This is a genomic window from Thalassospira xiamenensis M-5 = DSM 17429, from assembly GCF_000300235.2.
In the GTDB taxonomy this organism is placed as follows: domain Bacteria; phylum Pseudomonadota; class Alphaproteobacteria; order Rhodospirillales; family Thalassospiraceae; genus Thalassospira; species Thalassospira xiamenensis.
On the sequence record NZ_CP004388.1, the window covers coordinates 912,905 to 970,340 of the forward strand.

52 protein-coding genes and 1 pseudogene (1 of these 53 only partly in view) are annotated in these 57,436 nt (G+C 55.3%); 17 read left to right on the forward strand and 36 right to left on the reverse strand.

Annotated elements, in window-relative coordinates; translation table 11 throughout:
• The first annotated feature begins 119 nt into the window (after positions 1 to 119).
• Complete coding sequence (locus TH3_RS22255; protein ID WP_139328249.1) at positions 120 to 968, forward strand: hypothetical protein; 849 nt, start codon at positions 120 to 122, stop codon at positions 966 to 968.
• A gap of 186 nt (positions 969 to 1,154) precedes the next feature.
• Here the strand turns inward: TH3_RS22255 and TH3_RS04195 are convergent, their stop codons facing one another.
• Positions 1,155 to 2,369 (reverse strand): NADP-dependent isocitrate dehydrogenase, encoded by a 1,215-nt coding sequence (locus tag TH3_RS04195; protein WP_007090536.1) that lies wholly within the window; start codon positions 2,367 to 2,369, stop codon positions 1,155 to 1,157.
• Between the two features lie 407 nt (positions 2,370 to 2,776).
• Between TH3_RS04195 and TH3_RS23020 the strand changes: the two genes are divergently transcribed.
• Positions 2,777 to 2,947 carry a hypothetical protein gene (locus tag TH3_RS23020; RefSeq protein WP_167710548.1) on the forward strand — a complete coding sequence of 57 codons (171 nt, stop codon included), beginning with the start codon at positions 2,777 to 2,779 and terminating at the stop codon, positions 2,945 to 2,947.
• A 25-nt stretch (positions 2,948 to 2,972) separates the two neighbouring features.
• On the opposite strand, the gene TH3_RS04205 is transcribed toward TH3_RS23020, so the two are convergent.
• Positions 2,973 to 3,632: a TetR/AcrR family transcriptional regulator gene (locus tag TH3_RS04205; protein ID WP_007090534.1), complete on the reverse strand. Its 660-nt coding sequence runs from the start codon at positions 3,630 to 3,632 to the stop codon at positions 2,973 to 2,975.
• A gap of 94 nt (positions 3,633 to 3,726) precedes the next feature.
• On the opposite strand from TH3_RS04205, the gene TH3_RS04210 reads away from it, so the two are divergent.
• Entirely contained in the window at positions 3,727 to 4,830 is a 1,104-nt protein-coding gene (locus tag TH3_RS04210) for an HlyD family secretion protein (protein ID WP_040060528.1), read from the forward strand.
• A gap of 1 nt (position 4,831) precedes the next feature.
• Positions 4,832 to 6,424, forward strand: a complete 1,593-nt coding sequence (locus tag TH3_RS04215) for a DHA2 family efflux MFS transporter permease subunit (protein ID WP_007090532.1) — start codon at positions 4,832 to 4,834, stop codon at positions 6,422 to 6,424.
• A 114-nt stretch (positions 6,425 to 6,538) separates the two neighbouring features.
• Here the strand turns inward: TH3_RS04215 and TH3_RS04220 are convergent, their stop codons facing one another.
• From TH3_RS04220 to TH3_RS04255, 8 genes are all read right to left on the reverse strand, one after another.
• The gene (locus tag TH3_RS04220; RefSeq protein WP_007090531.1) at positions 6,539 to 8,188 is read right to left on the reverse strand and encodes an alkaline phosphatase D family protein; all 1,650 of its coding nucleotides are present in this window, start codon (positions 8,186 to 8,188) and stop codon (positions 6,539 to 6,541) included.
• Between the two features lie 280 nt (positions 8,189 to 8,468).
• The gene (locus TH3_RS04225) at positions 8,469 to 9,524 is read right to left on the reverse strand and encodes a DMT family transporter (protein ID WP_007090530.1); all 1,056 of its coding nucleotides are present in this window, start codon (positions 9,522 to 9,524) and stop codon (positions 8,469 to 8,471) included.
• A gap of 124 nt (positions 9,525 to 9,648) precedes the next feature.
• Complete coding sequence (locus TH3_RS04230) at positions 9,649 to 10,512, reverse strand: carbohydrate ABC transporter permease (RefSeq protein WP_007090529.1); 864 nt, start codon at positions 10,510 to 10,512, stop codon at positions 9,649 to 9,651.
• Positions 10,509 to 11,417, reverse strand: a complete 909-nt coding sequence (locus TH3_RS04235) for a carbohydrate ABC transporter permease (protein ID WP_007090528.1) — start codon at positions 11,415 to 11,417, stop codon at positions 10,509 to 10,511. The genes TH3_RS04230 and TH3_RS04235 overlap by 4 nt, the downstream gene beginning before the upstream one ends.
• Before the next feature lie 89 nt (positions 11,418 to 11,506).
• Positions 11,507 to 12,772, reverse strand: a complete 1,266-nt coding sequence (locus TH3_RS04240; protein ID WP_007090527.1) for an ABC transporter substrate-binding protein — start codon at positions 12,770 to 12,772, stop codon at positions 11,507 to 11,509.
• Between the two features lie 14 nt (positions 12,773 to 12,786).
• Complete coding sequence (locus tag TH3_RS04245) at positions 12,787 to 13,926, reverse strand: ABC transporter ATP-binding protein (protein WP_007090526.1); 1,140 nt, start codon at positions 13,924 to 13,926, stop codon at positions 12,787 to 12,789.
• Positions 13,923 to 14,708 (reverse strand): DeoR/GlpR family DNA-binding transcription regulator, encoded by a 786-nt coding sequence (locus TH3_RS04250; RefSeq protein ID WP_007090525.1) that lies wholly within the window; start codon positions 14,706 to 14,708, stop codon positions 13,923 to 13,925. Before TH3_RS04250 ends, TH3_RS04245 begins: the two co-directional genes overlap by 4 nt.
• Positions 14,709 to 14,896: 188 nt before the next feature.
• A complete protein-coding gene (locus TH3_RS04255; RefSeq protein ID WP_007090524.1) occupies positions 14,897 to 15,886 on the reverse strand; it encodes an NAD(P)/FAD-dependent oxidoreductase in 990 nt (329 codons plus the stop codon).
• A gap of 153 nt (positions 15,887 to 16,039) precedes the next feature.
• On the opposite strand from TH3_RS04255, the gene TH3_RS04260 reads away from it, so the two are divergent.
• Entirely contained in the window at positions 16,040 to 16,534 is a 495-nt protein-coding gene (locus TH3_RS04260) for an Rrf2 family transcriptional regulator (protein WP_007090523.1), read from the forward strand.
• Between the two features lie 153 nt (positions 16,535 to 16,687).
• The gene (locus TH3_RS04265) at positions 16,688 to 17,614 is read left to right on the forward strand and encodes a LysR family transcriptional regulator (RefSeq protein WP_007090522.1); all 927 of its coding nucleotides are present in this window, start codon (positions 16,688 to 16,690) and stop codon (positions 17,612 to 17,614) included.
• 105 nt (positions 17,615 to 17,719) lie between these two features.
• Here the strand turns inward: TH3_RS04265 and TH3_RS04270 are convergent, their stop codons facing one another.
• Positions 17,720 to 18,799 (reverse strand): cytochrome-c peroxidase, encoded by a 1,080-nt coding sequence (locus TH3_RS04270; RefSeq protein WP_007090521.1) that lies wholly within the window; start codon positions 18,797 to 18,799, stop codon positions 17,720 to 17,722.
• Between the two features lie 179 nt (positions 18,800 to 18,978).
• Complete coding sequence (locus tag TH3_RS04275; protein ID WP_040059555.1) at positions 18,979 to 19,563, reverse strand: LOG family protein; 585 nt, start codon at positions 19,561 to 19,563, stop codon at positions 18,979 to 18,981.
• A gap of 362 nt (positions 19,564 to 19,925) precedes the next feature.
• Here TH3_RS04275 and TH3_RS04280 point away from each other — a divergent pair, with 362 nt between their 5' ends.
• The 4 genes and pseudogenes from TH3_RS04280 to pssA all read left to right on the forward strand — a co-directional run bounded on the left by TH3_RS04280 (position 19,926) and on the right by pssA (position 23,997).
• Positions 19,926 to 20,912 (forward strand): hypothetical protein, encoded by a 987-nt coding sequence (locus TH3_RS04280; RefSeq protein ID WP_007090519.1) that lies wholly within the window; start codon positions 19,926 to 19,928, stop codon positions 20,910 to 20,912.
• Positions 20,913 to 21,135: 223 nt separating this feature from the next.
• The gene (locus TH3_RS04285; protein ID WP_007090518.1) at positions 21,136 to 22,269 is read left to right on the forward strand and encodes an Ig-like domain-containing protein; all 1,134 of its coding nucleotides are present in this window, start codon (positions 21,136 to 21,138) and stop codon (positions 22,267 to 22,269) included.
• Between the two features lie 163 nt (positions 22,270 to 22,432).
• A pseudogene (locus TH3_RS04290) lies at positions 22,433 to 23,137 on the forward strand (phosphatidylserine decarboxylase); the annotation flags it as partial.
• Positions 23,137 to 23,997, forward strand: coding sequence for a CDP-diacylglycerol--serine O-phosphatidyltransferase (gene pssA, locus TH3_RS04295; RefSeq protein WP_007090516.1), 861 nt, complete (start codon positions 23,137 to 23,139; stop codon positions 23,995 to 23,997). The pseudogene TH3_RS04290 and the gene pssA, both read left to right, overlap by 1 nt.
• A gap of 62 nt (positions 23,998 to 24,059) precedes the next feature.
• On the opposite strand, the gene TH3_RS04300 is transcribed toward pssA, so the two are convergent.
• From TH3_RS04300 to TH3_RS04320, 5 genes are all read right to left on the reverse strand, one after another.
• Positions 24,060 to 24,989 carry a hypothetical protein gene (locus tag TH3_RS04300; protein WP_007090515.1) on the reverse strand — a complete coding sequence of 310 codons (930 nt, stop codon included), beginning with the start codon at positions 24,987 to 24,989 and terminating at the stop codon, positions 24,060 to 24,062.
• Between the two features lie 259 nt (positions 24,990 to 25,248).
• Positions 25,249 to 26,187 carry a transporter substrate-binding domain-containing protein gene (locus TH3_RS04305; RefSeq protein ID WP_007090514.1) on the reverse strand — a complete coding sequence of 313 codons (939 nt, stop codon included), beginning with the start codon at positions 26,185 to 26,187 and terminating at the stop codon, positions 25,249 to 25,251.
• 297 nt (positions 26,188 to 26,484) lie between these two features.
• A complete protein-coding gene (locus TH3_RS04310; protein ID WP_007090513.1) occupies positions 26,485 to 29,685 on the reverse strand; it encodes an efflux RND transporter permease subunit in 3,201 nt (1,066 codons plus the stop codon).
• A gap of 29 nt (positions 29,686 to 29,714) precedes the next feature.
• A complete protein-coding gene (locus TH3_RS04315; RefSeq protein ID WP_007090512.1) occupies positions 29,715 to 30,908 on the reverse strand; it encodes an efflux RND transporter periplasmic adaptor subunit in 1,194 nt (397 codons plus the stop codon).
• A gap of 119 nt (positions 30,909 to 31,027) precedes the next feature.
• Positions 31,028 to 31,630: a PadR family transcriptional regulator gene (locus tag TH3_RS04320; RefSeq protein WP_007090511.1), complete on the reverse strand. Its 603-nt coding sequence runs from the start codon at positions 31,628 to 31,630 to the stop codon at positions 31,028 to 31,030.
• A 366-nt stretch (positions 31,631 to 31,996) separates the two neighbouring features.
• Between TH3_RS04320 and TH3_RS04325 the strand changes: the two genes are divergently transcribed.
• Complete coding sequence (locus TH3_RS04325; RefSeq protein WP_007090510.1) at positions 31,997 to 33,292, forward strand: helix-turn-helix domain-containing protein; 1,296 nt, start codon at positions 31,997 to 31,999, stop codon at positions 33,290 to 33,292.
• A gap of 18 nt (positions 33,293 to 33,310) precedes the next feature.
• Here the strand turns inward: TH3_RS04325 and TH3_RS22785 are convergent, their stop codons facing one another.
• The 8 genes from TH3_RS22785 to TH3_RS04365 all read right to left on the reverse strand — a co-directional run bounded on the left by TH3_RS22785 (position 33,311) and on the right by TH3_RS04365 (position 37,844).
• Positions 33,311 to 33,490, reverse strand: a complete 180-nt coding sequence (locus tag TH3_RS22785; protein WP_149029987.1) for a hypothetical protein — start codon at positions 33,488 to 33,490, stop codon at positions 33,311 to 33,313.
• Positions 33,491 to 33,725: 235 nt separating this feature from the next.
• The gene (locus TH3_RS04335; RefSeq protein WP_007090508.1) at positions 33,726 to 33,950 is read right to left on the reverse strand and encodes a hypothetical protein; all 225 of its coding nucleotides are present in this window, start codon (positions 33,948 to 33,950) and stop codon (positions 33,726 to 33,728) included.
• 4 nt (positions 33,951 to 33,954) lie between these two features.
• A complete protein-coding gene (locus TH3_RS04340) occupies positions 33,955 to 34,374 on the reverse strand; it encodes a hypothetical protein (RefSeq protein WP_007090507.1) in 420 nt (139 codons plus the stop codon).
• A gap of 78 nt (positions 34,375 to 34,452) precedes the next feature.
• Entirely contained in the window at positions 34,453 to 34,641 is a 189-nt protein-coding gene (locus TH3_RS04345; RefSeq protein WP_007090506.1) for a hypothetical protein, read from the reverse strand.
• A 234-nt stretch (positions 34,642 to 34,875) separates the two neighbouring features.
• Positions 34,876 to 35,643, reverse strand: coding sequence for a 7-carboxy-7-deazaguanine synthase QueE (gene queE / locus TH3_RS04350; protein ID WP_007090505.1), 768 nt, complete (start codon positions 35,641 to 35,643; stop codon positions 34,876 to 34,878).
• Complete coding sequence (queD, locus tag TH3_RS04355) at positions 35,640 to 35,999, reverse strand: 6-carboxytetrahydropterin synthase QueD (RefSeq protein ID WP_233421838.1); 360 nt, start codon at positions 35,997 to 35,999, stop codon at positions 35,640 to 35,642. The genes queE and queD overlap by 4 nt, the downstream gene beginning before the upstream one ends.
• A gap of 123 nt (positions 36,000 to 36,122) precedes the next feature.
• On the reverse strand, positions 36,123 to 36,848 hold the full coding sequence (gene queC, locus TH3_RS04360) for a 7-cyano-7-deazaguanine synthase QueC (RefSeq protein WP_007090503.1): 726 nt from the start codon (positions 36,846 to 36,848) through the stop codon (positions 36,123 to 36,125).
• Positions 36,849 to 36,974: 126 nt separating this feature from the next.
• Positions 36,975 to 37,844 (reverse strand): class I SAM-dependent methyltransferase, encoded by an 870-nt coding sequence (locus TH3_RS04365; RefSeq protein WP_007090502.1) that lies wholly within the window; start codon positions 37,842 to 37,844, stop codon positions 36,975 to 36,977.
• Between the two features lie 95 nt (positions 37,845 to 37,939).
• On the opposite strand from TH3_RS04365, the gene TH3_RS04370 reads away from it, so the two are divergent.
• Together TH3_RS04370 and TH3_RS04375 are read left to right on the forward strand one after the other, a co-directional pair.
• Positions 37,940 to 38,734, forward strand: a complete 795-nt coding sequence (locus TH3_RS04370) for a hypothetical protein (RefSeq protein ID WP_139328250.1) — start codon at positions 37,940 to 37,942, stop codon at positions 38,732 to 38,734.
• A complete protein-coding gene (locus tag TH3_RS04375; RefSeq protein WP_007090500.1) occupies positions 38,734 to 40,206 on the forward strand; it encodes a hypothetical protein in 1,473 nt (490 codons plus the stop codon). Before TH3_RS04370 ends, TH3_RS04375 begins: the two co-directional genes overlap by 1 nt.
• A 41-nt stretch (positions 40,207 to 40,247) precedes the next feature.
• Here TH3_RS04375 and TH3_RS04380 read toward each other — a convergent pair whose 3' ends face one another.
• Positions 40,248 to 40,862, reverse strand: coding sequence for a superoxide dismutase family protein (locus tag TH3_RS04380; protein ID WP_007090499.1), 615 nt, complete (start codon positions 40,860 to 40,862; stop codon positions 40,248 to 40,250).
• 310 nt (positions 40,863 to 41,172) lie between these two features.
• Here TH3_RS04380 and TH3_RS04385 point away from each other — a divergent pair, with 310 nt between their 5' ends.
• A complete protein-coding gene (locus tag TH3_RS04385; RefSeq protein ID WP_007090498.1) occupies positions 41,173 to 42,567 on the forward strand; it encodes a hypothetical protein in 1,395 nt (464 codons plus the stop codon).
• A 68-nt stretch (positions 42,568 to 42,635) separates the two neighbouring features.
• Here TH3_RS04385 and TH3_RS04390 read toward each other — a convergent pair whose 3' ends face one another.
• Entirely contained in the window at positions 42,636 to 43,310 is a 675-nt protein-coding gene (locus tag TH3_RS04390; protein ID WP_007090497.1) for a DUF5610 domain-containing protein, read from the reverse strand.
• Between the two features lie 386 nt (positions 43,311 to 43,696).
• On the opposite strand from TH3_RS04390, the gene TH3_RS04395 reads away from it, so the two are divergent.
• Positions 43,697 to 46,699, forward strand: a complete 3,003-nt coding sequence (locus TH3_RS04395; RefSeq protein ID WP_007090496.1) for a leucine--tRNA ligase — start codon at positions 43,697 to 43,699, stop codon at positions 46,697 to 46,699.
• 83 nt (positions 46,700 to 46,782) lie between these two features.
• Here TH3_RS04395 and TH3_RS04400 read toward each other — a convergent pair whose 3' ends face one another.
• Positions 46,783 to 47,508: a substrate-binding periplasmic protein gene (locus TH3_RS04400; protein ID WP_007090495.1), complete on the reverse strand. Its 726-nt coding sequence runs from the start codon at positions 47,506 to 47,508 to the stop codon at positions 46,783 to 46,785.
• A gap of 238 nt (positions 47,509 to 47,746) precedes the next feature.
• Here TH3_RS04400 and TH3_RS04405 point away from each other — a divergent pair, with 238 nt between their 5' ends.
• Positions 47,747 to 49,036, forward strand: coding sequence for a nucleotide sugar dehydrogenase (locus tag TH3_RS04405; RefSeq protein ID WP_007090494.1), 1,290 nt, complete (start codon positions 47,747 to 47,749; stop codon positions 49,034 to 49,036).
• 12 nt (positions 49,037 to 49,048) lie between these two features.
• Here TH3_RS04405 and TH3_RS04410 read toward each other — a convergent pair whose 3' ends face one another.
• From TH3_RS04410 to TH3_RS04445, 8 genes are read right to left on the reverse strand one after another with little or no spacing between them, the layout of a single operon-like run.
• A complete protein-coding gene (locus TH3_RS04410) occupies positions 49,049 to 49,414 on the reverse strand; it encodes an MmcQ/YjbR family DNA-binding protein (RefSeq protein ID WP_007090493.1) in 366 nt (121 codons plus the stop codon).
• Between the two features lie 58 nt (positions 49,415 to 49,472).
• Complete coding sequence (locus TH3_RS04415) at positions 49,473 to 50,564, reverse strand: glycosyltransferase family 4 protein (protein ID WP_007090492.1); 1,092 nt, start codon at positions 50,562 to 50,564, stop codon at positions 49,473 to 49,475.
• On the reverse strand, positions 50,561 to 51,298 hold the full coding sequence (locus TH3_RS04420; RefSeq protein ID WP_007090491.1) for a glycosyltransferase family A protein: 738 nt from the start codon (positions 51,296 to 51,298) through the stop codon (positions 50,561 to 50,563). The genes TH3_RS04415 and TH3_RS04420 overlap by 4 nt, the downstream gene beginning before the upstream one ends.
• Positions 51,295 to 52,773, reverse strand: a complete 1,479-nt coding sequence (locus tag TH3_RS04425; RefSeq protein WP_007090490.1) for a hypothetical protein — start codon at positions 52,771 to 52,773, stop codon at positions 51,295 to 51,297. The genes TH3_RS04420 and TH3_RS04425 overlap by 4 nt, the downstream gene beginning before the upstream one ends.
• Complete coding sequence (locus tag TH3_RS04430; RefSeq protein ID WP_007090489.1) at positions 52,758 to 53,501, reverse strand: hypothetical protein; 744 nt, start codon at positions 53,499 to 53,501, stop codon at positions 52,758 to 52,760. Before TH3_RS04430 ends, TH3_RS04425 begins: the two co-directional genes overlap by 16 nt.
• Positions 53,498 to 54,637 carry an MATE family efflux transporter gene (locus TH3_RS04435; protein WP_007090488.1) on the reverse strand — a complete coding sequence of 380 codons (1,140 nt, stop codon included), beginning with the start codon at positions 54,635 to 54,637 and terminating at the stop codon, positions 53,498 to 53,500. Before TH3_RS04435 ends, TH3_RS04430 begins: the two co-directional genes overlap by 4 nt.
• Positions 54,630 to 55,826: a glycosyltransferase family 4 protein gene (locus TH3_RS04440; RefSeq protein WP_007090487.1), complete on the reverse strand. Its 1,197-nt coding sequence runs from the start codon at positions 55,824 to 55,826 to the stop codon at positions 54,630 to 54,632. Before TH3_RS04440 ends, TH3_RS04435 begins: the two co-directional genes overlap by 8 nt.
• Positions 55,819 to 56,946: a glycosyltransferase family 4 protein gene (locus TH3_RS04445; RefSeq protein ID WP_007090486.1), complete on the reverse strand. Its 1,128-nt coding sequence runs from the start codon at positions 56,944 to 56,946 to the stop codon at positions 55,819 to 55,821. The genes TH3_RS04440 and TH3_RS04445 overlap by 8 nt, the downstream gene beginning before the upstream one ends.
• Positions 56,947 to 57,086: 140 nt before the next feature.
• Between TH3_RS04445 and TH3_RS22260 the strand changes: the two genes are divergently transcribed.
• Positions 57,087 to 57,436: the beginning of a WecB/TagA/CpsF family glycosyltransferase gene (locus TH3_RS22260; RefSeq protein ID WP_007090485.1), read on the forward strand. It continues 1,078 nt past the right edge of the window; only the first 350 of its 1,428 coding nucleotides appear in the window; the start codon lies at positions 57,087 to 57,089; the stop codon falls past the right edge of the window.

A 57,436-nucleotide genomic window follows, 5' to 3' on the forward strand; every position in this document is an offset into this window, starting at 1 on the left:
TCAAAAAATCTGAAAAAAGTTCAATCAGTGGGATGAAAATGGAAAGCCTGCGCGTTGTCCTTGCAAATCACCGGATGAAATCATCCACAAGATTGGACCTCATAGGTGGGGACGAAAAAATGAAAAGCGGTAAAAAAACAATCATGCGTAACCGCATCTGCACGGCCGCCCTTCTAGGTGTTGGCACCTTTGCCTTGATCGGCGCGCCGGTATCGATTGATTTCGGCAAGCTGGACTTCTCGGCCAAAACCGCAATTGCCCAGGGAAATGGTAATGGCGGCGGCAACGGGAATGGTGGTGGAAACGGTGGCGGTAACGGAAACGGCGGGGGTAATGGGAACGCTGGCGGCAACGGCGGCGGGAATGGTGGTGGAAACGGCAATGGCAATGGTGCTGGCGGCGATGGCGGGCCTGGCGGTCCCGATGGCCCGGGCAACAGCAGCAATGCCGGTGGTAACGGAAACGGCAATGGTAAAAATGCTGATGCTTCCGATGGCCCGGGCAATAGTGCCGCCGCAAAATCTAAAGCACAGGACCTCGGCCTGCAGTCGAAAGGTAAAGCCTTCGGACGCAGCGGGCTGGGCCCGGCGGGAGTAGAGGGTGAGGATGTAGAACGCGGCATGCCGCCGGGTATCGGGCGTGCTCCCGGGCTGGCTGGCGCACTTCCGCCGGGAATTCAACGGGTCTTTGGGGCTCCGACCGGGCCGGATATCGACCCGGACATTGAACAGGACATTATTGTTCATGGCTGGAAAGAACTGACCCGCCCGGATGACGATGTCGATACTCCGGACAACGGTGAACCTGATCCGGGTGACACCGGGGATGCTGGCGATACCGGTGATACCGGAGATTCGGGAGACGATACAGGTGATACCGGCGACACCGGTGACAGTGGCGGCGACACGGACGATACCACTGATACCGGTGATACAGGTGGCGACGATACAACAACCGACGCAACCTGACCTCAAAAGCAGCTGATCCTGCTTTCTGCTGTACGTTCTTTGGTTGGGACACGCAGCAAACTTATCCCCGCTGGTCCCCTCCGGCGGGGCTTTTTTTGTCATCCCAACCGTGCTGATCTCAGGCAAAACAAAACCCCGCCAGCTCGCACCGGCGGGGTTTCATCATTCAGGGAAGGTGCCGGGCAATCAACCCATGGCAACTTTCAGGCCTTCGTCAAGTTTGTCGAGGAACTGCGTGGTGGTCAGCCATTTCTGGTTCGGACCGATCAGCAGCGCCAGATCCTTGGTCATGAAGCCAGCTTCGACAGTGTCGACACAGACTTTTTCAAGGGTTTCGGCAAATTTCACGACGTCCGGGGTGGCATCGAACTCGCCACGGTACTTAAGGCCCTGCGTCCAGGCAAAGATCGACGCAATCGGGTTGGTCGAGGTTTCTTTGCCCTGCTGGTGCTGGCGATAGTGGCGGGTGACGGTGCCGTGGGCTGCTTCTGCTTCTACGGTCTGCCCATCCGGCGTCATCAGAACCGAGGTCATCAGACCAAGCGAGCCAAAGCCCTGTGCCACGGTGTCAGACTGAACGTCGCCGTCATAGTTCTTACAAGCCCAGACGAAACCACCATTCCATTTCATCGCACATGCAACCATGTCGTCGATCAGGCGGTGTTCATAGGTGATGCCAGCAGCTTTGAACTTGTCGGCAAATTCGTTCTGGAAGACTTCCTCGAACAGATCCTTGAAGCGGCCGTCATAGGCTTTCATGATCGTGTTCTTGGTCGACAGGTAAACCGGCCAGCCAAGAGCAAGGCCATAGTTCATGCAGGCGCGTGCGAAACCGATGATGCTGTCATCAAGGTTGTACATCGACATGGCAACGCCCGAAGACGGGAAGTCGAAGACTTCGTGTTCGATGGGCTCGCCGCCGTCTGCCGGCTGGAACTTGATGGTCAGTTTGCCTGCACCCGGAACCTTGAAGTCGGTCGCACGGTACTGATCACCAAAAGCATGACGACCGATGACAATCGGCTGGGTCCAGCCCGGAACCAGACGCGGAACGTTCGAGCAGATGATCGGCTGGCGGAAAACGGTACCGCCGATGATGTTGCGGATGGTGCCGTTCGGCGACTTCCACATTTTCTTCAGGCCGAATTCCTCGACGCGCTGCTCGTCCGGCGTGATGGTCGCGCATTTGACGCCAACACGATGTTCCTTGATGGCATTTGCCGCATCAATGGTGATCTGGTCGTTGGTTTCGTCACGTTTCTGAACCGACAGATCGTAATATTTAAGATCGATGTCGAGATACGGCAGGATAAGTTTGGTTTTAATGAAGTCCCAGATGATCCGGGTCATTTCGTCGCCGTCGAGCTCGACGACGGGATTCTTCACTTGAATCTTGCTCATGGAATACTCCCTTTCTGGCCGCGGCCAGGGTACAGCGCGGCTGCCATTTGACATTTCATCCGGCGCGCGAGGGAGCGCCCTGGCCGCGTCGGGAGAGCGCAACATACAGGATGAAATCAGAAAATCAAAGAGGGCGGCGCAACATCCTTGTTAAGACTTTCGCGCAAGGCCGAAATTGCTGGGTTTTTGTGCCTTGGCCGATGTTGATGCTGCCCTAGAAAACGCTGGTTTGCCCGATATTTACACCATTCCCTGAATTAGTGCGCATCCCACGGGCAGGGGACATGGCATGTGACGGCATATGATCCTGATCAAAGAAAAAGGTTATGGAATGGGTCAAACTCGCATTTGTCGGGTTCAGGGGGAAGACTCCGGCACCGTCAAACCGGAACCAAATGGGGGCTTCCATGAACCTGCCTTATGAAACCAACATCATCATCGCGCTCTGCATTGTCGGCTTCTGCCTTTTGGGCGTCGGATACAGCTTCCGCGACCGGGGATGGGGCCTTGCGCTTGTCTGGATCGGGGTGATCACGATGATGGGGCCGATTGCCTATCGCCTGCTGGTCATGTTCTGAGCCGGAAGTCGTTCGGTGCGCAGGCTTATGCCTGCGCCGGGGTTTTCTGGTCAACCGTGGCCGGGTCTATTCCGTATCCGCGCAAGAACATATCGACCGCCGCAATTACATGGGCGTGCAAATCCTTTGCGTGTGGTTCCCAGCCGACATAGGTCATCTGTCGGAAATCGTAATCGGCCTTAAGCAGGCTTGTGAAAAACACGGCGGCCTGTTTCGGATCGCTTTTGGGGAAGTTGCCTTCTTCCATCTGGCGTTCGAAGTAGGATGTGATGATCCGGCGGCCGCTCATCAAGCCGCTTTCATAAAACACCTTGCCCAGATGCAGGAACCGCGGAACTTCGGACAGGAACAGCCGCATATAGCGAATGGTTTCCGGCGTGGTCAGAAGCGTCATCAGCGTTTCGCCAAAATGGATCAGGGCCGCCCGCAGCGGCATCTGTGACAATTCCAGATCGGCCATGACAGCAACCACACGTCCCGTGCAATTGCGAATCACCGCTTCAAATACGCCGTCCTTGTTGCCGAACAATTCGTAAATTGTTCGCCGGGAGCCGCCAGCTTCGGCGGTGATCATTTCAAGTGTCGTGCCCGAAAGGCCATGTTCGCAAAAAAGTTCACGGGCCGCATCAATCAGGGCTTCGCGACGTTTCAGGGTTCTCGGGTCGATATTTCGCGTTTCGGACAAGCAACTGTTCCAATTCTGCACTTGACGTTTGGTACTGTTTGGTACCATAAGGGTTCAAATGGTACTGATCAATACCAAAAGGATCAAACGGACGATGAGTGTGAAAAAAGTCATACTGCCCCTGATCGCTGCGGCGATTATCGGTGGCGGTGGGTATTACGGGTTCTACTGGGTGACTGAAGGTCAGTACCACGAAACGACCGACAATGCCTATTTACAGGCTGACGAAGTCGCGATTTCGCCAAAGGTTTCGGGATATGTCGGCGACCTTCGGGTTGCCGAAAACCAGCCTGTGCGCAAGGGCGAACTGATGTTGTCCATCAAGGACGAAGATTATCGTGCCGAACTGAAACAGGCCGAGGCCGCCCTTGATGCGCGCCGTGCCGCGGTTCAGACCATGGACGAGCAGATCACCCTTCAGATGGCCGCCATCGATCAGGCGGCGGCCAATGTCCGCATTGCGAAGGTCGAACTTGATCGCACGTCCGAGGATTATACGCGTTACGAGGATCTGGTGAAAAAGGGGGCGGCCAGCCGCCAGAAATTCGATTACGCCAAGGCCGACCGTCAAACAGCACAGGCACAGGTGGCTGCTGCCAATGCGACCCTTGCGGTCGAGCAGGGGCGGATCGGCGTTCTGCGTGCGCAGAAGGTCGAAGCCGAACGCGCCGTATCACAGGCAGAGGCCGCGCGCGATATCGCGCAGCAGGCCCTTGATGACACGCGCATCTACGCACCCTTTGACGGTGTGATTGGTAATCGGTCGGTTCAGACCGGCGCACTGGTTCAGCCCGGCGAACAGTTGCTCGTGCTTGTGCCGCTTCCGGGGGTTTATGTTGTGGCCAATTTCAAGGAAACCCAGATCGGCCATATGGCACCGGGCCAGAAGGTCCGGATAGAAGTCGATGCCTTTCCCAATGCTGATATCACCGGCCGGATCGAAAGCTTTGCCCCTGCCACCGGCGCGCAGTTCAGTTTGCTGCCGCCCGAAAATGCCACCGGCAACTTCACCAAAATCACCCAGCGTGTCCCGGTGCGTATTGCCCTTGATAACAGTGACCTTGCCAAGGCCCTACGCCCGGGCCTGTCGGTTGTTGTGAATGTCGATGTGCGTGATGGTGACGGTGCTGAGCATGCGGCGGGTTCCGGCCTTGCCAGTGTTGTAACGCCGACCCCGGAACTCTCGGAGCGCAACTGAAATGAGCAGTGCCGCCACCAGCCCCGGTTCCATAGCCTTTCCCGATGATCCGGTGCAGCATGTCGATACCACCAAGTTTATTGGCTGGGTTGCGATGGTGGTTGGCATGTTTCTGGCGATCCTTGACATCCAGATCGTCGCAAGCTCGCTTGAAAACATTCAGGCCGGTCTGTCAGCAAGCCCCGATGAAATCGGCTGGGTCCAGACCAGTTACCTGATTGCCGAAGTCGTCATGATCCCGCTTTCGGGTTTCCTGTCACGCCTGATCTCAACCCGCTGGCTTTTTGTTGCCTCTGCAATCGGTTTTACGATTTTCAGCATCGCCTCGGCCTGTGCCTGGTCAATCGAAAGCATGATCTGGTTCCGTGCCGCGCAGGGTTTCCTTGGCGGGGCGATGATCCCGACCGTGTTTGCCACGACCTATATCATTTTCCCGGCGGATAAACGTAATACCGCCTCGGTGATGATTGGTCTGATTGCCACTATGGCGCCGACTGTGGGGCCGACTTTGGGCGGTTATCTGACGCAGTCATTTTCGTGGCACTGGCTGTTTCTGATCAATGTTGTGCCGGGCATGCTGATCGCGCTTGTCGTCGCGGTAACGCTTGATGTTGATCGTGGCGATCGGTCGCTGCTCCGTGGCTTTGATCTGCGCGGATTGCTTGCGATGGCAGCCTTTCTCGGCAGTCTGGAATATGTGCTGGACGAGGGCCCAAAAGATGACTGGTTTGATGAACGCGCCATTGTTTATGGTGCCGTGATCTGCGTGATTTCGGGACTCTACTTCTTCCGGCGGATGTTCACCTATGATCATCCGATTGTCGATCTGCGCTCGTTCAGGGATCGCAACTTTGCCATGGGCTGTATCTTCAGTTTCACCCTTGGCATCGGGCTTTATGGCAGTGTCTATATCCTGCCGCTGTTGCTAAGCCGTGTGCGCGGCTATGACAGTCTGGAAATCGGCACCATCATGGCGGTCACCGGCATTTGCCAGTTCATTTCTGCCCCGATTGCCGGGAAACTGACGGCCAGATTGCCTGCGCGTGTCGTGCTGGGCTTTGGTCTGGCGTTGTTTGCGGTGGGGGTTGCCCTGAACGGTTTTCAGAACAGTCAGGTATCGTTTCACGAACTGATCCTGCCGCAGGCTGTGCGTGGTTTTGCCCTGATGTTCTGCATGCTGCCGATCACCAATCTGGCACTTGGCACCTTGCCACCGGAAAAGATCAAAAACGCCAGCGGCCTTTATAACCTGATGCGCAACCTTGGCGGGGCAATTGGCTTGGCTGCGATCAACACCATGCTTGATAAACGCACCGACCTGCATTTCGCCCATCTGGCCGAACATATCAATACATCAAGCACGGCGTTTCAGAACTATCTGGAGACCATGACAGCACGATATAGCGCGCTGGGCCTTCCTGATCCGCAGGCTAGTGCGATGAAATCCATCGTCAATATCGTCACGCGCGAAGCCAGTATGATTTCGTTCAACGACGTGCAGCTTGCCATGGCCGGCATCTTCATTCTGGCTTTGCTGCTTCTGCCGCTCGCACGTCCGGCAGGATCGGGCAAACCATCCGTCGACGCACACTGAAAACAGGATATTCCCCAACCAGACAGAAAAGGCCGCACATCGTTCCCCCGACCCCGCAAGCGAAAGCTTGAGTGCGGCCTGACCGGTCCCCGTTCCCCCGGGGACCGGTTTTTTTTAGCCAACCAGCTTGATCACCTTCTGTGTGACACTTTCCGATCCGGGTTCGGCCCAGTAAAGGGTGGCGCTTATTTTGAGGTCACCATCCCGGCAATCGGCATTGATCAGCGCGAAATTGTTTTCCCCGGCAAAACGGAACATCTGTTCAAACCGACCGCCATCGAACCCGTCTATATCGGCCGATTTTTGCATGGCGGCGGTGGCAATGCCCGGTGCCGGTTTGCGTGAAATCGCACTTGACGTTACATTGAACAACCGTGCCCGAGGATAGGTTTTGCCATGCGTGATCTGAAACGCGCTGGCGCAATGGACATCCCCGCTCAGGATCACAATCGGGATGCTGCTTTCAGCGGATCGCGCCAGCAGCAATTCAAGCATCGCATTTCGTTCCTTGTGGTTGGTTTCATGGCCCCATTCATCCATGAAATCATCCTTTTGACCGCCAAAATCGAGCGTGTTTACGGCACTTTCCGTCCAGTGCACGACGGGCACGGGCGAACAGATAAAGATCGCCTTTTTCTTTTTGGTTGCGGCCGAATTGATCCAGCTTTTGAAGCGTTCGAGCTGTTCCGCCCCCAATAATCGCTGTCCGTCGGGTAATTCACAATCGTGATGGCCGCGCACGTCAAGCATGTAAAAGCCATAGGCTCCCTGATCGAATTTATAATCCCAGTGGCTGGCATCGGGATCGCCATTGACGATCATGCTGTCAGGGTTATGCGCATGCTGATATTCAAGATAGGCCCGCGCTGCGGCCTTGAACATCAGCATCACAAGCGCGTAGTTGGCGTCCTCGTCATCATCCTGAAAGAAATTGGCAAGTTTGGCCTTGCGCTCATCCGCGGTCAGGGAGCCCCAGCCGTCCATGATCTCGTGATCGTCCCATATCATGTATTGCGGGAAACGCCGGTAAACAGACAGCAGATGTTCGAACTGCCAGTAAATCCGGTAATAGGTGCGATAAAGCTTGGTGAAATAATCAATGATCGCGGGTTCGTCGAGGTTGCCATCAGGTGCGCGATAGGCGGCCAGCAAGGCGTTTTTGTTATTCTTCAGCCACACCCAGACGTCCTGCATGCGCGATGCGTGATTGGTATCACAATAAACCTGATCGCCGCCGCCAATGACAAAATCCGCACGGCGTTCGTTCAGGACATCATAAAACTTGTCCCATGCGCCTTCGCTGTTAGGTTTGACACTAAACGGGTCGTGGCAGGAATAAAACCCGAACTGCAATGACTGCGGGTTTTTGGGCAATGTCCGGAACCAGTAATCATGTTCGCCGCCCATCTCGATGCAGCGCTCAAGATCAAGCTTATCCGATGCAAGGTAATAGTAATAGCGGGTATCTGGTTTAAGGTTGTCTACCTCGAACGTCATGGTTAGGTCGGTTTCGCGGGTGAATTCGCGTTCTTCCATGAAAACGATATCACTGTTCGCAGCCTTCATAGCAGCAAGGCTTTTGCCTGACAGATCATAGGCATCCTCGGGCAGTTTTCGCACACTGACAATCAGTGTCCAGCGCCCGGTCATATAGGCCCTTACCCAGATTTTCGCCGTGTTGTCGGTGGTATGGCCGACGATGGCGGCTGTATCGATTTTGGATTTGAGTGTTTCGTAATTGTCCGGCTGTTGCAGACTTGCCATTGGAAATCCCCGCTCTGTTTGCGCCCCTTTTTTCGGGTGCTTGCTTGGCCCGTTATTGCCCGGTCTTGGTGCAGACAGTTTAGGCCAATTTACGGTGGTATCAATTTCAAGTTTCAGATGCTTGTTTGGGGCAATCTTATCGGGAAGTATCCGTTGCCATTAAACAGGAAACGCCCGGGCGGGGAACCCGGGCGTTTCGGTCCATCCGGAAGGGAGACCACCGGATGGAAACAGGGTCGGACGGCCAATTTTTTGGGAGGCTGGCCGTTTGGGGATGCGGTCAGAAGAAAGGGGCTCCTGACCGCCGGGCGACCCTGCATTGGTGGCGCAACGGGGGCTTATTGTTCTTTTCGTTCTCAGGCCGGGGCAGTGGGGGCTGCCCCGGCCGGGTGGTTGCACCAAGCGCCTTCAGGCGTCTGGAATGGCGACGTTTCGAATAGGTGATCTGAACAATGCCCAGCATCACCAGAAGGGCCGAAATCCAGAAAACGCTGTCATGGGTCGGGGCTGGCGTCAGGTCAAATCGCGCGGCCAGCATTTCAAGGCCCAGAAGGATGAAAGGCAGGATACTGGTCGCAAGGATGTATTTCTCCATCCCGGCTGTCTTGATCGACCGCAATGTCAGGACCATGGCAGGACCGCGCAATAGTGTGCCAAGGATCAGACCGGCCAATATGGTCTCGATCCCGAAGAACCCGTCAAGCGAGGTATAGGGGATCGGAACCGGGCTGATAAAACCGATCAGCGGCGGGAAGATCAAAAATACCGATGCGGTAATCAGCAACAAAACCCCGGTAAATCGCAGATGCGACCACGCATCTTTGATCTGGTTGTCCGGGTGTTTTTCCGCCAGAACCGACGATGAAATCGCCGTAACCTCGGATGCCAGCATCAGCCACACTGCCGGATTGGCAAACCCGTCGGGCAGATGCCACGCAAGGAAGCCTGCCCCGGCAAGAAGGATTGCATGGCCGAACCATTCCGCCTTGCCCGGTGCGCGGCCAAGGATGAAGGCCGCGGCAAGGGCCGCCATCGGCATGCCGGTTTGTGATAAAATTCCGCTTTCAGGCGCGCTGATATAGACCAGTGCCGCGGTCCAGCTGACCCCGGTCAGAACGCGCAAAACCCCATATGCCCAGTTGATCGGCAAGGTGAATTGCCGCCACGGAATGAGCCTTCCTGGTGCCATCAGCACAAGTGCCAGCCCGCCAAAAACCAGCTGCCAGCAGGTCATGGCATAAACATCGACATCAAACGCTGTCAATGCAATCCGGTTGCACACCAGAAGCATCGCCCAGACGACTGTTGTGCTGACAAGCAGGATCAGAACCGGCATATGAAAAAACTTCAAAAGTTATGAACGTTGCCAGTCTGTTGGATTCAGGAATGAATAGCCATGCCCGATATTTAAGTGGCGTTATTCAAATTTGTATCGCCGGGTCAACGGGACAGCTTTCGGTTCATCTGATCCCGGCACGCAGAAATGCCTGAATGAACTGGCGCTGGAAAATCAGGAAGGCGATCAGAAGCGGCAAAATGGTCAGGATGGTGGCAGCACTGATCACCGAAATATCAACACCGGTTTCCGGCGCACCAAACAATGAAAGCCCCACGGTCAAGGGCCGGGTTTCCGGTGAATTTGTCACGATAAGCGGCCACAGGAAATTGTTCCAGTGGGTCGCCACCGACACCAGCGCATACGCCAGATAAACCGGCTTGGCCGCAGGGACATAAACCTTCCACAAAACGCCCATCCAGCTGCATCCCTCTATACGTGCGGCTTCTTCAAGTTCAAGCGGTACGGATTTGAAGGCCTGACGCAGCAGGAAAATGCCAAATGCGCTGGCCATATAGGGCAGGCCGATGCCAAGGGCGGTATCAAACAGGCCCAGTTTGGCAACTATGGCATAGTTTTCGACAATCAGAACTTCTGGCAGGATGAACAACTGCAACAGCACCAGAATGAAAAGGGCATCACGGCCGCGGAACGCAAACCGGGCAAAGGCAAAACCGGCCAATGTGCACAAAACAAGCTGACCCATCAGGATCAGGGACACAAGCGTAAGCGTATTGACGAAATAGCCGATCCAAGGCACGGCATTCCAGACATCAATGAAATTCTGCAAGGTCAGTGGTGCACTGAAATCAAGTGCCAGTGCACTGCCCGACGGTTGCAGTGCCGCCCAAAGGGCAAATAACAGCGGCGCAATCCAGACAAGAGCAAGAACCCATGCGCCCAGCGTATCGAGAATCCTGGCAAGATCGGGGAACCGAATATGTGGTTGGGCGATGTGTGATGGGCGGGTGTCGAGATGTACGTTCATCGGTAATGGGTCCGTTTTTCAACCAGTCGGAATTGCACGATTGCGACGATACCAAGTACTAGCAAAACCATCATGGTCATTGCCGCGGCATGCGGGCGGTCGAAATAGGCGAATGCCATTTCCCAGATCCAGTAAAGGATCAGTTTTGACGCATTGTTCGGCCCGCCTTTGGTGAGGATGAACAGATGATCGATCAGTTTGATCGAATTGATCAGCGCATTGACAAAGACGAATATCGTGGTTGGCATCAAAAGCGGCAAAAGCACCCGTCGTGTATAGGTCCAGCGACCGGCCCCTTCAATGCGGGCCGCTTCGCGGAGGTCCGGCGGAATGGTCTGAAGGGCTGCCAGATAGAAGATCATGAAGAACCCGGCTTCTTTCCAGATCGTCACGATGATGACCGCGGCCAGTGCCGTTTCGGGCTGCCCTAGCCAGTTGGTCGGTTCCGCGCCGAAAAATCCGGTAATGCGATCAATGATGCCAAGATCGGGGGTATAGAAAAACAACCATAAATTCGCCGCGGCAATCATCGGCAGGATTGTCGGCGTGAAATAGGCGCTGCGCACAAAGCTTCGTGCGGGAATATGCGCGTTGGCCCAAAGCGCCATGATCAGGGCAAAGATGATCGAAACCGGAATTGTAACCCCGGCATAAATCAGATTGTTGCCTGCCACGGTCCAGAATGTCGGATCGGCAAACAGATCAAGATAGTTTTCAAATCCCGCAAAGCTGCTGGGGCGGCGTGTTGTGCCACGGGTAAAAAGACTGCCAAAGAAGGTCGCGATGGCCGGGTAAAATGCAAACAGGCTAAGCAACGCCAACGACGGTGCCATCAGCATCCAACCGTAAAGAGCAAGTTTGCGTCTTTGTATTGCTGCCAGATCGTTTCGAGGCTGATCACCCATCGAGGCCACGTCCTGAATTCAAAAGGATTTCCAATGAAGAAAGCAAAAGGGCCGGGACGGGGGGGAAACCGTCCCGGCAGCAGATCGGCTTAGTTGAACGCCTTGAGAAGACGGTTGGCGTCTTCCTGGGCGTCGATCAGGGCCTGTTTCGGCGATTTTTCGCCGGTCAGGGCCGCCTGAATGGCGTTGTTAAGAGATTCACGAACACGGGCTGTTTCATAGGTCGAGAATTCTGGGATCGCGACGTTAAGCTGATCACGGGCAACCACAGCCTGCGGGAATTCGCTGGCATAGGATTTCAGCGCGTCGGTTTCGTAGGATGCCGGGGTAACGCCGACATAACCGGTTGCAATCGACCATTCTGCGGCACGTTCCGGCGCGGTCATGTATTTGATCAGGTCAAGCGATGCGGCCTGCTGTTCCGGGCTGGAACCCTTGAACATATAGAAGTTGCCGCCCCCAGTTGGTGAACCGGGCTTTTTGTGCGCCGGAAGCATGGCAACACCGAAGTCAAACTTGGCTTCTTTTTTGACAGCAGACAGATTGCCTGTCGAATGCCACATCATACCGGTCTGACCCTGCGCGAAAGCCTGACGAAGTGTGCCCCACTCAATCGTGCCCTCAGGCATGATCTTTTCTTTTGTGGCGAGACCGCGCCAGTATTCAAGAGCCTCGATGACGGCAGGATCATCGAAATAGGTTTCCGTTCCGTCGGCATTCATCAGTTCCTTGCCATTCTGAATGGCAAAGCACTGGAACATCCAATAAGGATATCCGGTGGACGGAACCATCAGACCCCATTTGCCGTCTTTGGAAAGCGCCTTGCCCGCGGCAACCATTTCTTCCCAGGTCTGAGGTGGGGTTTCCGGATCAAGACCGGCTTCGCGGAACATGTCCTTGTTGTAGTACATGACGATGGTTGAGCGCTGGAACGGGATGCCCCAGGTTTTGTTGTCGACTTTGCCATTGGCCATCAGCGCCGGATAGAAGCCGTTAAGCCATTCCTTGTCTTCTGCGGTTTTGACAACATCATCAAACGGAATGATCAAATCCTGTTCGATCAGGTCATAGACATCGATCGAAAACATCACCGAAAGCTGTGCCGGATCGCCGCTTTTGATTGCAGAAACCGCACGCAGTCGGGTGTCGTCATAGTTTCCGGCATAAATCGCATTGACCTTGACGTCGGGATGTTCGGCTTCAAAACCGTCAATCATGCCGTCGATTACTTCGGTCAACGCACCGCCAACGGCGATGGGGTAATACATTGTCAGTTCGGTTGCGGCAAAGGCCGGGGTTGCCGCCGAAGCAAGCAGACCGGCAGCAAAAGCGGCACTGGTAATGGAATTACGCATCGGTTTCTGTCCTTTTACGATGTCGGAATTGCTGAGTGATTGGTCGTCGTAACGAAAGATTTTTGCGTTGCGTGGTCGTTCATCGCCGCCGAAAGACGATGACCGTGTTCGCGATCAAACCAGTGGGCAGCAACGCCAGCCCAACTGAGCGAGACTTGTGTCCCGGGCGAAAGATGCACACGACCGGGCAGGCGGGCCGTTGTCCCGTCGGTTCCGTCTATTGACAGATAGACAAAGGTTTCCGGTCCCAGGAACTCGCTGGATATGACCGTCGCGGAGAGGCCCGAAGCACTGTTTTGCTGGTCGGTATCAAGTTTGATGTCTTCGGGTCTGATGCCGACAATCAGATTGTCGGGTCGTGCACCGCTTGGTAGGGCGTCGGACGGGATTGCGGTTGCTGGCAATAGCCCCATTGGCGGGCTGCCGACAAAGCTTGCAGCAAAGGCGGTGGCGGGTTTCAGATAAAGGTCTGCCGGGGTTCCAGCCTGCTCGATACGGCCATTCTTCATCAGGATGACGATATCTGCCATGCTCATCGCTTCGGTTTGATCGTGGGTGACATACACCACCGTGATGCCAAGGCGTTGCTGCAGGGCGCGAATATCCTTGCGCACGGAATGTCTCAGTTTTGCATCCAGATTGGATAGTGGTTCATCCATCAGGCACAGCGGATGCCCGGCAACGATGGCGCGTGCCAGTGCAACCCGTTGACGTTGTCCGCCCGAAAGTTCGGCAGGCTTGCGTTTCTCCAACCCTTCCAATCCGGTCACACCGAGCGCATCGGCCAGGCGTTTCGCCATTTCAGCCTTGGCGCATTTGCGAACCTTCAGGCCAAAAACAATGTTTTCTGCGACGCTAAGGTGAGGAAACAGCGCATAGGATTGAAACACCATGGATAGCTGTCGTTTTGACGGCGGGACTGCGGTGACGTCCTGATCTTCAATCAGAATGCGACCCTGATCGGCGGTTTCAAGACCTGCAATCAGACGCAGCGTGGTTGACTTTCCGCAGCCGGAGGGCCCCAGCAGAACAACAAAGCTGCCGCGCGGTATATCAACGGAAAGGTCATGAACACCGTTTCCACCGTCAAAAATGCGTGAAACATTTTCGATCCTGATAAAGGGTCTTTGGGTGTCGGGGGTCTGAGACGTCATTTGAGAGTTTCGCCTTTTGCTATTTGCAGCCGGTCGAGGATGTCCTGGCGCTGGAACAGGGCGTTAAAATCACCACCGGGTTTTTGATCAATGACGATCATGTCGGGATCGGTGAGGTGCCCGCCCTTGGCCGGGGCCGGGCGACCGAATTTCGATTGATCGGCAACCAGAATGGAATTTCGGCAGTTTCCAATGATCGCCTGACGCAAGGCGACTTCGCGATGGTCGAAGTCGGTCAACGTTCCGTCGGTTTCAATTCCACCAACACCGAAAATACCGAAATCAGCTTTGTAGTTATGGAACATCTCTTCGGCGTCCGGTGTGATCAGGTCTCGATCAGGCAGACGCACAGTGCCGCCGGGAATAACGATCCGGTTGCTGGTATTTGTGCCCAGCGCCATCGCGACATTCAGATTGTTGGTGATGACGGTCAGGTTGCGATGATCCGCCAGATTAAGCGCCAGCAATTCAAGTGTGCTGCCGATCCCGATCAGGATTGATGCCCCGTCGGGAATTTTCCCGGCAACATGCAGCGAAATGGCGTGCTTGGCGGCAATGTTGGTCACCTGGCGATTGTCATATGACAGGTTCATGCCCGGCTCGCCGGCGTATTCGGCCCCACCATGGCGTCGGCGCACCAGATTGGCGTCGCTTAAAATATTGACGTCGCGACGCACGGTTTGTGGTGTGACTTCAAACTGGTCCGCCAGTGCATCAATGGATGCAAAGCCATCACGGCGCAGAATATCGATAATATGGCGTTGCCGGATTGAGATGTTCATCTGATCGCTTGATTTGTTGTTTTGAACATAACTGCGATCATAGAGAGCTTCGTTGTCACTAAGATTTCAGAAGAGTGACATTCGTATGAATGTTGTTTTCGGTCCTTTTCCAGTATGATTGCGGCCACCGGGATGCCCCGGTGGCCGGGTGAAAATCATGTCGTGAGATTGCTGTGATTGCGCTTCAACTATGTAAAAATCAACGACTGATGCACCCCAACCCCGGCCAGAACGCCCGCGGCCGAGGCCAGTGTGGCATTATGGCGCGCGGTGGCGGCATCGCCCGCGGCAAAGACGCCGGGGATGCTGGTTTCCTGTGATGCGTCGACCTTGATGAACGGTCCGGCAAGGCCTTCTTCGAACCTGCAGCCCAGCATTTCCGCAAGTGGATTGGTCATTGAAACAGTTGGCCCGGCAAACAGGGCCTGAATGGGTTTGGTGCGCCCGTCGGCCAGTTTAACGGCGTCAAGTTCGGGGGCGGTGCCGATCAGTTCGACTATCGGGCTTTGTTCAATCGTGATGCCGCGCGTATCCATCTGTGTGCGGATTTCAGGTTCCGGTTCGTATTTCCCTTGGGTGAAGAAGGTCGTTGGGCCCCAGTCCGGGATCATCATTGCCTGATGGGTGGACATCGGGCCGGTTGCCAGCACGCCAAGTTCCCGGTCACGAACTTCGTAACCATGGCAATAGGGACAATGCAGCACGGTTTTGCCCCAACGTTGCATCAGACCGGGAATGTCGGGCAGGGTGTCAACCACGCCGGTGGCAAGGATCAGGCGGCGGGCCTGAAAGCGGCGGCCATCTTCCAACGATACCTTGAAACGGTTGTTGTCTTCGTCCCCGGTTCCGGCGGTATCCGGTTCCAGTCGGGTCGCGGTTTTTGCCATGCCATGCGCAATGCTGACGGTGGGATAGGCGCGAATTTGCCCCATCGCCAGACGGGCAATTTCATCCGGGCTTTTGCCATCCAGCCCGAAAAAGCCGTGCGATGCCGTGGCAAAACGGTTGCGCGGCAATCCGGCATCAATGATGCAAATCTGTTTGCGGGCGCGGGCCAACTGCATGGCAGCGGATAAACCGGCAAAACCGGCACCGATGATGATCGCGTCATAAAGTTTTTGCGGGTCCGGCATCGAAACTGGATGGGCAACTGATGAGGGTGCGGATGTATCGGACATATCGGGGCTCCGTAAGGTAACTGAAAATGAATCATGTAACTTTATAAGTATCGTGATTTTGCGGTGTCAAGGGTCTTGAAACTTTTGGTGTTGCGAATATGCGCCAAAGCCCGATAGTCTGGCCGTAATATTGCCAGACCAAGGAAACCATCAATGCGCCGTGACAGTCGCCTTTCCCGCATGTTGCACGTCCTGATCCATATGGATCGGTTTGGCGGGGCGATGACGTCCGACATGATTGCCCGGATGCTTGATACCAATCCGGTTGTGGTTCGGCGTACGATGGCAGGGTTGCGCGATGCCGGTTATGTGCGATCCGAAAAGGGACATGGCGGCGGATGGGTGATTATTCGTCCGCTTTCGGAAATCACGTTTCTTGATATCCATAACGCGCTTGGCAATCCGTCGATCTTTGCCATGGGGGTTGCGGTCGAACATCCCGAATGTCTGGTTGAACAGGCGGTAAATGCCGCCCTTGGCAGTTCGTTTGACGCTGCCGAGAAACTTTTGCTTGAACGGTTTGCGTCGGTCACGCTGGCCGATCTTGCCGCTGACGTCGATCAGCGCTGGCCGACCGAGCCCGATGGCAAATGGACCGGACCGGGCAGCATTTTTGAACATCTGCCTCAGTCCGGCGATCCCGAATAATCATACCTTGCAAATACTTGTGGCTCTATGTCTGTGCCCGCGCAACCATGGCTTGCGGGATCGGTGGTGATCCAATAATGAATAACAACGGGATTTTTTGATGATCCGTTATTCAATCCTGTATCGCGCCCCAACCACCAACCGAGGCCCCCGATGACAACCAAAAAACCGGACTGGGATCATATACGCGTGTTTCTTGCACTTGCGCGCACCGGCAGCCTCAGGGCGGCCTCTCAGGAGCTTGGCGTCAGCCAGCCGACATTGGGGCGGCATTTGTCCGCCCTTGAAGATGTCGTCGGCGTGGTGCTGTTTGATCGCCTGCCAGAAGGATTGCGCATGACCGAAGCCGGGCGCGATTTACGCCCGCGCGCCGAGGCGATGGAAGAAGCCGCCTTTGCCTTCCATCGGCAGGGCGATGCGATATCGGGCATTCGCGACCGGCAGGTTCGCCTGACCGCCAGTGCGTGGTCGGCCCTGTTTCTGGCAGGTCAGATTGATAGCAAACCCGATGGGCTTTATCTTGAAATCCGGCAATCCGATGATACGCAATTGCTGACCAAGCGCGAGGCGGACTTTGCCGTCCGGCATGGTTTGCCTTTGACCGGGGATTTCATCACCAAGCGGCTTGGCACGATTTCATGTGCGGTCTATGCGACCGAAAGATTGGCGTACGATATGCGGGGTATGGGACCGGATCGGGTATTTGCCAATGCACCGTGGATCTGTTTTTCGGAAGAATTCGACCTTTATGAAAGCCAGCGCTGGTTGCTGGCCCATATTGACGGCAATAAACCGTTATTTCGCGCGGGCAATACCGCGATGCTGCAAAATGCATTGCGCACCGGGATCGGGGCGGGAATTTTGCCGTGCTTTCTGGGCGACAGCGACCCGGCACTGGCCCGGGTTTCGCGCCCGATCGAGACGCTGGATTCTGATATCTGGCTGATTGTTCATCGCGATCTGCGGGCCGCCGAAGGTATCAAGCAGGCGACCAACTGGGTTGCCGATATGTATAAACGCCGGGTGATGCAGTTATCAGGTGCACGGGCCTCTGGCGGTGAGGGAATGGAACTGAAATAGGCAAAAGAAATGCCGCCCGGGTTGTGTCGGGCGGCAGGTTCGCAAAGAGCGTGTCGGGGTTCGCACCTTTGCGGCTACTTTCTGCTTTTCCACACCCCTGTGGGATCAGTTTGCGACCATTGCGGCCGGTTTGGGTGTGGTTTTGCTGCTGACCGGCAGGATTGGATATTCCACCCGCGGCGCTTCCCCGGTCAGGGTCATGAGGAAGGCGGTAATCGCCTTGATCTGGCTGTTGTCAAGTTCAGCACCAAGCTGGCTTGATCCCATGATCGCAACCGCCTGCTCCAGGTCCCAGACCTTGCCGGAATGGAAATAGGGTGCGGTCAGTTCGATATTGCGGAGCGGTCCGGCGCGGAACACATAGTCATCCGTTGCCGTCTGGGTCACGGCAAAGCGGCCCTTGTCATCGGGCGGCAGGATTTCCGCACCCGGCTGTTCGACAACACCGAACGGATAATAACCGGTGCCACCGACATTCACCCCGTTATGGCAGGATGCACAACCGGTATCGATGAACAGTTCAAGTCCGGCCATTTCGGTTTTGGTCAGGATGGCATCGTTTCCTTCGAGGAACTGGTCAAACCGTGATGCCGGGGTGATCAGGGTTGCTTCGAACGCCTCGATCGCCTTGGCCATGTTGTCAAACGTTACCGGGTCGCTTTCACCCGGGAAGGCGTGGACGAATTTCTGGACGTAATCGCCCATGCTTTTCAGTACCTCGACAACGCGTTCGGGGGTGCTTGCCATTTCAACTCCGGCCTGAACCGGGCCCTTGGCCTGTGCCTTCAGGTCTTCCGCACGTCCGTCCCAAAACTGTGCTTCGTTAAACACGGCATTCAGAACGGTCGGGGCGTTACGCGGGCCTTTCTGCCAGCCATGACCGATGGATGTTTCAAGGTTGTCATCCCCGCCCATGCCCAGATTGTGGCATGTATTGCACGAAATCAGCGCACTGGCCGACAGACGCGGATCAAAGAACAGCATCTTGCCCAGTTCGACCTTTTCGCGTGTGACCGCGTTGCCTTTGACGGCTGGTACCATTGACGGAATGACTTCGAAATGCTCAAGGGCCGTCTTGCGCAAGTCAGAAGGTGATGGCGGTTCTGCTGCAAGGACGTTCCCGGCGACCCCCAGCATGGCAGCAATGGAAACAAGGCTGCCGACCAGACCACGATACGATTTCATTTGCTCTCTCCCAAATGATGGTGGTTCGGGAAGTAAAACAGGCGGCAAATGCAATCACGATGATATATGTCAAGTGCCTAAAATAAATGTAATATCAGTATGTTGATTGGAATTTTACAAAGAAAAATCCGCAAGAATCGATATCTTGCGGATTGGATATCATGGCCGTTTAATCGGGCTTAAAGAAGCTTTTCACGCGGATCGAATTTTGGGGCGGGTTCCGCTTCAAGCTGTTCAAACACTTCATCCAGCGTTTCGGCCACCGTAAACAGGTTGCGGTTGCTTTCACGTGCAAAGCCGTCTTCGATAATGCCATCAATCATATCAAGGCATTTGTCCCAATATCCAAGGGCGTTCATGAACACCAACGGCTTGTCATGGATGCCAAGCTGGCGAAGGGTTAGCGCCTCGAAGGCTTCGTCAAGGCTGCCAAGGCCACCGGCAAGGGTGACGAACGCATCCGAACGTTTGAACATTTCGACCTTGCGTTCATACATGGATTTGCAGACGATCAGTTCGCTAAGCCCCTTATGGCCGACTTCGATGTCATCCAGATGGGCCGGGATGATGCCGACCACCTTGCCGCCATTTTTCATGACCGCATCGGCAACTGCGCCCATCAATCCGATACGGCCGCCACCATACACCAGTATTATGCCGCGTTCGGCCATCATTTTGCCAAACGCAATCGCGTTTTCCATGTGCTGGGGGTTTTTGCCGTTCGAAGCGCCGCAAAAAACACAGATCGATTTAACTCTTGTCATGGCAACCTGCCTCTTTGTTGTTATCTCGCAGGTAACTCTCGCCTGAACATCGCGCCATGTGGATGGTGCGTTTGTCGCCTGGCGACGTGGCCCGTCTATCTGCCGAGCATAGCCTATTGCGCGGTCACCCGGTCAATAGTTTCCTTTGCGAAGTTCCCGTGACATCGGGTTATCGATATCATGTGATCCTTGCCGCATTTTTGCCTTGGCAATCGCCATGATCGGGCGCGATAAGCCGAGGTGATTTTTTCGCCGATGGTTAACAGGTTCTGAACCTGATTGTGGGATGGCTATTCGCATCTGCGCGCAGGCCATGTTCGCGCAGGTTGAAATGAAACAACAAGAAGGCAGGATCGCCCAACGTGTTTGTCGACAGTCCCTTTTTGCTCGCCATTCTGGTGTCCGGTGTTATTGCCACGGTCTTGATGCTTGCCCTTTGGCTCGGCCTTGACCGGGCCCTTGCGCGGCGCATGGTGCTGGCTGCGGTTATTCCGGCGGTGGTGGTTGCCGTCCCGGCGGCCATCGGTTTGCCTGCAACCGCCCGGGGCGGTGTGGGGGCAGCACTTCTGATGCTGGTGCTGGGCGGCGTTTGCGGCGCTATCCTTGATTTCGCACATTTGCGTGCGCGCGCTTGCGCGATTGTCGCAATTTTGTTGATGCTGCTTGGCGGCTGGCTGGTTCTGGCGGCCCCGGTTACCGGGCTTTTGTATCATCCGGGCGGCTTGGTGACGCTGGTGTGGATCACCTATATCCTGATCGGTGCGTCCTTTTTGTGGGTGACGCGCCCCAATTTTGAAGAGGACGAAGACCCGGCTGTGACCAAGGGCAGGGGCAAAAAGAACGGCAAATCGGCAAAATCCGCCAAAACATCGACAAAATCTGTTGTTACAAGCGACGAGGATGCGGCGAAACCGGCCCCGGTTGCGACCTTTGTCGCGCTTGCCATCGGGCAGGGGATTATCGCCGCCCAGTTTGGTCTGCACGATCATGTGGTGTTTCAGGCCGGTCTTTCGGTGGCCCTGTTGGTGGCGCTGATTTCCGAAAAGGCCGCCCCGCAATATCGCGCCGCCTTGTGGTTGGCGATCAGTACCGCCCTGATGGCAAGCGCATCGGGTGTGATGCTGGCGGCGCCGGGGGCGACATTTGCAATGGCGGTTCTGGTTCTGGTGGTGTTTGCCGGGTCGGGGGCGGCGCGGATTGCCGCCCATTTTCCTGCCGATATGGGCGCTAATGCTGGTGCGGGCGGTGCGGTTCTGGCGATGCTGGTGCGGGTATCGGTTCTGGCGCTACCAGTGCTTGTGGCGGCACTTGTGGCCTATATCGGGGCGACAATGCAGGCCATTCCGTAAGGAATTCGGCACAAGGCTTGACCAACAGCGCTGATTCTATTCATCTTTGCCTAACTGTTGCACTGTAATCTCGGTTTGTTACGTTATGGAAACTGTGTGCTGAAAGTAGTACAAGGTTCTAATTAACGCGTCGGGCGGGGCGTTTGGGGGACTTAATGACTGATAGTTACAAGGTTTCGACGCCGCCCGTAATAATCATAACCACCGTTCAAGGATATTACCGGTGAAAAGACCTTATATCCTCGTCATCATTGGCGTCCTGCTGATTGTCGCTGCGATCTCGTTGAATTATATGCTGACACAGTCGGCAGATGAAGCCGATACACCGGCAAGAACAACAGCACCGCCCGCCGTGACACCGGATGCCGCAAATACGCCGCAGGTCGCGCCGGAACAAACCGACGCCGCACCCGAAGTTCGCACGCCGAGCTTTGACGTTGTGCGCATTGGACCAGATGGCAATGCCGTGATTGCCGGTCGCGCCGCCCCCAACAGCACCGTGCGCATCCGCGAGGGTGACGAAGTCATTGGGCAGGCAACCGCTGATGAACGCGGGGAATGGGTGGTTTTGCCTGATAAGCCGCTGGCAAGTGGTGACCGGGAATTGTCGCTTGAATCCGAAGACAGCACTGGCGAAGTCTATAAGGGCGATGACAATGTCGTGGTTCTGATCCCTGAAAAACCGGCATCAGGCGAAGCCGCAACGGCCGAACAGTCCGGTGACGCGGCAAAAGACGATGACAAGGCAGAACAGCCGATCATCGCCATGCGCGTCCCCAAGAAAGGTGGTGCCGCGAGCGTCATGCAGGGCCCGGCCCCCGAAGATATGAGCGAAGAAACCGCGCGTGAACTGGCCCAGGCGATGCCGGAAGGGGCGGAAGTTCCCGCAGCAGCGATGCCGCGCCTGTCGATTGATGTTGTCGATTATGACGAACAGGGCCGGGTTGCCATGTCTGGCAAGGCCGATGACGACACCAGCATTCGCGTTTACCTTGACAACAAATTTGTCGGCAGTGCCTCGACCGGGGATGACGGCAACTGGGCCCTGACAATTGGCGAACCGATTGAGCCGGGCCAGTATCAGTTGCGCGCCGATCAGCTTGATGCGTCCGACAAGGTGACCGCACGTGTTGAACTGCCGTTTGAACGTGCCCGCCCGGATCAGATTCTGGAGCCGGGGACACGTTATGTCGTTCAACCGGGCAACAGCCTGTGGCGGATTGCGCGCCGGACCTATGGTGATGGTCTGCAATACTGGGTGATTTACAACCAGAACCGCAAACAGATCCGTGATCCCGACCTGATTTATCCGGGCCAGATTTTTGCGCTTCCGGAAAATGGAACCGCCCAGCAGTAATTGCTGTTCTTTGCGAGGGGCAAAACACATGATAATGGTGTTTTGCCCCTTTTTTTATTCAGGGCCTTTCGGGTTGCGTTGCCCTTTGTCATCACTAGATGCTAAGAACGCGACCAACCGGTAGTATCGATACCGTCATTGTTATACCCATACCCATGGCAACCAGGGAATAAAGACTTTGAAATCTGTTCTTGTGCCGATCAATCCCGAAGGCTGGAAATTCGTTGCGATTTTTGCAGCGATCACCGTGGTTCTGTTTCTGATTGCCGAACCGCTGGGCTGGATCGGTGTGATCCTGACACTCTGGTGTGCTTATTTCTTCCGCGACCCTGACCGTATTACCCCGGTTGACGAAAATCTTGTCATTTCCCCGGCGGATGGCCGCGTCTGCATGATTTCCAAGGCACCACTGCCCAAGGAACTTGAACTGGACGACAAAACACCGCGTACCCGCGTTTCGATTTTCATGAATGTGTTCAACGTTCATGTGAACCGTTGCCCGGTCAATGGTGAAGTCGTTGGCGAGGCCTATGTGCCCGGCAAATTCGTTAATGCCGAACTCGACAAGGCATCGGAAAGCAACGAACGCCAGATCCTTCTGGTGCGTGACAGGGAAGGTCGCGAGTTCGGTGTTGTCCAGATCGCGGGTCTGGTAGCACGTCGTATCCTTTGCGATGTCGGTCGTGGTTCGCAGCTTAAGGCGGGCGAACGTTTCGGCCTGATCCGTTTCGGATCGCGGGTTGACGTTTATCTGCCCGAAGGTGTCGAACCCAAGGTCATCGTTGGCCAGACCACGATTGCGGGTGAAACCATCCTTGCCGATATTGCGGCCAAGGGGGTTGAAGCGGCCGTCGGGGAGATTCGCTAATGGCAGGCGGCATCCGGCAAGATCATCGCCCCCGTCGGTTCAAGGCATTATCGCTCAGCCGTCTGGCGCCGAATGTCGCGACCCTGATGGGGATGTGTGCGGGGCTGACGTCGATCCGTTTTGCGATGCAGGATCGATGGGAAGCCGCGGTTGCCGCCATCCTGATTGCCGGGATCATTGATGGCCTTGACGGTCGTCTGGCCCGGATGCTGAACGCGTCAAGCCGTTTTGGGGCCGAACTTGACAGTCTTTCGGACTTTGTCTGCTTTGGCGTTGCGCCTGCGATGATGCTGTATTTCTGGTCGCTGCATGAATTCGGACCGGTCGGCTGGGCCTTGTCGCTTCTGTTTGCGGTGTGCATGGCGTTGCGTCTGGCACGGTTTAATACCCAGATGCTGGGTGAACCGGAATTACCGACATGGGCTTATCGCTTTTTCACCGGCGTTCCGGCCCCGGCGGCAGCCGCTCTTGCGATGTGGCCGATTGTTCTGACCTTCCAGTTCGGGCGGGGCGTTTTTGACAGCCCCTATATCGTCGCACCATATGGTGTTCTGATTGCCGGACTGATGGTTTCGCGCATGCCGACCTTTTCGTTCAAAAAGGTCAAAATTCCGCGGGCGTGGGTTTTGCCTCTGATGCTGGCATTCGGGGCGTCTGTGGCGTTTCTGGTGTCCTCGCCGTGGTTGACCCTGTCGGTGATTGCCGCGGTCTATTTCGCAACCTTCCCGCTGTCCTATCGGTCCTATCGCCGGATGGGCGTTGAAAACCAGCAGGAAGAAGTCCGAGCCGAGGAAGAAGACGATGACGGTGAACCCGACGACGATCCCGACGAGGGACTTAACAGGGTCCACCAGAACTGATCACACCCGATCAAGACTTTCCCAGGCACCGTTTTTACGGTGCCTGTTTTGTTTTACGGATGTCATTGCATCGCGGATGCAGGGACATCACGCGTTGTTTTGAAATCACGCAGTGTTTCGTTGAAACGGGCACGGTCGGCGTGACCGAGATAATCGACATAATATTCAAGCCACGGCATGTCAGGATTGCTGGCAAGGATGTCATTGATCTTGGTGATCGCACCGATCCCGGTTGATGACCGGTTGCACGCAATGGCAAGATCAAGCAATCGCGGCATTCCCCCGATAGGCAGTGCAACCGTATCGGATGCTTTGCCCTGTGCCCGGCGATGGAACTCGATTTCCACCGGAAAGGCCAGCATCCAGTCGATCCTCCCCATTTCCAGCATCAGAGGAAAACTTGATTGATTGTCGGTGCGCAGAACATTGGGGGAATCAATCGCCTCTGCCAGGATGCGATCAATATCGGGTCCATAAGACCGCGATTTAGCCAGCGCGGTATAGCGCGACGTGTCTCCCAGCAGGGCTTCAAGGTCAATCGTGCCGTCCCCGAACATATAGGGCTTGAATGACACCAGCGCGCTGTCGGGGACGACAACCGACAACGGCAGAAGGGGGGCGACGGTGTTGCTCAGGATGAATTCGCGCGCCCTTTCCGGGGTATTTTGCGTTCCGGGAATACAGACCGTCTGGCCGGTATCGTCGGTCATGCGCATGGCGTCATATGCACTGCGGCGTGGCAGGATTTTCATCAAATGATGATATTCGGGCATACGCTCGATAAACCAGTCCAGCATCTGCGCGCCATAACCATTCAAGCGGTCTTCGACCTTGATGAAGCCCGGCATGTCTGCATCAATCGCCCAAACGATATCGGTTTTGGTTTCAGGGGGTGATGGCCGCACGTCCTGCGCCATCACGCCCGATGGCTTCAAGGCCAGCAATGCCAATAATCCTGCAATCATCAGAGAACTGAAAAGTCGTCTGCCCATGCCAAGTCTTCCGATCGCCAAGATGCGCGGTTCGATGTTTCGATTTGTGCTTATCCAAAGGTGGTGGGTTGGTGGTGAGGATCAATAGCCATACGACAGAAAATTGCGCCATAAATCCCATTGTTATGGAATAATTTCCGGTTTTTGGGGGTTTTGATGATCGGAATGTGCATGGTTTTTCCAGCCCCCTTCATGTCATGTCGGTCACTTTAGGATAGGATGTGTGCGCATTCTGTCACCGGCTAACACGACGCTGATGCTATTTGGTTGGTTGCAGTAACGCTTCGAACTGTTTGGGATCAATGTATTGCGCGCGGGCCGAAAGGAACCATTCGCGGTCCTGGGGGGAAAGCCACGCGGCATAGAAATTTGTCCAAGGCATATCAGGATTGGCATCGACAATCTGGTTGATCCGGGTGATGGCCTGTTGTCCGACTGGTGTTTTGGCGCAACCGATTGTGGCTTCCAGCAGATTGGTGTTACCGCGGATTGGCAATGATTTGATCTGCTGGTGTGGTGTGACATCGCGGCGGTAAAATTCAGCTTCGGACGGAAAATAGAATATCCAGTCGATCCGCCCCATTGCCAGCAACCTTAAAAGTTTGCTGTCGTCGGCCACCGGCATGATTTGCGGGGCTTTGCGATATCGTTCGACATAATTGTCAATCAGCGCCCCGTAGGAGCGCCCGATCCGAAGGGCGGTGGCCATCTCCCGGTTTGCCATCAACTGTGCAAGCTGAATATGACCATCTTCATCCATGAACGGTTTGAAATTCTGCTCGTCCCCGGCGCGGATAACGACTGAAATCGGCAAGTGCAAAAGAATGGTTTTGGCAAAGCTGATATAGTTGCGGCGTTCGTCATTCGGGATCAGGGTGGTACTGCATCGGGCATTGTTGTGCTCGTTTTCCGGGTTGCTGCTATCACGCATTTCTGCCAGAAGCCGTGCCAAGGGGACTTCCTGAATTCTGTGCTGATAATCCCCCAGTCGCGAAATAAACCAGTTCTGGGTATCGGCGGCATATCCCGTCAGTTTACCATCTTCGGAGATGAAGGCGGGCGCAAATGGCGGCACTGTCCAGATCAGTGTGCCTGGCACATCGGCATTGGCCGTTGCTGCCATAAAGGGCAGGGCTAAAAGCCCAGTCAGGCCGGAAATTGCACCACATCCAAGCCGGAACTTCATCCGCAATCCCATGTTCAGTTCCCGAGTTTACAAGGATCGTTATTGTTTTGTCGTCAGGATAGTACCCAACTCATTATCAAATTATGTAAGGAGTCCTATCCGAACGAAGGATTTATCCTATCACTTGGGGCGGTTGTGAAATGCGGTGAGTGCTCCATCGAACTATGTCCTGACGCTCTGGATTTTATGGTGTACCCCCCAAAAAAAAGCGACCGGCCCCCGGTGCGTAGCTGGGGGCCGGTCAAACCGCGCGGCGGGGTCGGGGGGAATGTCGCGCGGTTTTTACTGTTATGTCTGGCGTGGTCGGGATTATGACCTATGGTCGGCAGATTGTGGCGTGCCGCCCTTGCCAAATTTATCCGCCATCCGTGCCTTTAGCTTCCGCCAGCCGATCCCCGCCTTGTGGCGCATCATCAGTGCGCAGGGGGTAAAGACCAGTGTCAGCACGGTGGCAAAGGCCAGACCAAACGCGATGGATGTCGAAAGTTGCACCCACCACTGGGTCGAAGGGGCACCAATCGACATGGAACGTTCGGCAAAGTCGATATTGATCTGTAACACCATCGGTACCAGACCAAGGATCGTGGTAACTGTGGTCAACATCACAGGTCGCAAACGCTGTGCCCCGGTTTGCAGAATCGCGGTTTCGATACTGTCCGCACTGTGTTTGAGCCGGTCGAAAGTATCGATCAGAACGATATTGTTGTTCACCACGATCCCGGCCAGTGCCACAACCCCGATCCCGTTCATAACGATGGAAAACGCTTGTCCCGTGATCATCAGCCCCAGGAAAACACCCGCCGTTGACATGATGATTGCCACCATGATCAGAAGCGAACTTGAGATGCTGTTGAACTGGGTGACCAGAATGACAAACATGATGAACAGCGCAACCGAGAAGGCATTTTTCAGGAAGTCTGCCGACTTTTGCTGCTCTTCATCCTGCCCCTTGAATTCGACCGAAACGCGCGGATCGATATCAAGGTTTTTCATCCATGCCTTGACCTCCTGCACCTTGGTGTCGACCAGGATGCCTTCGGCAACGTCGGCCTTGACGGTCAGGGCGCGGCGGCTGTCAACGCGTGACAATGTCCCGGTTTTGGGTTTTGCGGTGCGTTTGACGAAGTTGGCCAGCGGCACCAGCCCCTTGTCGGTCACGATCTGAAGGCTTTGCAGTTCTTCAAGGGACCTGTGTTCGGCCGGGTAACGACCGACAATGTCGATTTCCTCGGTCGAATCATCCGGGCGATAGGTTGAAAAATTGATCCCGTTGGTCACCAGCTTGATCACATTGCCGATCTGGTTGATGTCCGCCCCGAATTTCAAGGCCTGCGCACGGTCAACCGTGTATTCCCAGTCAATTCCCGGAGGCGATTTGCCGTCTTCGAAATTGTAAAGACCGCCCATCTCCTGCAATCCGGTCATGATTTTGGTCGCGGTTTCATCAAGTGCATCGGGATAAAGCGACCGCAGCTGAATCTGGATATCCTTGCCTTGCGGGGGGCCTGCTTCGGCGGCACGAATTTCGATCTGCAAGCCAGCCAGATCGGCGGTTTCTTCAAGGATGCGATGTTCGATCTCGGTCGCCTTCGGGCGTTTCTGCCAGTCGGCATATTCAAGCTGGATGACACCGATCACGTCTTCGGGGGTGTCGTTGCCGCCGCTGCTTGCACTGCGGCCGGAACGGGCATAGACGGTATCGAACCAGTGTTCGCCTTCATGCTTGGCGTCAAGGCCAAGAATGCGATCCTCAACTTCCTTTAACAACGCATCCTGTTCGTAATAGGACATATTGCCGCGTGCGCGGACCTGAACGGCGGCGACTTCGGGCTCGACCGCCGGGAAGAACTCCACCCCGCGACCAAATATACCAAATGCCGCCCAAACCCCGATCAGGATGACAAATGCCATCGGTACAACCAGCCAGTGGAACCGCAACGAGCCTTTAAGCAGACGGACATAAAAACCTGTTCCGCCCTTAAGATCGCGCAAACGATCCATCCGGCCCGCGGCAACCGCGTCCAATGCCTCGCTTGAGGCAGAGCCGGGCTTGCCAAACCATGCGCCAACCGTGGGCACAAAGATCAGCGCCATTACAAGCGACGCGGACAGGGTAAACAGAACCGTGATCGGCAGGAATTTCATGAATTCGCCGACGATATCGGGCCAGAATGCCAGTGGCAGGAAGGCGGCAAGGGTTGTTGCCGTCGATGCAATGATCGGCATCGCCATGCGTTTGGCTGCTAGCGGATAGGCCTGCTTGCGCGGCAATCCATCAAGCATCTTGCGATCGGCATATTCGGTAACCACGATCGCGCCATCCACCAGCATCCCGACCGCCAGGATCAGACTGAACAGAACCACGATATTGACCGTCATGCCCAGTGCCCAAAGCACAAGGATTGCTGTCAGGAAGGAACCCGGAATGGCAAGGCCCACCAGAAGCCCCGACCGCCAGCCCAGCGACCAGATCACCACCACCATGACTAGCAGGATCGCAAGGATAACACTGTTCTGAAGGTCGGTCAGCATGGTGCGGATATCTGATGATTTATCCTGCGAATAGCTGACCGTGATATTGGGTGGGAAGGATTGAGCCGCTTCGGCGGTGACCGACTTTATGTGGTCAATCACATCAATGATGTTTTCGCCAACACGTTTGGAAACCTCGATCGCGATGGCCGATTGGCCGTTCAGACGGGCAAAGCTTTCGGCATCCTTGAAGGTCCGGCGGACTTCGCCGATATCGCGGAAATGGATCACCGAATCCCCGTCAACGATAAGCGGCATGTCAAGGATGTCATTGACTGTTTCAAACAGGCCGGGAACCTTGATGTTGAAGCGGCCCGATCCGGTATCGATGGCCCCCGCGGCCACCAGCGCGTTCGAATTGCGCACCAGCGATACGATATCAACTCCGTTCAGGCGATAGCTTTCCACTTTCATCGGATCGATGACAAACTCGACCAGTTCTTCGCGGTTGCCGGCAAGATTGGCTTCGAGAACCGCGGGTATACCTTCGATATTGTCTTTCAGGTCGCGTGCCAGACGCAGCAAGGTCCGTTCAGGCACATCACCGGCAAGGGTGACAACCAGAACCGGGAATAGCGACAGGTTGACCTCGTGAACTTCGGGATCGTCGGTATCGGTGGGCAATTCTGACTTGGCAATGTCGACGCGTTCGCGCACATCGGCAAGGGCGTCGTCGATATCAACATCGGAATAGAATTCAAGCGTGACCGAGGCGCCGTCCTGATAGGATTGTGACGTCATTTCCTTCACACCTTCGATGGTGCGAAGTTCCTGTTCCATCGGACGTAGCAAAAGCCGTTCGGCATCTTCGGGCGAAATGCCGTCATGATGCATCGACACATAAAGGACCGGGATCTGCACATCCGGGTCGGCTTCCTTGGGGATCGCGTTGTAACCCACCCAACCGGCTGCCAACAGCAGGATCAGGGTCAGGATAACGGTGCGCGAACGGTCAAGCGCAATATCAATGAGGGACATGTTTCTGTCTCCGGTTCCTCATGCCACGCTTAACGCGCGACCGTTTCCTTGGGGGCGGGGGCCATGTTTTGCAAACCTTCGGGGGTATCGCCGGTTTCAATCCGGCTGACTTCGACCGTTGCGCCTTCCTTGACCCAGTCATGGCCGACCACGATCAGGTCGATCTTTTCCGGAAGGCCGCCAATCCAGATGCCATCTCGGTTTCCTCCCTGAAGTTCGATCGGGTAAAACGCAACCTTGTTGTCATCGACAATGACGCGCACGCCGACCTGACCTTCGTCATTCAGCGTCAGGACCGACGGGGCAACGCGATGCGCCATTTTGGTGCCGATTGGAATTTGCAATTCGGATGTCATGCCATCGGGGATGCCAAGGTCGGTATTATCTATTTCGACTTCGACCCGATAGGTACGTGTCGAATTGTCCGATGCCTGCGACACATAGCGCACGACACCATCGGCCTCGCGCCCATCAAACAGGGTGATATGCGCCAACTGGCCTGTCTGAACGCTGCCGATCGAATGTTCGGGGACATGGGCAACCACCAGCATCGGGTCGGCCTGGATCAGGGTCGCGACCGGATCGTTTACCGACAGAAGATCACCGATTTCAGCCGGGCGGTTTTCCACCACGCCGTCAAACGGGGCGCGAATTTCGGTATGGTTCAGTTCGATCTGTGCCAGTTTCAGGTCCGCCCGCGCTTCTTCCAGCAGGGCCTTGGTTTCTGCGACACCGGTTTTCGAACGGTAATTCTTTTCGGCAAGGCTTTTGGCCGCACTGTTTTCAAGTTCGCGCTGGGCTACAAGGGCACGCGCCTTTTCCACGCGCGCGGCACGGTCTTTAACCGCCAGCTTGACCAGAAGATCACCCTTTTTCACGCGCTGGCCCTTGATTGCGCCGATTTCTTCGACCATGGCATCGATCTGGGCACGGATTTCAACGGAAACCACGGCTTCGGTGCGTCCGGAAATACGCAGGACATCGACATGTTCGACGGCTTCGCTGGTTCTGACACGGACCGATGCATGTGGGGCATGCCCGGCCGAAGGTGACGTGGTCGGCACAGGCGCATCGCCATTTTTCGCGACTTGCGCACCGTCTGCGTTCTCGACCACTGACGTCGGCCCTGTTTCGGCGGAATCGTCCCCGCTTAGTAATCCGGACCCAACCCAAAGTACCGCCCCGACGGCAAGTACGATGGCGATAAGGCGTGAAGCATTCATGGTTCTATTCCCTCAGATATGCCCAAACGGAATGCGTATGGCACTTGATAAAGTGGCGCTTTGTGGTGAACCTTGCGGTTCTTGTTATTCTTGGTTCTGTTGTTATTGTTGTCGGCGGATCAGGCTTTCCTGTCTTTGCGGGTTCGCAATTCCTCGATCAAACCTGATTTGTTTTCGCGGATGAATTTCAGTGTCGCCTCGCACATTGCCTGCCCAAGTCCGGCGACGAAACGGCAACCCGGGGTCGGCTGTCCGTCTTCATCGCGGCCATGGGTAAGCGGACATTTATCCTTTTGCGGATTGTCCGGATCGATATCGAATTTCATCATTTCGTGGCGGGCGGCGAATTCATCGATCAATGCCTCGGTCAGCTCGATGGGCAGTTCCTCGGCAAAGGTCAGCATGAACAGAATATCGGACCGGTAACGATCCTCGCCCGGGCGGGTTTGCAACAATGTGCGCAGAAACGTTCGGCGGCCTTCGCTGGTCAGTTGGTAAACCTTTTTGTCGGGGCGATTTTCCTGTTCGCGTTCGACAAAGGTCACCATCCCGTCCTGGGTCAGCTTGGTCAGCGCCGGATAGATCGAACCCAGAGACGCGATCTGGAAATGGCTGAAAGTGCCATCTTCAAACATTTTGCGTATCTCGTATCCGGTTGCTTCACCACCCATCAGGGCGCCAAGGCACAATGTGCGTACATCCATATTCTGTTCGGTATCCATCCTGTTATGCGTCTCGATCCGATCATCGTTCCGGCGGGGGAAGATGTAGGAACAACTATATCATTTCGATATATATCGATTCTTAGTATATCGGACTGATATAGTCAATTTATTGCACGTTTCGGTTTAATGACGACTGATACGGGTGGTTTGTTACAAAATCGGGCGAGTGTTTTGATTTGGCTGGGGTTAACCGCGCTTATCGTTGAAACAAACTGGCTTAATTTGTCCGGCCGGGCGTCCGGTTGTGCATCGTCGGACGCCGATTGTGTTTGTTCGTGCATATTGAAACGATATAGGACGACATTTCCTCACCCCGGTAAGGGGACAATGCCGGGCACCGATCAAACGGGATAAAGCGCGTTTATGAACGATATATATGACTATCTTGATCTGTTTGTGGCTGTCGCTGGCATCGCGCAGGCAGCATTCCTTTGTCTGCTGTTGCGGTCCGAAGGTGCGCGTGCGCTTCGTGCCAATCGCTGGATGATGCTTTTCCTTGCCGCTGTGGCGTTCAACCTGTTCGAAGATGTCGCAGAGGTTTTCTTTTCGCAGCAAGGCTATCAGGTTGTCGAAATGATATTTATTCCGGCCAATTTCCTGATTGCCCCTGCTGTTTATCTTTACTTCCGCGAAGTTTCGGGCGTGCCGTCACGCCAGCCTTGGGTGCATTTTGTGTTGGCTGGGGTGGTCCTGAATCTCATGGCATGGTCGATCACCAATGGCATGCCCATTTCCGATGATTTTCAACATAGTTTTACTGTTCCTGCCGCCATCAGCAGTTTCTGCTGGTTTGCGATTTTCGCGCAGGCGGGAACTTATGTTTTGCTGATCTGGAAGGTGGCGCATCGGTATTTCCGTCAGGCACAGGAACAGCTCGGCGTGGATCGCAACGCGATGCGCCGCTGGATGGGTGTCATTCTTGGTGGTGTCAGCCTGATCTTCCTGACGGCCCTGATCGGTAAGATTGCCGCATTTTTCTTTGTTGAAGACCTGGCGATGTCGGGAACCGGGGTAGCATTTGTGCTGCTGCTGTTCGCTCTCAGTTATGAAATCGCGACCCAGCCGGTTTTGTTTGTCATGCCCGATTGGCCGGGTGAAGGCGAGGTGGATGAAGAGGACCTGACCCAGCCAGTACAAGGTTCGGCAAACAGTGCTGTTGTTTCGGTGGCTCCTGCTGCGTCTTCTGCAAGGGGGGGCGACGCGGAGCCGATCTCGCGGCCGCTGCTTGACGGTGACGGTGTGGCATCCGCGCTCAGGCGGCTTGACGATATCCGTAAACGCGGTGATTTGCTGCTGGATCCTTTGGTTTCGCTGCCAAAACTCGCCCGTGCGGTGGGGCTTTCGCCCAATCAGTTATCCTATGTTTTAAACCATCATGTCGGGCAGAATTTCTTTGATTATGTCAATGGGGCCAGGATTGAGGAAGCGCGTGCGGTGCTGATTGCCGAGCCGGAGCGGACCATCCTTGATGTGGCGCTCAGTGTTGGTTTCAATTCGAAATCGACCTTTAATCTGGCGTTCAAGAAACTGACCGGGGATACGCCAAGTGCGGTGCGGGCAAATGCGCGAGCAGCGGCAGAAAACAGGCCGTCCGGACTGACACCTGCTGGGCCGGCAGGGCCGGATGAGCAGGGCCGGACGCCGGACGTCGCACAATAGGGCAGGGTCGGCAGGATTTCACAACAGGAACCTGCCGACATGATCCGCCCCAGAAACCATCAAAGCAACCATCAAAGAAACCTTTTCAAGCCCAGCACGAAGACCAGCCATAATACCAGTACCAAACCCAGCGATAGTAATAATGGCCGAAGCACGGTTGCCCGAAAGGGCATCGTCACAAACGTCATCGATGGCCATGATGATGGCCTTCGGAATGTGCAGCATATCCGCAAGCGGACCTTTCGGATCGGCGGCCTTATGATGCTTTTTCTGGTGATGACCGGACCCTAGCCCAGAATGGTCCAGAACAGGAATACCGTCACGGTCAGAAATGAAAGCGACCCGACGGCCATTTTCATAAACTCGATCATCTTGAAGGACATTGATGGCTCCTTTTTTTGCGGGCGCGCGGGATCAGGCGATATCAAAGGGGCTATCGTGGATTGGTCGGGGTGAAACGTGCCTGATAAAGCTCGTTCCCCAAATCATCAAACAGGGCAAAGGCATCTGGTTTTTGCGGCATGCCCGCCCCTTTCAAAAGGTCTTCGGCCTGCGCAATCGCGGCCTCGATATCGGGGGTGACGCAGTCAATCCGGTTTAACCGTGCACGGGCGTCAGAGCCGTCATGCACGCGGAAAAACTCGATCCTGATCTGCATGATTTCATGGCGTCCTGTGATCGGGTTGGGAGGGACGGAAGGCAGGGCCGGGACCGGTGGTCGCATGGCCGGGGGGATCGTCTTCCCCTGCGTCATCTTCGTCGCCGTGGTCGTCCTCTTTGCCAGTTGTGCCGATCATCCGGGCGCGTTCTTCCTCGCGCAGGGGATCGGCATCCAGGACCAGGGCGCTATCAAGAATGACGGGATCAAGAACCAGCACGCGTTCAAAGGTCGTTTTGCCATCGCGTGACCAGACATGCAGGTTGCTCTGAACTTTTTTATAGCTGCGCGTCGCGGCCATCAGATCAAGTTCTTCAAGGGTTTCGACCTCGTAAGTGCCGGCCTGAAACAGCTCGTCATACCCTTCCAGCCGGAACGGATGGAAAAAGGTGACGGTCCGATGCGTGTTGCGGGTGATGGTCATGATCAAGCTCCTTGCGCCTTCGACACAGGAACCAAAACCGACGGAGGGGGCAATCCCCCCGCCTGTTTGTGAAACCGGTTATTGCGGTGGCGCGGATGGCGCGGGGTTAGCGACCGGATTTTCTGCCTGTTTGACGGTTGGCGGACCTTCAAGCGGCGAATGTTCCGGCAGGGCCACCGGCGTATCGACCGGGCGGCCTTCCAGCGGTTCTGCGGGCTTTTGCTTCCCGGACTTCACATGGTTCAGTGAAAAGCTGCGAAAAGACATTTTGTCCTGCTTTCTGTTCAGGAGGGCAAAATAGACCTCCCTATTAGAAATGGTCAGAATGGCGCGCAAAAGCAAATCGCGGGCGGCCGCAACGCCTCGGAAAACCGGCTAATTATCTGATATTGCTTGTCGTCTGCAGGATGATTTATTTTCAATTTATGGTTTATTTTTCATAAATATATGCCCGCATAGCGAATGTGGCGCGGGCTTTGCCGTGCAAGGGGCAGCGGAGAATCACACCCCGCGCAGGTTGCCCCAGACATGGACGTGCCATTGCGGCAGGACGCGGATGTTAAACCAGCCGCGTTCTGACACCTGATCAACCAGCCAGCGGTAGCGTTCCGTAAGGCCGTCTATATCAACGCCGTTAAGGCCGTCCGGGTGCGGTTCGGCGGGGGTGATGTTGACCGGTTGCAGGCAGACCGGGATATCGGGATGGCGTTTGCGGACATGGTCGGCAAACATCAGATCGGCATCGTCGCGGATCGGGAATTTAAGCGTAATCGCCGGGCCGTCAAGCACGCCATTGGCTTGCGCCGCGGTGATGCAGGCGGCAAGGGCATCGGGGTCGAAATCGGTGCTGCTGCTTGGCGGTTTAGGGCTGAGTGTCAGGTAATCAAGATCGGCAAACCAGTCACGCGCGATGCTGCCCTGTGTTTCGATGGCAAAGGTAAAACCATTGCGTTTGCCAAGCGCGATCAGGCCGCCTAGGGGCTGGATCGCCGGGTTACCGCCCGAAAGGGTGACAAGGATCGGCTTGCCACCCGAAAGGGTGCGAACCCGATCCATGACCTCGGCCGCCGTATTCGGTTTCCAGTCGGCGCGAAAGGCCGGATCGACGGCGTAAAGCGTGTCACACCATGAACAGCGAAAATCACATCCTCCGGTGCGGACAAACACCGTCGGCATGCCGATCAGCGCACCTTCGCCCTGTACGGTCGGCCCGAAAATTTCCGATATGCGGATTTTATCAGGTGCCAGAGCCAGTTCCGTCCCGCTCATGGTCGGTATTCCGCCCATGTTTTCGGGGTCTCAGACACCCGCACCGCGCTGACTTCGGGCCAGCGGTCATGCGCCCAGTCGTAAAAGAACAGGGCAAGCCGTTCGGCAGTGGCGTGATCATGGCCAAGGACCTCGTTCAGATGGCGGTGATCAAACTCGTCATCGATCATTTTCTTGAGCGGGGCGAGTTCGCGGTAATCGCGGACAAAGCCGCGCGCATCAAGCTCCGCACCGCGGAGCTCTACCTCGACAATGTAATTATGCCCGTGCAGGCGCGCGCAAGGGTGATCGGCATCAAGCCCGGCCAACTGGTGGCTGGCGGAAAAGGCGAATTGTTTGGTGATGGTGAACATCATAATGGCTTTCGATACGGCGCGCCCGTGCCCGCGATGCGGCGGAGGGTTTGCGGCCGGTTGGTTTTGTCTGGCTAAGTCGGTTGTGTGGGGGGGATATGGACTCCCACACAGTCGGGCATCCACTTAGTTCCCGGAATCCCCAAGGCTACGCGCCATATGTTCGGCCCGTGCCTGTTTCCAGTAATCGCGATCGACATAAACCGTCGGATCGGGCACACGGGCAAGCTCAAGCGCCTCGCGCCGCTCGACACAGGTACCGCATCGCCCGCAATGGGTTTCCCCCCCCTTGTAACAGGACCATGTGCGATCAATCGGAACGCCAAGACGCCCGGCCTCTGCGGCGATATCAGCCTTCGACCCGTGAAGGAACGGTGTGTAAAGCGACACGTCGCGCACACCTTCAAGGGCGTGGTTCTGCATGGTCTGGAACGATTTGATGAAATCGGGACGGCAATCGGGATAGATGAAATGATCCCCGCCATGAACCGCGGCGGCAACGGCATCCGCCCCGGCCGACGCCGCAGCCCCGAACGCAACCGCAAGCATGATGGCATTGCGGTTGGGCACCACGGTGATGCGCATGGTCTCTTCGGCATAATGGCCGTCGGGCACATCGATATCATCAGATGTCAATGACGACCCGGTCAGGAGTGCACCAACCGGCGTCAGATCGACAATGTGATGTTTGACGCCAAGATCGCGTGCGGCACGCGCGGCGTAATCCAGTTCCTTTTTATGGCGTTGGCCATAATCAAACGAAATCAGGGAATGCAGTTTATGCTCGGCCGCGACTTTATGGGCCAGCGTAACGGAATCCAGCCCGCCAGAGCAGACGACAATCGTCTTCATATGTCATGTCTTTCGTGTTTTTAACCTGGTGCTACGACAGGGGAAGGAAACATCCCTTCCAAGGCGCGCGGTTTGACACGAAGATTTTTGGAAATCAAGGGAAAAACGCCGCTTTTGGGGGTGTTCTTACCCCTTAACCCCGGCAAGTACATGAAAACAAATCGGAACCTGAAAATGCCCGTTCGTGACATAAGGACGGAGCGCTTCGAACATCGCGGCGTCAATCGCCCCGCGTTCCGCATCCGTGGCGACGCGTAATTGCGGACCAAACAGCATTTCCATCTGCGGCTTCCAGAATGCCGCGCGTTCCGGGATGCGCCCGGCGGGATTGTGGGTGGTGATTGTGATATCGCCAAACCCGGCGCGGGCCATGCGCGCAGTCGTTGACGTGGGATCGGCAAAACCAAACAGGTCAAGCCCGGTATCGGCAAAACCGGTGCCAAGGATATTGCCCAGAACGGTGTCGATGGCGGCAAATAACGGATTATCGACCAGCGGCGCCCATAACATGAAAGCCGCCCGGCCACCGGTACGCAACACCCGGTTGGCCTCGCCAAGCGCGGCATCGGGATCATGGCAGAACATCACGCCAAATCGGCACGAAATCGCATCCATCGTGCCCGCGCCAAAGGGCAGCTTTTCCATGTCGGCGGCAACCACCGACAGATTGCCAATCCCCTCCTCCCCGGCGCGTTCGGCCAACCCGGCACACATGCCCGGCACGATGTCGGATGCGATCACATGGCCGTGCAGGCCTGCCCCATCCTCACCAGCCAGCATCCGCGCAATCCCGAAGGCCGGTTCCCCAACCCCGGACGCCATATCAAGCACGGTCAATCCACGCTCGTCGGCGGCACGCGCCAAAGTCGGCAGATCGAGTGCGTCGATCAGATGCCGGTTGATCTTCTGTGCTGCGGGCGCGAGTTGATCCGCCCAGTTTAGCCAGTCTGATGATAAGTGGTGCCAGATGTCTTTGTCGTTATCGCTTTTATTCATTCCATCTTCTGTTCGATTGGCATTAGAGTTGCTTAATATTGTTTGTGCAAGTTAAAGTGGAGTTGTAATTTTTGATATTGGGTGAGGGTAAAGGTATGACGGCAGGGCCAAGTATACTTGAGAGTTTTTTGTCTAGAAACTCTGTTGTTGAAGGAACTCACTTACCATTAGCCCATACAACTCGCTCTTACAATCTAGGCAAAATCTCAGAAAGAAATATTATTTCTGCGGGACAATGCGACGTTTTTTTGAATGATAAGCTGAACTATTTTTTTGTTGGAAGGCCGTCTTATAAATATATAGCCCAAGGAGTTGAAGGGGCTCACTGGGAGTTCCCTTCTTGCTTCATTTTTGAATTTGAAAGTATCGGAGATATCAAAAGAATATTTCCTTTTGACTCAGGTGCCTTCAGTAAGGGGATGTATCCAGATTACATAAAAAATATAGAAATAGAAAACTTTATGGCAGGTAACGATAGGTCTTATCCGAGTAAAATTATAGGTGCATTTTTTGAGAGTCCTTTGAAATACTTTATGCTTGAAGCAAAAGAGCAACAAAGATTTGTGGCGGAATATTCTGTAGGTCCACGGGACGCTGAGTTGAGTGCGCTGCATCGGTTGGCAAGCGATAAATCATTGTATGGGATAGACGACCGAAGATTTACAATCGAAGTTCAGAGTCAAGAGGATGTAGATTTAAAAATTAAATCTCCCATCGCTGTTATTTTCCCGCATCAATATCTTTTGGATGATGAGCTTGTGGGGATAATCAAAGATGTTTGGAAATCAAAAATTATAACATACAAAACATATTCGTTAAATTTGGATAATATATACGGAAATATATACTCTAAGGTGGATGATATTTATCAGGGTATGGGGATTTTTTGATGAATTTTCGCCTGTCTTGCTTCTTATCCTTTGTTGAAGATGCCCCAGGTTTTTTGGTTCCGATTTTCTCAGCAAATTCAAGTAATGGATACTATTCTCACTTTTTGAATGAGAAAGGTGTGATTACATCTTTTTTTCAAATTGAAGGAAGTAAATATAATCTGTCGCAGGTTCCAATTTCTGAAATCTGGAAAGAGACTGGGGATTACGGGATTTTTTGTTTTAGAACAGTCTCTGGTGATTTGGTGTATGGGAGCTACGCGGAGGTCTGTGAGAAGCTGAAGGAAGTCGATTTCGCCGAACATGGGGAGCCAATCTCAAACTCAGAGGTTTTTTCATTCCTAGGGGATGTTGAGAATAGAGATAAATCTATCGATGAAGTGAAAGATATAATTGGCTCCGGAGAAATGGCTGATTTCTGGGTGGGGCAAGAGAAGAAAATAGGAATTAATGGTCTTAAATTAGAAACCATACCTAAGAATAGTGCAGAAGAGGAAAAAGGTCTATCAACCTCTGATAGATATGATTTTCTTTGGAATAATCCACGTGCGCGTAACTGGATGACACTTTGGCTGGAGCTTTGGAGTGAAGGCTTTAATCCTGAGGGAATGTCGGCGTTGGGCGTATGGTGGTTACGTCTGGGCAGGTTCTCTGAAGGTGTTGTTCCGATATACAAAGAATTGTTTGGATATGCGCCAGCATTTGAGAAAACTCTCCTGTGTGCGATGGAATGGTTTGCTGAAAATGATACCAATGCTATCGGCTGGATACGAATGTGGTTGACGGTTTGGTTCTTCTGTCCGCAAGACAGATCAGAGCGGGAAGAGCTTGAAGTTTATGGTTCTAAGTTTCTTATGTCTTCCGTGCGATCCGGTGGGAAAATTCGCAATATTGCTGGTTGGGTATCTGTTTGGAAAAAGCTGACAAGAAATAGTGATTTGGTTGACAAAGACCTTTGTGAAGTTGCTTTCGTTGAGGGGCAACGTTACGGGAAAAATAAATTCTATTGGAATGGTGTACTACTACCACTACTAAAAAAATCAAGAACGGATGCTGGTGTCAACGAAGTAATGTTGGATTTCTTAAAGTCTGTGGAAGCAAAAAGCATCTGGTGCCACATTGTGGAGCAATTGATTTCGCTCGGAATCGACCGTGATCGATTTGACGCAACGTTCTTTAATTTGTTAGTGCAAGCTCCCGTTGCAAAATCGAAATGGAAGCAAGTCTGGGAAATTTTAAATCGAGCACGATCAAAATCCGATTTACTTATTCACACTACAGAAGTGGCCCTTGACGCCGGAATAGTGCCGAATGAAAGTGTTCCTTCTGTTCTTATTCGTATGGAAGGTAGCGCGCAGTTTAGTCGGCAGAAATTGGCGCATCACGCATCGGAATGGTTGTCAAATAACGAACTTGAAGATGATTTTGACTATTTTCGGCAGCCCATGATTGCAATTGCCTCGTTAAAATAAAAGAGACCAATTGGATTTTAGCCAATTGGTTCCTTTCTGATTCACTCAATCACCGCACAAGAAATCCTATCTCCCGCATCGCCTGACGGCTGGGATTTATAGTCGTCGGCTCCGGCATGGATGATCACGGTCTTGCCGTGGATGTCGGTTTCGCCGGTGCCATCTTCAAAGCGCACGGCGTTATTGAGGATTTGGGCGTAAAGCGCGCCCTTGTCATTGACATACTGGTTCATCATGTCGCCCGCATGCGGGCCGTCGGCAAATTCGTGGCCGTGGGATTTGTTCATCGGGTTGAAATGGCCGCCGGCGGATTTAAAGCCGCCCTGCGCATCGCATTCGCCGTTTTCATGGATATGAAACGCCACCCACTGACCGGGCGGGAGGTCGGTAAGTGCGATCTTTAGGATCGCGGCATCCGGCACGCCGTTGACCGTCAGCGTCCCGATTTCCGCACCACTTGTATTGATAAAGCGTGACTGGGCTTCCTCGCCCGCCTTGGCATGGCCGGGCAGAAGTGCCATCGCCGCACCAAGGGCAAACAGTGCCGCCGTGGCGGCGGTCGCGAGCGCCATGCGGCGGGTATCATTGGCGGAGATGGGGGCGGGGTTAGCGGTGGCGTTTGATTTGGGGCGGCAGATGTTTTCGCGATGGAACATGGGAAATCCTCTGCTGTTGCGGGCGTTTCTATTGGTGGCTTTGGGCGGCGCGGTGCCGTTTGGGGGCGTGTCGATCTGTCTGTGCCGTGTGCCGGTTTGGGTCGTTTTTGAAAACCTGTCTTCCTAAAACCGGTATGGCCGGGTTTTGTTCCTTAGAATCTTTGGTTGTTTTTAAGTGTTGGCGGGGTTTGGGGCGATTTTGTGGGAGGCATGTGCACCTGTCACAAGGGAGGGTCTGGCGGCGTCAGGTTTGAGGCGGCGCGTCGCGTCGTGATCACGGCGCAATCAGGCGGGGTGCAGGGCACAGACCATGACAGAGGAGAACGACCGGCGATCTTCGGGTGATGGGGCACGGAAGGGCAATATAAGCCCCGGTAGATTTGAATGGGGCGATCTGATCCGGCGTGTGCTGTTTGGCCGGGTTTTATATGCAAGCGGGGCGGCGATTTTGGGCTCTGTCATGCTGATCGGGTTGGTGGTGGTTTTGTATGTCGGGTTTGTCGTGACCCTGTTCGCCGGATTTACCGCCGATATCCAGCGTGAGCTTCTGAGCCGCGAGCTTGAGCTAAGCTCGCCCGGCGATCTGGAGCGGCTGGTGTTTCAGGGCTATCACGAGGCGCAGCTTAAGGGCGACATCCATGCGATGCGCACCGAAATCAGGATGCTTGACGCAAGCGCCCTTGCCGCCGCCCGGCACGGATTGGCCCTGCGTCAGGATGCGATTGCCGCGTGGCGGGCGGCGTTTGATCTTTATGCCGGATTGGGGGCGGTGGTGGCCGAACAACCGGGCAGGTTCGACCCGGACTTTCGCAAGGCTTATCTTGGAGCGCTTAATCAGGCGTTCGCCTTTCTGGCGCAAAGCGATTTCAGTGCCGAGGACGGGCGACCATCGCCCGACACTGCGCGCACCGACGAGGGCAAGGAGGTGATTGCCAACCTGGATAATGCCCTGTCGCAGATGGCATTGGCCCCGGGGGTAAACGAGGGCTTTGCGACCGATATCCGCAGCCGGATTGAGGCGATCAAAAATGCGGTGATGAGCTTTGGCGAGAAGGCGGCGCGCGCCCAGGTGGCCTGGGCCAATATCACCGCCGAACAGGAGCAGGCCGACCGGCTGCGCGCCAGCCTGAGTGCGGAGCTTGCCGACCTTAGAGAAGAACATGCCGCCCTTTGGGCGGACGAGGATGCGACAGATGAGGGCGGGCGACGGTCGCTGGTCGCCCTGTTTCAGCAGCCGCTTGGCGGGGTATTGTCGCTTCTGCTTCAGATGCCTGGCATTGTCCTGACGCTTTTGGTGACGGTGGCGGCGGGCGGCCTTGGCTCCGTCGTAAGCTTTACGCGTCGCTATCGCCGGGTTGGGGGGGCGAATGTGGCGGACAGGGATGAGGATGGGGCAGAGGTAGCAGAGGTGGCGGTGGTGGCACCCGAAACCGGCTTTGCCGCCGCAGGCCACCTGATGGTGATGACGGGGGAGGGGATTGCGGCCGCCATCGCGATTTTCCTGTTTACCGAGGCCGGGATGCTGATGGTCACCCAAGGCGGCCCGGACGGATCAGGCAATATCGAAATCAGCGCGTTCCTTGTGACCTTCATGGCGTTTGTCTCGGGCTTCATGGCCGAGGATGCGTTTAACAAGATACAGGATGCCGGCCGGAAGCTGTTTCGCGTTGGCGGCGATGACGGGCCGGGGGCGGCGGGGATGTGAGGGCGCAAAACAAAACCGGCAGGGGATGTGCCTGCCGGTTTGGATGGGTGAGGCTGTGATCGCGAAGATCAGATCGCGGAAGTGCCGTAACGCGGTGCGTTGCGTTGTGCATTGGTGCCGGCCTCGGCATAGGCCTGACTTGCCTGTGCGGTCTGGGTGATCTGCGACTGGAGCACCTGCTCATCGCGTTCCGGTGTTGTATCGGCCGCTTCCTTGGCCGGGCTGCTTTCAAACAGTTCGGTCAGGCGGGCTTCGATGGATTTCAGGCCTTCATTCAGGCGGTCTTCGGTTTCGTTGATATTGCCATTGATCGTGTCATTGAGCGCGCCAAGACCGTCAAGGAAGTCGCGGGCCTGTTCCAGACCCTTGGCGATGCCCTCGCTGGCCTGATCGAAAATCTCGCGGGCTTCTTCGGGACTGCTGGCGTTCGAGGCGATCAGATCACCGACCCGGGCCAGAATGCGATCAGCAACCGCTTCGGGGGTGTAATCGGTGGGATCGACGCCCTGGATCGACAGGCCGGTCGAAGACAGGCTTTCATTGATCGCCGAAACGATCTGATCGGCCGAAAGAAGATTACCTGACTCAGAGGAGAGCGAAACCGAGGTCGCGCTGGCGAAGGCGGAGGCAATAGAATTGTTCGACCCGGATTTCGAGTCGTCATTACCGGGCAGGTAAGACTGCGCGCTGCGGCTTGAGCCGTTTGCTGCCTGCGATGTCAGTCCGCCGATGGTGATATCCATGCCGTCCTCCCTGGACGCGGGTTGTAGGTGTATAAGTCCTTGATCGGGCTTGATACACGGTGATTTCCTGATGGCCTGCGCGGGCACCTTCTTGGTACGGATCGCGCGCCGGAAGTCTTTACGTGCAGTTAATATGGCACAATCAGGGCGAAAAGGCCATAGCCAGTTATATAGGTTCGGTTGGGCGATGTGCAAACCCGCCATGCGTGATACGCGGGTTTTCGGGCTTGCATCCGGGCCGGTTGTGGCGGTTATCCTGCACTCTGATATTGCAACAGGGGCCAAGCCCGATTATTGAACAGGGTTTGGTTAATCAGAATTGATGATCCGGATCGTGTCGAGGTTTACTCCGCATCCGGTATTTTGAGCTTAGGAGCTGTTTGACGGTGGCGAACTATCAGGAAAGTGCGCGCGAATTTGAAAAGCGCTGGCAGGATTACTGGCGGGAAAACGATACCTATCGTACCCCCAATCCGGGCGATGCCGATTTCGACGCCGCCAAAAAGAAAAAAGTCATCCTCGATATGTTTCCCTATCCAAGCGGTGTCGGCCTTCATATCGGTCATCCGTTGGGTTATATCGCAACCGACGTCAAGGCACGGTTCGAGCGCATGCGCGGCTTTAACGTGCTGCATTCCATGGGATTTGATGCGTTTGGCCTGCCAGCCGAACAGTTCGCGATCCAGACCGGCCAGCATCCGCGCATCACCACCGAAGCCAATATCGAAAACATGCTGCGCCAGTTGCAGGTGATCGGCCTTGGCCATGATCCGCATCGTCGCTTTGCCTCGACCGATGTCGATTATTACAAATGGACGCAGTGGATTTTCCTTCAGCTTTTCAACAGCTTCTATGACCCGACCGTCGAATGGAAAGGCCCGCAGGGGCAGACCATCACCGGGCGGGCCCGCCCGATTGCGGAGCTTCGCGGGCTCCTTGAAAGCGGGGAATGGCTGTTGGACGAGGACAGTGTGCCACAACCGAAATCGCTGATTGGCGAGGGCACGAAGGCAGAAGGCAAAGAGATCGACCGCGCGATTGATCGCGGGCGTCTGGCCTATGTCGATGAAGTTCCTGTCAACTGGTGCCCGATGCTGGGTACGGTCCTGTCGAACGAGGAAGTCACCAACGAAGGTAAATCCGAACGCGGCGATTACCCGGTTTACAAGCGCCCGCTGAAACAGTGGATGTTGCGGATTACCGATTATGCCGATCGTCTGGTTGCTGACCTTGAAGGGCTTGACTGGCCCAATGGCGTTGTCGAGATGCAGAAAGGCTGGATCGGTCGTTCCGTCGGCGCGCGGGTCAATTTCCCGGTGGCATTGGCCGATGGCGGCAAGGACAAGATCGCGGTTTATACCACGCGGCCCGATACGATTTTCGGCGCGACCTATATGGTGCTGGCACCCGAACATCCATTGGTCGATGCGCTGACCTCAGCCGATCAGAAGGATGCGGTTGCTGCCTATCGCGCCAAGGTCAAACTGGCCGGTCCGGTATCATCCAAGGATGAAGCCAACCGCGAAAAGACCGGCGTGTTTATCGGGGCCTATGCCACGAACCCGGCCAATGGGCAGCAGATCCCGGTCTGGATTGCCGATTATGTCCTGATGGGCTATGGCACCGGCGCGATCATGGCGGTCCCGGCGGGTGATCAGCGCGATTTCGAATTTGCCCATAAATTCGGCCTGCCGATTGTCGCCACTACCAAACCGTCGGAAAGCTGGCTTCGGGCCAATGCACCGGATGATGCGGCCGATCTTGACGATGCGGCATTGCTGGCGCGCTATGAAACCGCACCGGGCGATTTCAAAATCGCGCAGACCGATATCGGCGATACGATCAATTCCGCCAATGACGAGGTCAGCCTGAACGGGCTTTCGACCCCGGATGCCAAGGCAAAAATCATTGAGTGGCTGGAAGCCAAGAATATCGGCCGCGGTCGGGTGCAGTACAAACTGCGCGACTGGCTGTTTTCGCGTCAGCGTTATTGGGGTGAACCGTTCCCGGTTCTGTTTGATCAGCAAACCGGACAGGTGCATGGCGTGGCCGAGGCAGCCCTGCCCGTCGTCCTGCCGGAAATGACCGATTTCAAGCCGCAATCGAACGAGGACCCGAATTCGGAACCCGAACCGCCTTTGGCGCGCGCCAAAGAATGGATGGAAGTCACCGGGATCGTGCTTGCCGATGGTTCGGTCCTGCCGGTGGATGCGGCGGTGGGGTCGACCCACAGCCATGCCGGTGCAGATTACGAAGTGCGTTCGTTCCGTCGTGATGCGAACTCGATGCCGAACTGGGCCGGTTCGTGCTGGTATTATCTGCGTTATTTCGACGCACAAAACGATCAGGCCTTTGCATCGGATGCGGCAGCGGTCTATTGGGCCAATACTACCGATGACAATGGCAATGCCAAGCCCGGCGCGGTTGACCTTTATGTCGGCGGGGCGGAACATGCGGTGCTGCATCTGTTGTATTCGCGTTTCTGGCACAAGGTGCTCTTTGATCTTGGCTATGTCGCCACACCCGAACCGTTCCAGAAGTTGTTTAACCAGGGCATGATCACGGCCGATGCTTATACCGACGCGCGCGGCGTTTATGTCGACATCCATGATGTTGAAATGCGTGATGTTGACGGCAAAAAGCAGCCGTTCAATGCCAAGACGGACGAGGCACTGATCACCGTTCCGGGCAAAATGGGCAAGCGCTATAAAAACGGCATCCCGCCGGAAGAAATTTGCGATCAGTATACGATTGATACCTTCCGGACGTACGAGATGTATATGGGGCCGCTTGACAGCTCCAAACCGTGGCAGTCCGATGCGATTGTCGGCATGATGCGTTTCCTGTCCAATGTCTGGAAGGTCGCAACCCAGATGGAACGCACAAGCGACGTCGATGGCAAAATCGAAACGCTTTTGCATAAAACCATCGCCAAGGTGACCAACGACATCGCTGAATTGCGTCTGAATACTGCGATTGCGGCATTGATCGAGCTGACCAATGCCATGACCCGTCAGAATGCGGTGCATGACGATCATGTTCGTGCGCTTGCCCTGATGGTCGCGCCCTTTGCGCCGCATCTGGGCGAAGAGCTTATGAGCCGTATGGCAGAGGCCGAATTTGGTTCCAAAAAATCGGTGATCAAGTTTGACTGGCCGGTATTTGATGCAGAAAAGGCCAAGGACGACGAATTTGAAGTCCCGGTTCAGGTCAATGGCAAAAAACGCGGCTCGATCATGGTGGCGGCGGATGCCGATCAGGCAACGGTCGAGGCAATGGCAAAGACCGATGAAAATGTCGCCCGCCATCTTGAAGGGATGCAGATCGTCAAGGTGATCTATATCGCCAAGCCGACCCCGAAACTGATCAATATTGTGGTCAAGGGGTAAGCCCAGTCTTAATCGACGATGATGATGAAACGGGGTGCGTCATTTATGGCGCACCCCGTTTTGCATACTGGATCGTTGGCTGTTTAGCGGGTGGAACCCGGAAGGGAGGGGAGGCAGTCGTTACGCCAGCTTTCAGGTGGCAGATCACGTTCGAGCAAGGAAATATCGGGTAAAACGTCGCTTCGTCCGAAAATTCCCGCCAGCGTTCCGTCACACAGCATGTCGTAAACAGCCCGGTTAAATATGGCGCGATTTTCAATACCTTCGCGGTTGGCCTGAAACAGGGAAAAGACATTTTCCGTTGTGAGCGGGATGTCGAGAGTATCGATAACCCCGGCAAGTCCGAGCTGATCGCGAATGTGAAACCCCGAAGACCTCTCGATGATGGCAGCATCAAGCCGGTTGTTGGCAATCATGCTCAGCAAGGAATGGTCGCTGGGAACCCGTTCGAAATCGACATCCTGACGATTGATGATGGCGGGTGGATAATGATAGGCCGAAAGCCCGACCCGCAATCCGGCCAGACCGTCGGGTGAGGTGATCGCGTTCTGACCAAATTGGCCCGGTTTGTAGAAAATTAGATTCTCGCGCAGGTAATACGGCACGGATGCCAGCGAAACCGGTAATTTGCTAAGAGACGGGAAGGCGCCCAAGGCATCGTATTCGCCGGCAACAAAGGACTGTACCGCTCGGCGGGGTGGTAGAATATCAATGATGATTTTCTGGCCGGTCCGCGCAGCCACTTCTTGATACATGCGAATGAATGTCCCACGCGCCGGACTTTCGGCCATCATCGGGATGTAAGGCATTACAACGCTTATGCGCGCAGCTCCTGCCCGGCCTGTGGCGGGCATTCCAGCAACAAGACAAAACAGGAAAAGGCAAATCAGATAGGGGATTTTATGCATGGATAACAGTCTGATTTCGAGAACTCGTAGGTTAACACATATTTTGCGATTGCCTAAAGCGGATACCGTTCCTCTTTTATTGACGGTTGAGCACGTGCTGGCTAGAAGTCAGGCAGAATTCAATTTCAAGGGTTGAGCAATGAGCCACGGTCGCAAGATTTCGGTTATCGGTCTGGGATATGTCGGTTTGCCGGTGGCGGTGGCCTTCGGGATCGAAATCGGACGTGTCGTGGCGTTTGATATCAACAAGTCGCGCATTGCACAGCTTAAGGCAGGGCATGACGCAACCGGCGAGGTTGATGATCATGAGCTGGCAGCCGCCGATTTGTTGCTGAGTGATAATCCCGAAGATTTGCGTCAGGCCGATTTCCATATCGTGACTGTGCCGACCCCAATTGACAAATCAAACCGTCCTGACTTGTCGCCATTGCGATCTGCATCGAAAACCGTTGGTGCAATCCTTAAGAAGGGCGACATCGTTGTTTATGAAAGCACGGTTTATCCGGGCGCGACCGAGGAAGAATGCGTGCCGATCCTGGAGCAGCTTTCGGGGTTGAAGGCGGGGATCGATTTCACGGTGGGTTATTCGCCTGAGCGCATCAATCCTGGAGACCGCGAACATCGCTTTACCACCATAACCAAGGTTGTGTCGGGGCAGACGCCTGAAACGCTTGAAATCGTTGCGGCAGTTTATGGATCTGTCGTCAAGGCTGGGATCCACAAGGCACCGACGATCAAGGCCGCGGAGGCCGCCAAGGTGATTGAAAATACCCAGCGCGATCTGAACATTGCGCTGATGAACGAACTGTCGCTGATCTTTGATCGGGCGGGTATCGATACCCGTGATGTTCTGGATGCCGCGGGCACCAAATGGAACTTCCTGCGCTTTACGCCCGGCCTTGTCGGCGGGCATTGCATCGGGGTTGATCCCTATTACCTGACCCACAAATCAGAGGAACTTGGTTATTACCCGCAGGTGGTTCTGGCCGGTCGTCGGGTGAATGACGGTATGGGCGAGGTTGTCGCCAATAAGGTCATTCGGGCGTTGTTGCGCGAAGGAGCGACCAAGAACCCTACTGTGACGGTGCTTGGCCTGACCTTTAAGGAAAATGTGCCCGACATTCGAAATACGCGCGTGATCGATATCATCCGCTCGCTCGAAGATGCCGGGATAAATGTTCAGGTCCATGATCATCATGCCGATGCCGAGGAAGTTCTGCATGAATTCGATGGTCTGAAATTGTGTGGTGATGCCGACCTGAAACCGGCGGATGCCGTCGTGCTGGCGGTGTCACACCGGGAATATGTTGCCAAGGGGTGGCCACTAGTGGAGGGGCTTTTGAAGGATGGTACCGGCTTCGTTGCCGATGTGCGCGCCATTCTGCCGCGTGACGACGTGCCCGCAGGCATCGACCTTTGGCGCTTGTAAAAGCCGCGCCGTTTATTCCTGATACAGATTAAGCTCGCGCTGCATCTTTTTGGTCAGGCCGCGCGAGACGATTTTGTGGGATGCTGCCAAATGGTCACGCAGGCTCGCATCATCAAGTCCCGGTGCGTCATAATGCTGGATCCATTTCATCCCGCGCGAGGCAAGATACGGAGCAGGGCGCAAACCTGGTTGTTCCTTTAAAACCTCGTAGGCGATGTCGGATACCTTGAAGGTAATGCCAAGCGTATGACCCGTGGTCCAGCCGCCAATCGCAAAGACCTTGCCGCCGACTTTCCAGACATCGGCACCGCCCCATTGCACGACATGGGTTGTCACGGGCAGCGATTGGCAAAATGCGTTGAATTCATCGCGGGTCATGACGGTATCTTTCACGATTAAGGCTTGCTGGATATTTGGGCAGGCGTGGTTAAAGAGATCAAGAAATGATTTCCTTGATCAGTTGTTGAAGTTCCTTCTCAAACCGATCTGTCCGGAAGTTCTGGTTGCAAAAGGCCTTTGCAGCCCGCGCCATTTCGTGGGTTTTGGTTGGTTGGATCAGGGCATCTGAAACAATATTTGCCAGCATTTCCGGATTGCCGGGCTGGCAGATGCGGCCGGTTTCGCCATCGCGAACGATATCAACCAAAGTTCCGATTGCGGAGCTGATGACGGGAACTCCTGCGGCCATGGCTTCGAGCACGACAAGAGGTTGTGCTTCGTTCGGGGAGCGTGAGGGAAACAGAAAAAGGTTGGCGTTGGATAGAAGTTCGGTGCGGATATCCGCATCGACCGGACCATGATAATGGCAGTGATCCGAAAGGTTCAAATTACGGATCAATTGCGCAAGTTCGCAGGTTGAGAGGTCGCCTTCGGCGCCTGCGATATCAAGCGCGAAATCGATATTACGCTGTTTGAGGATTGCACAGGCCGCCAGCACATCATCGATACCTTTGCTGCGAAAAAGGTTTGATAGATAAAGCATACGCGGCGTTATGGTGCTGATCGGGTCGTGATCGATCATGAAGGCCGTATCGGGCAGGCAATTGGCGATGATTTTTGATCGGCATTGAAGGCCATCAATTTCATTGCGCAACGCCTTGCCCAGAATAATGGCGGTTTGCCCGGCAAAGGCATGGCGTTGCAAAAATGCGGTTAACCATTGGCTGCGCCCGGTTTGCAATCCACGGCCATGCAGATGCAGTATGGTTGCGATGCCAAGGATTTTGGCCGTCATCACATAAAGACAATCGCGATAAAACGCGCCCCCAGTTGGGGCGAAGCAGATATAAAGTGCATCGGGTTTTCGCCGGAGTGCGAGCAATAGTTTTAGCCAAAGTCCCAGAGCCATAACCAGTTTGCCCAATCTCATCCTGGCAATATCGCGGGGATTTTTGGCAAAGCGCATTTCAAGCACTGTCACATCACAGATTTTGCGAAGCGCGACCAAAGCCCGTTCATTCATGGTTGCCGCCCCGTGCATCGGCGGGGGCAGTTGCACCAAGGCAATGATCCGCGGTGGTTTCGTCATCTGCCAATCCCCGACAAACGTTTCAGATCGAAAATGCGCATCCAATGTGGTGGCGCGATAGCCCGGCGATGTCGGGCCAGAACAATGCGTAAAGTTTCTTGATAGACCGGGGCGGGGATGGAGGCAAAATGGCGTGTCTCGGGATTAGTGTTTCGCGTAATCAATTGTCGGCGAAACTGCCAGATGGAGGTCATGGGCAGGCTTGCGACGCGCAGATAAAAATCAAGATCGATGCAGCACGGCAGTACCGGGTCATAGCCACTGGCCATTTCCCAGATATCGCGATGAAACGCCAATGACGAGTGATGCAGCGGGTTGCTGCGATAAAGCCGTGTGGCCGGGATTTGTTGCCACGGGTTGCGGGCGTTTGGTGTGGCTGTTTCCTGTCCTGTGGCGAAGGCAAGGGCGTTTGGACGATCCATGAGAAAGGCGGCCTGTATCGACAGGCGATCCGGGTGAGACACATCATCGATATCCTGAATGGCAATCAGGCGGGTTGTCGCATTGGAAATGGCAAGATTAAGGGCGGCTCCCCTGCCAATCGGGGGGCAGCAAATCAGTTTGACTCTTGTTGCTTGGCCGGGAAGGATGATCGGGTTTACCGAACCATCATCGACAAGGATGGCAACATCCTGCGGGCGGAGAATTTTGTAAAGATTGGCAAAATAGCGTTCCAGAAAGGCATCGCCATCCCGAACCGTGGTGATCACGGTGATCGCATCATCCTTGGTCATGAGGGGCTCCAGACGATGCGAAGTGTTGCGGTGCTTTGGTTCGGGACAAAGATCGTTCTGACCGGGCCGGTTACGGCAAACAGGCCATCATCGGTGATATGGAGCGGATGGTCCGCGATCAGGTGGAGGTTCAAATCGGGGAAATCAATCCGGTTTGAACCGGGTTTTTCGAAGGCCAAGCCGGCGGGGACCAGCAGGCGGAACAGATGCAGGTTGGATCGGCTGTCTGTATCGACCTGATCATGGATGACAATTTCGTTCTCGTTGAATGTGATGTCGCGCTGGCCCCGGCGACCTGCCAGTCTGAATGTGATCTTTGCGGTGCTATCGCTTATCGTGCCGGATGTGAAGGTGCTACACGCCTGTTGACCGGCAAAGGCCGGAAGTGGCAGTGATGCCGGGCCATAAAGGCTTGAAAAGTCTTCTTCGCCGCCGGTGGGAGGCAGGAAAACATGACCGTTTGTGATCAACACCGGCGCGGTCGTGATATCATAGGACGACTTTCCGCGCAGGCACATGCGGGCGTGATAATGATCGGTGTCGTGGATCAGCAGGAAATCGGCATTGGCGCGAATTGTTGGCGCATGTTCGGGCGAACTATCGATTGCTGCGCGCAGCAGCCAGAAGCCGGTGAAAGCCAGATAATCGTAATGCCGGTTATAGCTGTACCAGCCCGGTGTTTGTGGATTATCCGGGCCGGGATCATCTGGTAAAGGATTGGGGGCAAGCAGGTTGAGCGACAATGTTTCGGTTTGCAGCAAGGTCTGTTCAAGGCGAAACAGGATGGCTTCGGCCTCAGCGCGATAGCCGTGTTTGAGCAGGGCATAAAGGGCGGTCGTTGCGCCAAAGCTCTGTCCGGCACCGCGCCCGACAAGGTTGGGGATGCCTGTTGTTGCGCAAAGTCGGGCAATCAGATCAGTGGCCTTCGCCGCGATTTTGCGTTGGGCTGGCATAGGGCTATCGGTCAGCAAGGCGGTGCAGAAGGCATGATATTGCGCGGAAAAACAGCCGGGGCGGTCCATGAAGACCGGTGCGCGCCAGAAGCGGGTACGAGTATAAAGCCAGTCCAGTTTTGCACGCAGTTTATCCCGCCATGAACCGGATTGGCGGATACGCATTGCAAGGATGTGCCAGTTTGCGACACTGGGCGATTGGTATGGGGAGTTTCGCAAGATGGCATAACGGGTTTCGGCGTTTATGTCCGGGCAGTTTTCCAGTGCGTATTCGATGAATTCGCGATGATAACGGTGGTCCTGGATTTCGGTTTTCAGCGCATTGACGGCCGCCCTAATTTTCGCAGTATAGTGATCGTAACCCAGATTTTGACAAAGGGCGACGGCATAGGCCTTGGCGTAAAAGCTGTGCTGGGGGAAATCGCCATTTTCGTACTGCTGATTGGCCAGTTGATCGGCAATCAAACGCGCAAGCCGAAGGCAGCGTTCGTGCAAATCAGATTGTACTACGCGAAGCGACATGTGACCTCCAGCATCAGGGACTGACTTGATTTCAGCCTGTTAAGCGGGACTGCCTGTATTTCGGGACAGCGTCGGCCAAGTCGTTCGCGCAAGCGCCAGAAAGCAGCTTTGCCACCCGGAAAATTCCAGACCAGATGCGCCAGCCAATCCGGGGCGGACAGGGTGAAAAATCGGTTGGCCCAGCGCAACCAGACGTGATCAACCGGATCGATTGGCAGCAGGCGGGCGTGAATGATCCAGTGATCGCCGCGATCACGCAGATAAATGTAAGGCGTAAAGCGACCGGCCCCGTCATAACGATCAAGTGTGACGTGAATGATTGTGCCATCGGTTCCCATCAGTCGGACGGTGCGGACGGGATACAGGCGGTATCTGTCACTGTCGGTGTGGTGATATTTGCGACCGGCAATTTCGCCGGAGTGAATGGTGGGTTTGTCAAAGATCAGCCGGATGACGGCATCCTGTAACAGCCCATCGCGGCGGGCGGAGAGTGTTGCCCGGATGCGAAGCGTTGCTGGATCAATCCGGCTTGTCTGGTAATCAAGCGCCCAGTCGCCTTCGGCCAGTTGCCAGTGATCGCCAACCTGGCATGTGTTGCGGCATTGATCGCTGAGTGTGACGAAAGAGTGCCGATCAGAGCATTCAAAACTCCATGGCCCGAAACGGATATCGCCATACTGGCCGGTGATGAGGCGGTTATTGATGATTTCGGCCTGCAATTTCTTCATGCCGGTTTGTTCCGCAAAATGGGATTGCGGTGACATATCGCGATCAGGATCAGGCAGAGGCTCAGGCGAAGCTGCATGATGATCACGGCACCGGTTTCATGAGGGGAAGCCGGAAGAAGCACGCCTGAGACAACCATAAGAGCAAGGCAAATCCAGCCGGGGAAGAACTGGCTTTCGGTTTCCTGCGATATCAGGATTTGACGCGAGACCATCGCAAGCAGCACGGGCCAGAAGGCCCCTGTGCGCAACAAGGCGACGAGGTCGACATTGACAGTGCCGTAAAAAAGCAGGGCAAGCGTTTCGGGCAGCATCAGAAGTATTGCAGTCATGGCAAGTGGTGGTGCGATCAGCCAGATATCGCGGAGCAGTCCGGCCTGCTTTTTGGCAAATAATGCCGCCGAAATGCTGGCGATGATCGCCGCCGTGATCAGGAATATGCGTTGGGCCAGCATTAGACTGGTGTGCGCTGCGTCGGACAGATTTTGGCCGAGCAGCACGAAATCAAGATTGGGGAGTGCGCCAGCCAGCAGGGTGAAGCCGATCAGATTGATCATCTGGCTGTGGGTGATTTTGGTTATGGCAGTTGGGTGAGAGGCATGACCGCGAAGGGCAAGGAAGGCACCAGCGATCAGGCTTGCCAGTGAGATTGCTGGTGCGATGGCAAAGAGGGCCAGATTGCTTTGGGTGACGATGGCAACGAAAGCGACGGTGATTCCGGCGATTTGTCCTAGAACGGCGATCAGGGCGATTTTGGAAAGTTGACCGCGTGCCGTGATGATCCAGTCCGGGGCGAGAGTCGCGACCGTGGGCATCAGAAGGATCGGCGATGGGGGGATGTCTGTCATGATGACGACAAACGCGGTTGCCGCAATAGCGAGTGTGAGGCGAAGCGTGCAAAGGGCGAAGGCGGCGCGGCGCTGGTTTGCCTGATAGAGCCGGATCAGAAGCAGGCCGCATCCGGCCTGCGCGATGGTTACGGCAAGGCCGATGGTGGCAACGGCCGCGAAATAGGCCCCTAACTGATCGGGGGCGAAATGATGGCCGATCAAAAGCAGAATGATCATACCGCCAAGGCGTGTGATCAGATTGGCTGAGAGCATCCAGAGCGGATAAATATACGTGCGGAACCTATGCATGTTGGGCAAGAACCCTTTCATAGGCGGCTTCGGATCGGGTGCCGTAATCCATGGTGATATTGGTTGCGATCAGGTCGCGGGCGGCGACGCCAAGTGCCTGAACACGTGCCGGTGCGGCATGCAGGGCCTGGATGGCGTCAATCAGAGCGTTGCTATCGCGGGGCCGGATCAGGAGCCCATTTTTTTGATGGGTAATTGGGCTTCCGGCATCTGGGGTCGTGATCACGGCACAGCCAGCCGCCATGGCTTCAAGCACGGCAAGACTGCTGCCTTCGGACAGGCTGGGGAAGACGAATATATCGTCGGAGAGCAAGTGCTCGGCAAGCTTCGCCTGTGGCATTGCGCCGTGCCAGACGCAACCCTGCGGCAGTTTGGAAAGATAGGCGAACGCACAGGGCTGTGCCGCACCGATCAGATCAAGCGTGATGGAAGGCCCATGACGGGTGCGCAGCGCACGGAAGGCTTCGATCAAAATTCGGATGCCCTTGGCAATCGAGATATTGCCGACATAGAGAAGGCGGGTGATGCCGGGATTTTGTGTTGGTCGTTCGGCCTTGACCAATTGAGAACACAGGCCGGACGCAAAGGGAACCAGATGAATGCGTGCCGGATCAATGCCGCATTCTTCAAGTCCGGCGGCAACCACGTCGGAGGGGGCAAAAACGCCATCGGCAAATCGGGCTTCTGCGATGCGGCGGCGGGCAAGGAAGTTTGATATCTCGCGATAACGCAAACCGTGATGGTGATACTCGTCGGCGAGCTGGCGATAGCGGACCGGGGCAAGCTGGCCGGTGACATCCGAAATGATCGTCATGCCATGTGCACGGGCAGCTTGCATGGCGGGAAGGCTGTAATTTCCCTGACCGTGGAGGATACGGGCATCGGGCATATGGAGAAGCGCCAGCCATGACAGAGGCAGATCGGAATAGAGGTTTCGCGCGGGAAGGTGAAGCTTTTGTGCGAGCTTTCCCATAATATCGGGCAAGAGGTGTCGGCCGGGAACAGTGGAAAGATGTGGTTCCACCCGCCGGGCCGGCGGGGTGAGAAAACCGCTACCGTCATGACGCCAGAAACTGTCCCAGCGGACCAGCCGGTTATGGTGTGCTAGATGGGCTGCGAGAATGCGGAGCTGGTCATTGCGGCCAATCATCCAGACCGGGGCATCACGGACCAAAACGCGGTTATGCATCAGGCACCTCTGCGCTGTTTGCCATCTTGCAAGCCCGCAAGATGGTTTCGGCGTGATGGGTGGGGGTTTTGTTGGCGATGCGGGAATGCTGCCGGGCTTGGGTTTTCTGCCATGCGGCGCGATCACTTAGCAATCGCGCGCAGGCCGTCATCCATGCGGGCACGATGTTGCAAGGCAGAATTTCGGCGGTGCCGAGAATATCGGGAACGCAGCCGACCCGGTTGCTTGCGAGGGCGACGGTGCCGCATGCAATGGCCTCGATCACGGTGACGCCATAGGCATCATTGCGGCTGGGCAGGAGGCAGAGTTTGGCCTGCTGATAGATGCGGGGCAATTTCGCCGGAGGTATTTCGGGCATATGGTCGGTGGCCTTGTTCAGACCTAGTCCCGCAAGCCGGTTTGCAAGGTCATTCTGGTCGCAGGCCCCGACGATTTGTATACGCTTTGCGTGGCCTTGGCGGTGTAGTCCGGCTGCAATTTCAAGGAAGGTTTCGAAGCCCTTGGATAATGTTGGTCTTCCGCACCATAAAAGATCGACAGGACGGTCATCAAAGCCGTGAAGATGATTGGGAGCCTTGAAGGAAGGCGGGATGGGGGCGATCAGGATATTATTTCTGACCTTGCCGGATTTGACAAACCAGTCTTGGCCATTTTCCCCGGCGGCAATGCAGGTTTTGGCATGCGCGATCATCGTTTTCCGGATGCAATCGCGAAGACGGTTTTGATAGGTGGCGTCCGATCCGGCCCAACCATCAAACTGTAAAATGGTTGGGATATTGTGTCGGCGGGCATAAAGATGTGCCTGCCATTGTGCCAGTCCGAAACCGGCAATGATCAGGACATCAGGCCGGGCGGCGTCAAGGGCGCGGATTAAGCCGAAATTAATCGGGATCACGCGGTTTTCACCAAGCGGGATTTTGATGCCGGGCAGGATTGATTGGGCGAAATCGCCGGTCAGCATCGGCCACGCGCGTTGGGGTTCTTGACGCTGGGTGCAGATGACGTGGAAGTCGCCATCTGGATTTCGGGCCGGGTTGCAGGCATGAACAAGGCTGGCCAACATGCCATAGGCGCGTTGCCGGTAGGGCGGAACGATATTCGTAAGCAGAATGATCTTCACGCGCCATCACTCTTTGGTGTTTGTCTTGATGACAAAACAATCATAAGTTACTTTGAATTTCAATGCTTTGTCAGATGGTTGTCGGGGTGCGAACAATTGCAGCCATCATATAAAGGGACATTGGGGAGAGATCGGCGGGGATGACCAGCGACCGGGGGGACTTTTTCGGCCTGACGCTTGATTTGCGCAGGCAGGCGTCATTGGCCGATCACATCTGTTCCAATATCCATCAAGAAGGCTGTTTCCGCCATTTGTCGTTAAATGCGGTCAAATTCGCACAAGCGTGTCGGGATGGCGGTCTTTGGGGTGTTTTAGCACAGGCCGATTGCCTGTCGGCGGATGGGATGGGGATTGTCTGGGCGGCGCGATTGCTGGGCCTTGCGGTGCCCGAACGGGTGACAGGCATTGATTTGATGGAAAGCCTTTTGCCAAGGTTTGAGGCGGCGGGACGTTCGGTCTTTTTGCTAGGCGCCCGCGATGATGTTCTGCA

What these genes read in the sequence shown, in the direction of transcription:
- TH3_RS22255 (WP_139328249.1), top strand. Translation starts at nt 120, where the DNA reads ATGAAAAGCGGTAAAAAAACAATCATGCGTAACCGCATCTGCACGGCC.
- TH3_RS04195 (WP_007090536.1), bottom strand. Translation starts at nt 2,369, where the DNA reads ATGAGCAAGATTCAAGTGAAGAATCCCGTCGTCGAGCTCGACGGCGAC.
- TH3_RS23020 (WP_167710548.1), top strand. Translation starts at nt 2,777, where the DNA reads ATGAACCTGCCTTATGAAACCAACATCATCATCGCGCTCTGCATTGTC.
- TH3_RS04210 (WP_040060528.1), top strand. Translation starts at nt 3,727, where the DNA reads ATGAGTGTGAAAAAAGTCATACTGCCCCTGATCGCTGCGGCGATTATC.
- TH3_RS04215 (WP_007090532.1), top strand. Translation starts at nt 4,832, where the DNA reads ATGAGCAGTGCCGCCACCAGCCCCGGTTCCATAGCCTTTCCCGATGAT.
- TH3_RS04220 (WP_007090531.1), bottom strand. Translation starts at nt 8,188, where the DNA reads ATGGCAAGTCTGCAACAGCCGGACAATTACGAAACACTCAAATCCAAA.
- TH3_RS04225 (WP_007090530.1), bottom strand. Translation starts at nt 9,524, where the DNA reads ATGCCGGTTCTGATCCTGCTTGTCAGCACAACAGTCGTCTGGGCGATG.
- TH3_RS04230 (WP_007090529.1), bottom strand. Translation starts at nt 10,512, where the DNA reads ATGAACGTACATCTCGACACCCGCCCATCACACATCGCCCAACCACAT.
- TH3_RS04235 (WP_007090528.1), bottom strand. Translation starts at nt 11,417, where the DNA reads ATGGGTGATCAGCCTCGAAACGATCTGGCAGCAATACAAAGACGCAAA.
- TH3_RS04240 (WP_007090527.1), bottom strand. Translation starts at nt 12,772, where the DNA reads ATGCGTAATTCCATTACCAGTGCCGCTTTTGCTGCCGGTCTGCTTGCT.
- TH3_RS04245 (WP_007090526.1), bottom strand. Translation starts at nt 13,926, where the DNA reads ATGACGTCTCAGACCCCCGACACCCAAAGACCCTTTATCAGGATCGAA.
- TH3_RS04250 (WP_007090525.1), bottom strand. Translation starts at nt 14,708, where the DNA reads ATGAACATCTCAATCCGGCAACGCCATATTATCGATATTCTGCGCCGT.
- TH3_RS04255 (WP_007090524.1), bottom strand. Translation starts at nt 15,886, where the DNA reads ATGTCCGATACATCCGCACCCTCATCAGTTGCCCATCCAGTTTCGATG.
- TH3_RS04260 (WP_007090523.1), top strand. Translation starts at nt 16,040, where the DNA reads ATGCGCCGTGACAGTCGCCTTTCCCGCATGTTGCACGTCCTGATCCAT.
- TH3_RS04265 (WP_007090522.1), top strand. Translation starts at nt 16,688, where the DNA reads ATGACAACCAAAAAACCGGACTGGGATCATATACGCGTGTTTCTTGCA.
- TH3_RS04270 (WP_007090521.1), bottom strand. Translation starts at nt 18,799, where the DNA reads ATGAAATCGTATCGTGGTCTGGTCGGCAGCCTTGTTTCCATTGCTGCC.
- TH3_RS04275 (WP_040059555.1), bottom strand. Translation starts at nt 19,563, where the DNA reads ATGACAAGAGTTAAATCGATCTGTGTTTTTTGCGGCGCTTCGAACGGC.
- pssA (WP_007090516.1), top strand. Translation starts at nt 23,137, where the DNA reads ATGGCAGGCGGCATCCGGCAAGATCATCGCCCCCGTCGGTTCAAGGCA.
- TH3_RS04300 (WP_007090515.1), bottom strand. Translation starts at nt 24,989, where the DNA reads ATGGGCAGACGACTTTTCAGTTCTCTGATGATTGCAGGATTATTGGCA.
- TH3_RS04305 (WP_007090514.1), bottom strand. Translation starts at nt 26,187, where the DNA reads ATGGGATTGCGGATGAAGTTCCGGCTTGGATGTGGTGCAATTTCCGGC.
- TH3_RS04310 (WP_007090513.1), bottom strand. Translation starts at nt 29,685, where the DNA reads ATGTCCCTCATTGATATTGCGCTTGACCGTTCGCGCACCGTTATCCTG.
- TH3_RS04315 (WP_007090512.1), bottom strand. Translation starts at nt 30,908, where the DNA reads ATGAATGCTTCACGCCTTATCGCCATCGTACTTGCCGTCGGGGCGGTA.
- TH3_RS04320 (WP_007090511.1), bottom strand. Translation starts at nt 31,630, where the DNA reads ATGGATACCGAACAGAATATGGATGTACGCACATTGTGCCTTGGCGCC.
- TH3_RS04325 (WP_007090510.1), top strand. Translation starts at nt 31,997, where the DNA reads ATGAACGATATATATGACTATCTTGATCTGTTTGTGGCTGTCGCTGGC.
- TH3_RS22785 (WP_149029987.1), bottom strand. Translation starts at nt 33,490, where the DNA reads ATGGCCATCGATGACGTTTGTGACGATGCCCTTTCGGGCAACCGTGCT.
- TH3_RS04335 (WP_007090508.1), bottom strand. Translation starts at nt 33,950, where the DNA reads ATGCAGATCAGGATCGAGTTTTTCCGCGTGCATGACGGCTCTGACGCC.
- TH3_RS04340 (WP_007090507.1), bottom strand. Translation starts at nt 34,374, where the DNA reads ATGACCATCACCCGCAACACGCATCGGACCGTCACCTTTTTCCATCCG.
- TH3_RS04345 (WP_007090506.1), bottom strand. Translation starts at nt 34,641, where the DNA reads ATGTCTTTTCGCAGCTTTTCACTGAACCATGTGAAGTCCGGGAAGCAA.
- queE (WP_007090505.1), bottom strand. Translation starts at nt 35,643, where the DNA reads ATGAGCGGGACGGAACTGGCTCTGGCACCTGATAAAATCCGCATATCG.
- queD (WP_233421838.1), bottom strand. Translation starts at nt 35,999, where the DNA reads ATGATGTTCACCATCACCAAACAATTCGCCTTTTCCGCCAGCCACCAG.
- queC (WP_007090503.1), bottom strand. Translation starts at nt 36,848, where the DNA reads ATGAAGACGATTGTCGTCTGCTCTGGCGGGCTGGATTCCGTTACGCTG.
- TH3_RS04365 (WP_007090502.1), bottom strand. Translation starts at nt 37,844, where the DNA reads ATGAATAAAAGCGATAACGACAAAGACATCTGGCACCACTTATCATCA.
- TH3_RS04370 (WP_139328250.1), top strand. Translation starts at nt 37,940, where the DNA reads ATGACGGCAGGGCCAAGTATACTTGAGAGTTTTTTGTCTAGAAACTCT.
- TH3_RS04375 (WP_007090500.1), top strand. Translation starts at nt 38,734, where the DNA reads ATGAATTTTCGCCTGTCTTGCTTCTTATCCTTTGTTGAAGATGCCCCA.
- TH3_RS04380 (WP_007090499.1), bottom strand. Translation starts at nt 40,862, where the DNA reads ATGTTCCATCGCGAAAACATCTGCCGCCCCAAATCAAACGCCACCGCT.
- TH3_RS04385 (WP_007090498.1), top strand. Translation starts at nt 41,173, where the DNA reads ATGACAGAGGAGAACGACCGGCGATCTTCGGGTGATGGGGCACGGAAG.
- TH3_RS04390 (WP_007090497.1), bottom strand. Translation starts at nt 43,310, where the DNA reads ATGGATATCACCATCGGCGGACTGACATCGCAGGCAGCAAACGGCTCA.
- TH3_RS04400 (WP_007090495.1), bottom strand. Translation starts at nt 47,508, where the DNA reads ATGCCTTACATCCCGATGATGGCCGAAAGTCCGGCGCGTGGGACATTC.
- TH3_RS04405 (WP_007090494.1), top strand. Translation starts at nt 47,747, where the DNA reads ATGAGCCACGGTCGCAAGATTTCGGTTATCGGTCTGGGATATGTCGGT.
- TH3_RS04410 (WP_007090493.1), bottom strand. Translation starts at nt 49,414, where the DNA reads ATGACCCGCGATGAATTCAACGCATTTTGCCAATCGCTGCCCGTGACA.
- TH3_RS04415 (WP_007090492.1), bottom strand. Translation starts at nt 50,564, where the DNA reads ATGACGAAACCACCGCGGATCATTGCCTTGGTGCAACTGCCCCCGCCG.
- TH3_RS04420 (WP_007090491.1), bottom strand. Translation starts at nt 51,298, where the DNA reads ATGACCAAGGATGATGCGATCACCGTGATCACCACGGTTCGGGATGGC.
- TH3_RS04425 (WP_007090490.1), bottom strand. Translation starts at nt 52,773, where the DNA reads ATGTCGCTTCGCGTAGTACAATCTGATTTGCACGAACGCTGCCTTCGG.
- TH3_RS04430 (WP_007090489.1), bottom strand. Translation starts at nt 53,501, where the DNA reads ATGAAGAAATTGCAGGCCGAAATCATCAATAACCGCCTCATCACCGGC.
- TH3_RS04435 (WP_007090488.1), bottom strand. Translation starts at nt 54,637, where the DNA reads ATGCATAGGTTCCGCACGTATATTTATCCGCTCTGGATGCTCTCAGCC.
- TH3_RS04440 (WP_007090487.1), bottom strand. Translation starts at nt 55,826, where the DNA reads ATGCATAACCGCGTTTTGGTCCGTGATGCCCCGGTCTGGATGATTGGC.